The 55,646-nt window shown below is 67.8% G+C and carries 56 protein-coding genes, 1 tRNA gene and 1 riboswitch (2 of these 58 only partly in view); of the genes, 31 read left to right on the top strand and 26 right to left on the bottom strand.

Going from position 1 to position 55,646, the window contains the following annotated elements:
- From AMYAL_RS0112095 to AMYAL_RS0112075, 5 genes are all read right to left on the bottom strand, one after another.
- Positions 1-924: the 5' portion of an aminodeoxychorismate synthase component I gene (locus AMYAL_RS0112095; RefSeq protein WP_020631566.1), read on the bottom strand. Its footprint begins 354 nt before the window's first position; the window shows 924 of its 1,278 coding nt (coding positions 1-924); the start codon lies at positions 922-924; its stop codon lies beyond the left edge, outside the window.
- Positions 925-1,032: 108 nt separating this feature from the next.
- Positions 1,033-1,647: a glycoside hydrolase family 25 protein gene (locus tag AMYAL_RS0112090; RefSeq protein ID WP_026466995.1), complete on the bottom strand. Its 615-nt coding sequence runs from the start codon at positions 1,645-1,647 to the stop codon at positions 1,033-1,035.
- A gap of 92 nt (positions 1,648-1,739) precedes the next feature.
- Positions 1,740-2,504 carry an ABC transporter permease gene (locus AMYAL_RS0112085; RefSeq protein ID WP_026466994.1) on the bottom strand — a complete coding sequence of 255 codons (765 nt, stop codon included), beginning with the start codon at positions 2,502-2,504 and terminating at the stop codon, positions 1,740-1,742.
- Positions 2,494-3,504, bottom strand: coding sequence for an ATP-binding cassette domain-containing protein (locus AMYAL_RS0112080; RefSeq protein ID WP_020631563.1), 1,011 nt, complete (start codon positions 3,502-3,504; stop codon positions 2,494-2,496). Before AMYAL_RS0112080 ends, AMYAL_RS0112085 begins: the two co-directional genes overlap by 11 nt.
- 88 nt (positions 3,505-3,592) lie before the next feature.
- Positions 3,593-4,186, bottom strand: a complete 594-nt coding sequence (locus tag AMYAL_RS0112075) for a PadR family transcriptional regulator (protein ID WP_020631562.1) — start codon at positions 4,184-4,186, stop codon at positions 3,593-3,595.
- 62 nt (positions 4,187-4,248) lie between these two features.
- Between AMYAL_RS0112075 and metG the strand changes: the two genes are divergently transcribed.
- The 3 genes from metG (at position 4,249) to AMYAL_RS0112060 (ending at position 8,679) form a co-directional block, all read left to right on the top strand.
- Complete coding sequence (metG, locus tag AMYAL_RS0112070; RefSeq protein ID WP_084702111.1) at positions 4,249-6,042, top strand: methionine--tRNA ligase; 1,794 nt, start codon at positions 4,249-4,251, stop codon at positions 6,040-6,042.
- Between the two features lie 7 nt (positions 6,043-6,049).
- On the top strand, positions 6,050-6,886 hold the full coding sequence (locus AMYAL_RS0112065; protein WP_020631560.1) for a TatD family hydrolase: 837 nt from the start codon (positions 6,050-6,052) through the stop codon (positions 6,884-6,886).
- Positions 6,887-7,299: 413 nt separating this feature from the next.
- A complete protein-coding gene (locus tag AMYAL_RS0112060) occupies positions 7,300-8,679 on the top strand; it encodes a resuscitation-promoting factor (RefSeq protein WP_020631559.1) in 1,380 nt (459 codons plus the stop codon).
- 60 nt (positions 8,680-8,739) lie between these two features.
- Here AMYAL_RS0112060 and AMYAL_RS45845 read toward each other — a convergent pair whose 3' ends face one another.
- The gene (locus AMYAL_RS45845) at positions 8,740-9,762 is read right to left on the bottom strand and encodes a DUF222 domain-containing protein (protein ID WP_051137522.1); all 1,023 of its coding nucleotides are present in this window, start codon (positions 9,760-9,762) and stop codon (positions 8,740-8,742) included.
- Positions 9,763-9,953: 191 nt separating this feature from the next.
- On the opposite strand from AMYAL_RS45845, the gene rsmA reads away from it, so the two are divergent.
- From rsmA to AMYAL_RS0112030, 5 genes are all read left to right on the top strand, one after another.
- Positions 9,954-10,790 (top strand): 16S rRNA (adenine(1518)-N(6)/adenine(1519)-N(6))-dimethyltransferase RsmA, encoded by an 837-nt coding sequence (rsmA, locus tag AMYAL_RS0112050; protein ID WP_020631558.1) that lies wholly within the window; start codon positions 9,954-9,956, stop codon positions 10,788-10,790.
- Positions 10,791-11,037: 247 nt separating this feature from the next.
- Positions 11,038-11,128, top strand: a riboswitch (SAM riboswitch).
- A 210-nt stretch (positions 11,129-11,338) separates the two neighbouring features.
- Positions 11,339-12,349: a methionine ABC transporter ATP-binding protein gene (locus AMYAL_RS0112045; RefSeq protein ID WP_026466992.1), complete on the top strand. Its 1,011-nt coding sequence runs from the start codon at positions 11,339-11,341 to the stop codon at positions 12,347-12,349.
- Between the two features lie 121 nt (positions 12,350-12,470).
- Positions 12,471-13,436, top strand: coding sequence for a 4-(cytidine 5'-diphospho)-2-C-methyl-D-erythritol kinase (locus tag AMYAL_RS0112040; protein ID WP_020631556.1), 966 nt, complete (start codon positions 12,471-12,473; stop codon positions 13,434-13,436).
- A gap of 67 nt (positions 13,437-13,503) precedes the next feature.
- A complete protein-coding gene (locus AMYAL_RS0112035) occupies positions 13,504-15,276 on the top strand; it encodes an ABC-F family ATP-binding cassette domain-containing protein (RefSeq protein WP_020631555.1) in 1,773 nt (590 codons plus the stop codon).
- Between the two features lie 51 nt (positions 15,277-15,327).
- Positions 15,328-17,019, top strand: a complete 1,692-nt coding sequence (locus AMYAL_RS0112030; RefSeq protein ID WP_026466991.1) for a fatty acyl-AMP ligase — start codon at positions 15,328-15,330, stop codon at positions 17,017-17,019.
- Positions 17,020-17,080: 61 nt separating this feature from the next.
- Here AMYAL_RS0112030 and AMYAL_RS0112025 read toward each other — a convergent pair whose 3' ends face one another.
- From AMYAL_RS0112025 to AMYAL_RS0112010, 4 genes are all read right to left on the bottom strand, one after another.
- Positions 17,081-17,410, bottom strand: a complete 330-nt coding sequence (locus AMYAL_RS0112025) for a DivIVA domain-containing protein (RefSeq protein ID WP_020631553.1) — start codon at positions 17,408-17,410, stop codon at positions 17,081-17,083.
- A complete protein-coding gene (locus AMYAL_RS0112020; protein WP_020631552.1) occupies positions 17,410-17,769 on the bottom strand; it encodes a DivIVA domain-containing protein in 360 nt (119 codons plus the stop codon). Before AMYAL_RS0112020 ends, AMYAL_RS0112025 begins: the two co-directional genes overlap by 1 nt.
- A 158-nt stretch (positions 17,770-17,927) precedes the next feature.
- On the bottom strand, positions 17,928-18,524 hold the full coding sequence (gene pth / locus AMYAL_RS0112015) for an aminoacyl-tRNA hydrolase (protein ID WP_020631551.1): 597 nt from the start codon (positions 18,522-18,524) through the stop codon (positions 17,928-17,930).
- 10 nt (positions 18,525-18,534) lie between these two features.
- Positions 18,535-19,146, bottom strand: coding sequence for a 50S ribosomal protein L25/general stress protein Ctc (locus AMYAL_RS0112010; RefSeq protein WP_026466990.1), 612 nt, complete (start codon positions 19,144-19,146; stop codon positions 18,535-18,537).
- A 340-nt stretch (positions 19,147-19,486) separates the two neighbouring features.
- On the opposite strand from AMYAL_RS0112010, the gene AMYAL_RS0112005 reads away from it, so the two are divergent.
- Positions 19,487-20,608: a hypothetical protein gene (locus AMYAL_RS0112005; protein WP_020631549.1), complete on the top strand. Its 1,122-nt coding sequence runs from the start codon at positions 19,487-19,489 to the stop codon at positions 20,606-20,608.
- 95 nt (positions 20,609-20,703) lie between these two features.
- Complete coding sequence (locus AMYAL_RS0112000; protein ID WP_020631548.1) at positions 20,704-21,321, top strand: NAD(P)-dependent oxidoreductase; 618 nt, start codon at positions 20,704-20,706, stop codon at positions 21,319-21,321.
- On the opposite strand, the gene AMYAL_RS0111995 is transcribed toward AMYAL_RS0112000, so the two are convergent.
- From AMYAL_RS0111995 to AMYAL_RS0111975, 5 genes are all read right to left on the bottom strand, one after another.
- Positions 21,315-22,184: a TIGR03621 family F420-dependent LLM class oxidoreductase gene (locus AMYAL_RS0111995; protein ID WP_020631547.1), complete on the bottom strand. Its 870-nt coding sequence runs from the start codon at positions 22,182-22,184 to the stop codon at positions 21,315-21,317. The two genes, AMYAL_RS0112000 and AMYAL_RS0111995, sit on opposite strands and share 7 nt — an antisense overlap.
- 127 nt (positions 22,185-22,311) lie before the next feature.
- Complete coding sequence (locus AMYAL_RS0111990; RefSeq protein ID WP_020631546.1) at positions 22,312-23,292, bottom strand: ribose-phosphate diphosphokinase; 981 nt, start codon at positions 23,290-23,292, stop codon at positions 22,312-22,314.
- Positions 23,289-24,776, bottom strand: coding sequence for a bifunctional UDP-N-acetylglucosamine diphosphorylase/glucosamine-1-phosphate N-acetyltransferase GlmU (gene glmU, locus AMYAL_RS0111985; protein WP_020631545.1), 1,488 nt, complete (start codon positions 24,774-24,776; stop codon positions 23,289-23,291). Before glmU ends, AMYAL_RS0111990 begins: the two co-directional genes overlap by 4 nt.
- A 44-nt stretch (positions 24,777-24,820) precedes the next feature.
- Positions 24,821-26,569, bottom strand: a complete 1,749-nt coding sequence (locus tag AMYAL_RS0111980) for a GGDEF domain-containing protein (protein WP_020631544.1) — start codon at positions 26,567-26,569, stop codon at positions 24,821-24,823.
- Between the two features lie 43 nt (positions 26,570-26,612).
- Positions 26,613-26,684: transfer RNA gene (locus tag AMYAL_RS0111975), tRNA-Gln, on the bottom strand.
- Between the two features lie 174 nt (positions 26,685-26,858).
- Here AMYAL_RS0111975 and AMYAL_RS0111970 point away from each other — a divergent pair.
- The 3 genes from AMYAL_RS0111970 to AMYAL_RS0111960 all read left to right on the top strand — a co-directional run bounded on the left by AMYAL_RS0111970 (position 26,859) and on the right by AMYAL_RS0111960 (position 29,222).
- On the top strand, positions 26,859-27,809 hold the full coding sequence (locus AMYAL_RS0111970) for an acyl-CoA desaturase (RefSeq protein WP_020631543.1): 951 nt from the start codon (positions 26,859-26,861) through the stop codon (positions 27,807-27,809).
- A gap of 98 nt (positions 27,810-27,907) precedes the next feature.
- A complete protein-coding gene (locus AMYAL_RS0111965; RefSeq protein WP_026466989.1) occupies positions 27,908-28,501 on the top strand; it encodes a TetR/AcrR family transcriptional regulator in 594 nt (197 codons plus the stop codon).
- Between the two features lie 82 nt (positions 28,502-28,583).
- Positions 28,584-29,222, top strand: coding sequence for an LppU/SCO3897 family protein (locus tag AMYAL_RS0111960; RefSeq protein ID WP_020631541.1), 639 nt, complete (start codon positions 28,584-28,586; stop codon positions 29,220-29,222).
- Positions 29,223-29,225: 3 nt separating this feature from the next.
- Here AMYAL_RS0111960 and AMYAL_RS0111955 read toward each other — a convergent pair whose 3' ends face one another.
- Together AMYAL_RS0111955 and AMYAL_RS0111950 are read right to left on the bottom strand one after the other, a co-directional pair.
- Positions 29,226-29,618, bottom strand: a complete 393-nt coding sequence (locus tag AMYAL_RS0111955) for an NUDIX hydrolase (protein ID WP_020631540.1) — start codon at positions 29,616-29,618, stop codon at positions 29,226-29,228.
- A 3-nt stretch (positions 29,619-29,621) separates the two neighbouring features.
- Positions 29,622-30,143 (bottom strand): isochorismatase family protein, encoded by a 522-nt coding sequence (locus tag AMYAL_RS0111950; protein WP_020631539.1) that lies wholly within the window; start codon positions 30,141-30,143, stop codon positions 29,622-29,624.
- A 32-nt stretch (positions 30,144-30,175) separates the two neighbouring features.
- Here AMYAL_RS0111950 and AMYAL_RS0111945 point away from each other — a divergent pair, with 32 nt between their 5' ends.
- On the top strand, positions 30,176-30,901 hold the full coding sequence (locus tag AMYAL_RS0111945) for an SDR family NAD(P)-dependent oxidoreductase (RefSeq protein ID WP_026466988.1): 726 nt from the start codon (positions 30,176-30,178) through the stop codon (positions 30,899-30,901).
- Here the strand turns inward: AMYAL_RS0111945 and AMYAL_RS0111940 are convergent.
- A complete protein-coding gene (locus AMYAL_RS0111940; protein ID WP_020631537.1) occupies positions 30,898-32,082 on the bottom strand; it encodes a PQQ-dependent sugar dehydrogenase in 1,185 nt (394 codons plus the stop codon). The genes AMYAL_RS0111945 and AMYAL_RS0111940 overlap by 4 nt on opposite strands.
- Before the next feature lie 47 nt (positions 32,083-32,129).
- The gene (locus AMYAL_RS0111935; protein ID WP_026466987.1) at positions 32,130-32,894 is read right to left on the bottom strand and encodes a helix-turn-helix transcriptional regulator; all 765 of its coding nucleotides are present in this window, start codon (positions 32,892-32,894) and stop codon (positions 32,130-32,132) included.
- An 86-nt stretch (positions 32,895-32,980) separates the two neighbouring features.
- Here AMYAL_RS0111935 and AMYAL_RS0111930 point away from each other — a divergent pair, with 86 nt between their 5' ends.
- From AMYAL_RS0111930 to AMYAL_RS0111915, 4 genes are all read left to right on the top strand, one after another.
- Complete coding sequence (locus tag AMYAL_RS0111930) at positions 32,981-33,895, top strand: LLM class flavin-dependent oxidoreductase (protein WP_020631535.1); 915 nt, start codon at positions 32,981-32,983, stop codon at positions 33,893-33,895.
- Positions 33,896-33,951: 56 nt separating this feature from the next.
- Entirely contained in the window at positions 33,952-37,506 is a 3,555-nt protein-coding gene (mfd, locus tag AMYAL_RS0111925; protein WP_020631534.1) for a transcription-repair coupling factor, read from the top strand.
- Between the two features lie 68 nt (positions 37,507-37,574).
- Entirely contained in the window at positions 37,575-38,579 is a 1,005-nt protein-coding gene (locus AMYAL_RS0111920) for a SurA N-terminal domain-containing protein (protein ID WP_020631533.1), read from the top strand.
- On the top strand, positions 38,576-39,496 hold the full coding sequence (locus AMYAL_RS0111915) for a nucleoside triphosphate pyrophosphohydrolase (RefSeq protein WP_020631532.1): 921 nt from the start codon (positions 38,576-38,578) through the stop codon (positions 39,494-39,496). The genes AMYAL_RS0111920 and AMYAL_RS0111915 overlap by 4 nt, the downstream gene beginning before the upstream one ends.
- Here the strand turns inward: AMYAL_RS0111915 and AMYAL_RS0111910 are convergent.
- On the bottom strand, positions 39,493-40,407 hold the full coding sequence (locus AMYAL_RS0111910) for an NADP-dependent oxidoreductase (RefSeq protein ID WP_245192891.1): 915 nt from the start codon (positions 40,405-40,407) through the stop codon (positions 39,493-39,495). The genes AMYAL_RS0111915 and AMYAL_RS0111910 overlap by 4 nt on opposite strands.
- A gap of 67 nt (positions 40,408-40,474) precedes the next feature.
- On the opposite strand from AMYAL_RS0111910, the gene AMYAL_RS0111905 reads away from it, so the two are divergent.
- The 6 genes from AMYAL_RS0111905 to AMYAL_RS0111880 are packed head-to-tail and all read left to right on the top strand — an operon-like array spanning position 40,475 to position 45,061.
- Positions 40,475-40,891, top strand: a complete 417-nt coding sequence (locus AMYAL_RS0111905) for a winged helix-turn-helix transcriptional regulator (protein WP_020631530.1) — start codon at positions 40,475-40,477, stop codon at positions 40,889-40,891.
- 54 nt (positions 40,892-40,945) lie between these two features.
- The gene (locus AMYAL_RS0111900) at positions 40,946-41,488 is read left to right on the top strand and encodes an RNA polymerase sigma factor (protein WP_020631529.1); all 543 of its coding nucleotides are present in this window, start codon (positions 40,946-40,948) and stop codon (positions 41,486-41,488) included.
- Complete coding sequence (locus AMYAL_RS0111895) at positions 41,485-42,300, top strand: zf-HC2 domain-containing protein (RefSeq protein ID WP_020631528.1); 816 nt, start codon at positions 41,485-41,487, stop codon at positions 42,298-42,300. Before AMYAL_RS0111900 ends, AMYAL_RS0111895 begins: the two co-directional genes overlap by 4 nt.
- 18 nt (positions 42,301-42,318) lie before the next feature.
- Positions 42,319-43,122 carry an ABC transporter ATP-binding protein gene (locus tag AMYAL_RS0111890; protein ID WP_020631527.1) on the top strand — a complete coding sequence of 268 codons (804 nt, stop codon included), beginning with the start codon at positions 42,319-42,321 and terminating at the stop codon, positions 43,120-43,122.
- The gene (locus AMYAL_RS0111885; protein ID WP_020631526.1) at positions 43,119-44,492 is read left to right on the top strand and encodes a hypothetical protein; all 1,374 of its coding nucleotides are present in this window, start codon (positions 43,119-43,121) and stop codon (positions 44,490-44,492) included. The genes AMYAL_RS0111890 and AMYAL_RS0111885 overlap by 4 nt, the downstream gene beginning before the upstream one ends.
- Positions 44,493-44,500: 8 nt before the next feature.
- The gene (locus AMYAL_RS0111880; RefSeq protein ID WP_020631525.1) at positions 44,501-45,061 is read left to right on the top strand and encodes a hypothetical protein; all 561 of its coding nucleotides are present in this window, start codon (positions 44,501-44,503) and stop codon (positions 45,059-45,061) included.
- A 55-nt stretch (positions 45,062-45,116) separates the two neighbouring features.
- On the opposite strand, the gene AMYAL_RS0111875 is transcribed toward AMYAL_RS0111880, so the two are convergent.
- From AMYAL_RS0111875 to efeU, 4 genes are read right to left on the bottom strand one after another with little or no spacing between them, the layout of a single operon-like run.
- On the bottom strand, positions 45,117-45,527 hold the full coding sequence (locus AMYAL_RS0111875; protein WP_020631524.1) for a PPOX class F420-dependent oxidoreductase: 411 nt from the start codon (positions 45,525-45,527) through the stop codon (positions 45,117-45,119).
- Positions 45,528-45,561: 34 nt separating this feature from the next.
- Entirely contained in the window at positions 45,562-46,827 is a 1,266-nt protein-coding gene (gene efeB / locus AMYAL_RS0111870; protein WP_020631523.1) for an iron uptake transporter deferrochelatase/peroxidase subunit, read from the bottom strand.
- On the bottom strand, positions 46,824-47,954 hold the full coding sequence (gene efeO / locus AMYAL_RS0111865) for an iron uptake system protein EfeO (RefSeq protein ID WP_026466984.1): 1,131 nt from the start codon (positions 47,952-47,954) through the stop codon (positions 46,824-46,826). Before efeO ends, efeB begins: the two co-directional genes overlap by 4 nt.
- Before the next feature lie 5 nt (positions 47,955-47,959).
- A complete protein-coding gene (gene efeU / locus AMYAL_RS0111860) occupies positions 47,960-48,799 on the bottom strand; it encodes an iron uptake transporter permease EfeU (protein ID WP_020631521.1) in 840 nt (279 codons plus the stop codon).
- A gap of 274 nt (positions 48,800-49,073) precedes the next feature.
- On the opposite strand from efeU, the gene AMYAL_RS0111855 reads away from it, so the two are divergent.
- Positions 49,074-49,781, top strand: coding sequence for a lysozyme family protein (locus tag AMYAL_RS0111855; RefSeq protein ID WP_020631520.1), 708 nt, complete (start codon positions 49,074-49,076; stop codon positions 49,779-49,781).
- On the opposite strand, the gene AMYAL_RS0111850 is transcribed toward AMYAL_RS0111855, so the two are convergent.
- Positions 49,754-50,674 (bottom strand): NAD(P)/FAD-dependent oxidoreductase, encoded by a 921-nt coding sequence (locus tag AMYAL_RS0111850; RefSeq protein WP_020631519.1) that lies wholly within the window; start codon positions 50,672-50,674, stop codon positions 49,754-49,756. The genes AMYAL_RS0111855 and AMYAL_RS0111850 overlap by 28 nt on opposite strands.
- 54 nt (positions 50,675-50,728) lie before the next feature.
- Here AMYAL_RS0111850 and AMYAL_RS0111845 point away from each other — a divergent pair, with 54 nt between their 5' ends.
- On the top strand, positions 50,729-51,298 hold the full coding sequence (locus AMYAL_RS0111845) for a helix-turn-helix domain-containing protein (protein WP_020631518.1): 570 nt from the start codon (positions 50,729-50,731) through the stop codon (positions 51,296-51,298).
- A gap of 39 nt (positions 51,299-51,337) precedes the next feature.
- Here the strand turns inward: AMYAL_RS0111845 and AMYAL_RS0111840 are convergent, their stop codons facing one another.
- The gene (locus tag AMYAL_RS0111840; protein WP_026466983.1) at positions 51,338-51,751 is read right to left on the bottom strand and encodes a tetratricopeptide repeat protein; all 414 of its coding nucleotides are present in this window, start codon (positions 51,749-51,751) and stop codon (positions 51,338-51,340) included.
- A 71-nt stretch (positions 51,752-51,822) separates the two neighbouring features.
- Between AMYAL_RS0111840 and AMYAL_RS0111835 the strand changes: the two genes are divergently transcribed.
- The 5 genes from AMYAL_RS0111835 to AMYAL_RS0111815 form a co-directional block, all read left to right on the top strand.
- Positions 51,823-52,311, top strand: coding sequence for a VOC family protein (locus tag AMYAL_RS0111835; RefSeq protein ID WP_020631516.1), 489 nt, complete (start codon positions 51,823-51,825; stop codon positions 52,309-52,311).
- Positions 52,312-52,416: 105 nt separating this feature from the next.
- Positions 52,417-53,703: a phosphopyruvate hydratase gene (gene eno / locus AMYAL_RS0111830; RefSeq protein ID WP_020631515.1), complete on the top strand. Its 1,287-nt coding sequence runs from the start codon at positions 52,417-52,419 to the stop codon at positions 53,701-53,703.
- 186 nt (positions 53,704-53,889) lie between these two features.
- Positions 53,890-54,252, top strand: a complete 363-nt coding sequence (locus AMYAL_RS0111825) for an FtsB family cell division protein (RefSeq protein WP_093976464.1) — start codon at positions 53,890-53,892, stop codon at positions 54,250-54,252.
- Between the two features lie 18 nt (positions 54,253-54,270).
- Complete coding sequence (locus tag AMYAL_RS0111820) at positions 54,271-54,786, top strand: DUF501 domain-containing protein (protein WP_400838478.1); 516 nt, start codon at positions 54,271-54,273, stop codon at positions 54,784-54,786.
- A 183-nt stretch (positions 54,787-54,969) separates the two neighbouring features.
- Positions 54,970-55,646: the 5' portion of a lytic transglycosylase domain-containing protein gene (locus AMYAL_RS0111815; RefSeq protein ID WP_020631513.1), read on the top strand. 478 nt of this gene lie beyond the right edge of the window; only the first 677 of its 1,155 coding nucleotides appear in the window; its start codon is at positions 54,970-54,972; the stop codon falls past the right edge of the window.

The following is a 55,646-nucleotide window of genomic DNA, read 5'->3' as shown; positions in this document are numbered from 1 at the left end:
TGGCGCGGGCCGGACCTCGAGAAGTTCGGGGACGCGCACACTGCCGGTCGCGCACACCCGGCCGAGGTCATTGCGGACGAGGTCGGTGATCATCACGTTCTCGGCGACGTCCTTGCTGGATTCCCGCAGCCGTTGCGCGAGATGGTCGTCGGCCGCGTCCCGCCGCGGCAAGGTGCCCTTGATCGGTGTCGACCGGACCTGGCGCCCATGCCGGGCCAGGAAAAGTTCGGGGGAGAACGACACGACCGAGCCCCAGTCGCCGGCGAGGAACGCAGCTCGGCGGGCCCGCAGCCGACGCGTGCCTTCGGCGAACAACGCGATCGGATCGCCTTCGAATTCTCCGTTGAAGCGAGCGCAGATGTTCGCCTGGAACAGCTCACCGGCCTCGATCGCGTGCACACACGCCTTGACCGCGTCATAGTGCTCCGACGGAAGCGGCCGCGACAGCGGGCCGGAACTCCAAGTCGTCGCCTCGGGAAGCTCGGCGAGCGCGGATTCCACCGCGGACACTTCGGCGACCGGATCCGGATCTTCGTCGGGGATCAGGGCTTCGAACCACCACGAACCGTTCGCGTCCAGCCGCAGCACCCGGTCGACCCAGCCCCAGACGGCCGGAGGTAGAGCGCCGGAACGGCCCGAGGGATCGGTCAGGTCGTAACTCAGGTACCCGAACCAGCCGCCCCCGATGGCGCCGGGAACGGCGTCACGAACGACAGGCATCCGGGTGGGAATCGCGAACGCCTCGGAGACGTCCCGGACAGGAGTCAGGGAAGCACTCAGCGCGATGACCGCGCGCGAAGAAAACCAGTCTCCGCAAAGCGCTGCCGGTGGTGCCAGCCCGAGCGACTCGGCGCGTACCCCAAGAGCCGCCAGCGCCCGTTCGGGCCCGACGTCCGTCCGCAGCCTCCGGCACATCAACCGCACGCGACATTGTCTCCGTCAGGGTGGGCGGAAACGCAACCTTGCCCGGCGGAAAGTGAGATCCGCGACCACACGGTGACATCGTGCACACTCGTCGTCACGGAACGAGTACTACAGAAGCACGTCTGAGAGCTTGAAGGGATAGACCACGGCGTCTTGGGCGATCGGACCGTCCACACCAGGCAGTCCGGTACCGAAACCGTGCTGGTGCAAGCCCAGTCGCGAGTGGAACCATCCCGGCCTTCCGGGGATTTCGTTGTGCCGGACCAGCCAGAGCACCACTTCACTGTCCGCCCACTTGTCCGGGTGCAGGCGATCCGTCCAGCAGCCGAGGCCCGCGTAGATCAGGACGCGTTCGACGCGCGCCGCGTTCCGGACGTGTTTGATCCACGCCTTGATGAACCGGTCGTCGACACTGGGCGCCTCCACTTCGAGCGCCGGTGCGAGCGAACCGGGTGCGAACGCGCCGAGCGCGCTCGCCGTCCGCACGAAATGGTCGGCCTGGTCGTGAACCGCGCCAGGACGTGCGTAATGCCGAGCGCCGGTATGGATTCCGACGTGCTGCGCACCGGCCAGATTGCGTTCCGCCGCGGCGTCCCGCCAGTTGGTGTTCTCGCTGACCGTGACCGAGGCGAACCGGATGTCGGCGCCACGCACCGCCGCCCAGTCCGTCACCGTCTCACGGTGGGACAGGGTGACTCCGTGCTCACCTTCCGGATCGATCAAAGCCACCTGTCCTCGAATTCGCCCCAGTACGCCCGAAAGGTCACCTTACGTCCGCGGAGCGGCCGCAAGGTGACCTTTCGGTTCAGCGTGTCTCAGGCGTTTTCGCGCTGGAAGGTCCGGGAGCCCCACCAGATGGCCAGAACCGCCATGACCAGCACCACGACGCTCCCGGTGAACAGTGCGTCCATCGAGTAGTCACCGTTGAAAGTGTTCCGCTCGACATCCACGGCGTGCCGGAACGGATTGATCCGGGAAATCGTGTACAGCCAATCCGGCGCCGAGTGCGCGGTGATCGGGATCAGGATTCCGGACAGCAGCAGCAACGGCATGAGAACCGCGTTGAGCAAAGCCGGGAAGGCGTCTTCGCTCTTGAGTGCCAGCGCCAGCGCGTACGAGCACGACGCCAGCGTGATCGACAGAAGGAAGACGATCACCAAGCTGAGCACGACGCCGCCGAACGGCGCGTTCAGGTCGAACACCAGGTACGCCAGGGCGATGATGATCAACGCCTGGACGATGGTCTGCAACCCGTTGGCGAGCACTTTGCCCAGCAACAGCGCCACCCGGCTCACCGGTGTGACCCGCATCCGCTCGACCACGCCCGAGCGGTATTCCGCCAGGAGGCCGAAACCGACGAAGGAGCTGCCGAACAGCGCGAGCTGCGCGATGATCGCCGGGGTGAAGATCATCCAGCCGTCCACATCGGACAGGCCCTGATTGTTGAGCGACTTCACCAGAAGCGGCCCGAAGAAGAACAAGTACAGCAACGGTTGCATGATGCCGATCGCAAGCCAGGTCGGATTGCGCAACGCCGCGAGCATGTCCCGGCGGAAGATCAACCAAGTGTCATGCAACATGCGTTGCCTCCTTCTCCGGAGCGTCGTCGACCGGCGTGCCCACTTCGGCATCGCGCAGGCTTCGGCCCGTCAGGGTCAGGAAGACGTCGTCGAGCGTCGGCCGGTGCACCTGCATTGACGCCATCGCGATGCCACGCGCGTCCAGCGCCCGCAGCAGTTCGGGCATCGCGGTGTCCCCGCGCGGCACGCGGAAACGCACTGTTCCGTCGGCGACAGTCATTTCGTGCGCCCCTTCGAGGCGTCCCGCGACCTCCGCGGTCTCCGCCGCCGATTCCGGTGAGACCCCGATGACGACACTGTCGCCGGAAACTCTCGCCTTCAGTGAGTCCGGGGTGCCTTCGGCGACGATCTTCCCGTCGTCGATGACGATCAGCCGGTCGGAGAGCGCGTCGGCTTCGTCGAGGTAGTGCGTGGTCAAGAAGACCGTGACTCCCTGCTCGTCGCGCAGCCTGCGGATGTGGTCCCACAGGTTCGCCCGGCTCTGCGGGTCGAGCCCCGTCGACGGTTCGTCCAGGAAGACGAGCCCTGGCGAGTGGATCAGCCCGAGCGCGATGTCGAGCCGTCGGCGCTGCCCGCCCGACAGGGTTGCGGTCGTCCGTTGGTCGAGTCCGGCCAGATCCAGCTGTTCGGCGAGGGCGGCCCCGCGCGCGAGCGCGTCCGCCTTGCTCATCCGGTACAGCCGCCCCTGGAACTCGATCTCCTCGACGACCTTGCTCGCCGGTGCGGTGCCGCCGCCCTGGGCGACGTACCCGATTCGCCGGCGCACCCCCAGTGGGTCGGCGAGCAGGTCGCAGCCGCCTACCGTCGCTTCGCCGGCGGTGGGCTTGAGAAGTGTCGTCAGCATGCGCAGGGTCGTGGTCTTCCCCGCGCCGTTGGGTCCCAGGAAGCCGACCAGCTCCCCGGCCGACACATCGAGGTCGACGCCCTTGACCGCGTGGACCTCGCCCCCATTGCGGCCCTTGCGGCGGAAACGCCGCTCAAGGCCGCGCGCCTTGATCATGTCTACTCCCTTCCGATGCTCAGCTAGTCAAACTTGACTAGCTGACGGACGCACTGTGCCCTAGGAGTCGTTCCGTAGTCAAATTTGATTACTTGGGTGGCGTGCCGAACACGGCCTCGTCGTCGCCTTCGCCGGCCATCACGTAGTCGCCGGCTTCCAGACGGCCGATCAGATCCCTCATCCAGGACACGTTCGCCTCCGCGTGCGCGCTCCACAGGCGGTACAGCTCGCTCACGTGCGGAGGCTTCCCCAGATCGACGGCGTGCTCTCGGGCGTAGTGGGTCGATTGGGCATGCGCTTCCATATTCGCCAGCTGCTGTTTCAACAGGGCCAGCACCTGCGGTCGAGGAAGAGTCGGCATGAAGGTGATCGCCGCCGACAGCGAGTACCCGGTCGCGTCGTCGCTCGACAACGCCCTGCCGAGCTGCACGACGAATTCGGTTTCACCGTCTTCGGTCAGCCTGTACGCGACCCTGTCGGGTCCACTGCCCGCTTCGGCGTCCTCTACCTGCTCCAGGAGGCCGTCGGCCGTCATCTTCTTCAGCGCGTGATAGATCGAACCCGGCTGGACATTGCCCCACTTGTCGGCCGCCCACGAAAGAAGCTCGCGCCGGACCTGGTAGCCGTGTGCCTTCCCGTACATGCGCACGACACCCAGCACCAGCAGACGCGTGGCGGACACCGAGGCCTCCGATCCTCTCCCGGACAACAATGCCTTAGACGACGTCCGTAGGCTAAACAAGCATGAGCACCCCAGTGTTGACTGCGGTGGCCTGGCCCTACGCCAACGGCCCCCGCCACATCGGCCACGTGTCCGGATTCGGCGTCCCGTCCGACGTCTTCTCCCGCTACCAGCGAATGGCCGGCAACCGGGTGCTCATGGTGTCCGGTACCGACGAACACGGCACCCCGATCACCGTCCAGGCCGACAACGAAGGCCTCACCTCCCAGCAGACCGCCGACAAGTACACCCGCCAGATCGGCCAGGACCTGCAGGGACTCGGCCTCACCTACGACCTGTTCACCCGTACCACCACGGGTAACCACGCCGACGTCACGCAGCAGATCTTTCTCGCGCTGCACCGCAACGGCTACGTCGTTCCCAAGACCACGCGTGGCGCGATCAGCCCTTCGACCGGCCGCACCCTGCCCGACCGCTACATCGAGGGCACCTGCCCGATCTGTGGCTACGACGGTGCGCGCGGTGACCAGTGCGACAACTGCGGCAATCAGCTCGACGCCGCGGAGCTGATCAACCCGAAGTCCCGGATCAACGGTGAAACGCCGAAGTTCGTCGAGACCGAGCACTACTTCCTCGACCTGTCCGCGTTCGTCGAGACCTTGGGCAAGTGGCTGTCCAGCAAGACCGACTGGCGCCCGAACGTCCTCAACTTCACCAAGAACCTCATCGACGACATGCGTCCGCGGCCGATCACCCGCGACCTCGACTGGGGCGTGAAGATCCCACTCGACGGCTGGCGCGATCAGCCGATGAAGCGCTTCTACGTCTGGTTCGACGCGGTCATCGGCTACTTCTCGGCGAGCGTCGAATGGGCGCGCCGATCCGGAAACCCGGACGCCTGGCAGGAGTGGTGGAGCAACCCGGACGCCCGCTCCTACTACTTCATGGGCAAGGACAACATCACCTTCCATGCCCAGATCTGGCCTGCCCTGCTGTTCGGGCACAACGGCGAAGGCGACCGGGGCGGCGTGCCCGGCAAGTACGGCAAGCTGCACCTGCCCGACGAGATCGTTTCCAGTGAGTTCCTCACGATGAGCGGCTCGAAGTTCTCGACCTCGCGCGGAACGGTCATCTACGTCCACGACTTCCTTCGCGAGTTCGGGCCGGACACCCTGCGGTACTTCATCTCGGTCGCGGGTCCCGAGACCCAGGACACCGACTTCACCTGGGACGAGTTCGTCCGGCGGACCAACTTCGAGCTGGCCAACGAGTGGGGCAACCTCGTCAACCGGTCCATCTCCATGGCCCACAAGAACGTCGGCGCCATTCCGCGTCCCGACGCCCCCGCGGCCGCCGACGAGGAGCTCAAGGAGCTTTCCCGCAAGGCGTTCGACACCGCCGGCGCCCACCTCCAGCGGTCCCGGTTCAAGGCCGCGGCGAGCGAGGCCATGCGCGTCGTCACCGCCGCGAACCGATACCTCTCCGACCAGGAGCCCTGGAAACTCAAGGACGACCCGGCTCGCCGCGACAGCGTCCTGCACACCGCGCTGCAGGTCGTGTCGGACGCCAACACGCTGCTGACCCCCTTCCTGCCCCACTCGGCACAGAAGGTGCACGAAGCGCTCGGCGGCACCGGTGTCTGGGCGGCTCAGCCCGAGCTTCAGGAAGTCGAGGACCTCGACATCCCCGGCCGGATCAACCCCATCATCACCGGGGACTACAAGACCGAGCAGGCGCGCTGGAAGTCCGTGCCGATCGAGGTCGGCAAGCCGCTGGAGAAGCCGACCCCGCTGTTCGCCAAGCTCGACCCGGAACTAGGCGAGACCGGTCCGGAGTGGGCGCCGATCTCGAAATGATCATCTGATGGGTGCAGAGAAGAAGGAACTGCCGCCGATCCCGGACAGGCTGCCGGTTTCGGTGGTGGACGCGCACACCCACCTCGACGCGTGCGGCGCGGTCACCGCGGCTGATGTGACAGCCATGGTCGATCGCGCCGAACGCGCCGGTGTTTCGCGGGTGATCACCGTCGCGGACGATCTCGCTGCTGCTCGCTGGGCCGCGCAAGCGTCCACTTGGGACCGTCGGGTCTGGGCAGCCGTCGCGATTCATCCCACGCGCACCAAGGATTTCGGCGAATCCGAGAAATCCGAAGTGGAGAGTCTCGCGAAAGAGTCCAGAGTGGTCGCCGTCGGCGAGACCGGCCTCGACTATTACTGGGACTACTCGCCCCACGATGCCCAGCAGGACGCCTTCCGGTGGCACATCGATCTCGCCAAGCGGATCGGGAAGCCCCTGATGATCCACGATCGAGACGCTCACGACGACGTCCTGCGGATCCTCGAGGAGGAAGGCGCGCCCGAACAGGTCGTCTTCCATTGCTTCTCGGGGGACGAGCACATCGCGCGAAGGTGCATCGACGCGGGTTACGTCCTGTCTTTCGCGGGAACGGTCAGCTTCCGCAACGCGCGTGGGCTGCATGAGGCGGCACGCATCGTTCCGGCCGGCCAGTACCTCGTTGAAACGGACGCGCCGTTTCTGACCCCCCATCCGTTCCGTGGGCGGCCGAACGAGCCCTACTGCGCCGCCTACACCGTTCGTCACCTCGCCTCGTTCAGGGGTGAGGCGGTGCACGAGGTGGCCGAATCGGTGCGAGTGACCGCTGAGCGGGTCTTCCGTTTGCCGACAGTCACCGCCAGTTGAACGGATTGCGACATTAGTGATCAGCAGTGGTCCACTCTGATGAGTGACCAACGTCACGACACTCCGGGGGGTGTTTGCGCAACCCGCCGAGGTTCGTTACTGTCCCGTGATCGTGCCGGTCGGTACCCGCTCATGCGGTTTCCGGCTGTTACGCCCACAGTCACGTCAGTGCACGTCGGGGAAGCGGAACCAGGAGCGGTACGGCCTGGAACCGTGACGATGGCGCTGACTGCGGGTGTCGGACTTCTAGAGGTGTGCCGAAGTGCGCATCGAGACGAAGGACGTAGTGGAGCGGTTGTCGAGCTCCTCGACGTCTTGGGAAAGGGAACGACCCAGTGACTGGTAGCAGTAGGCAGGATGGCTCGCGCCTCGGCGCAGAGACGAACACCTTCGCTTCCGCCGGTTCGGTTGCCGTGCTCGACCGCGACACTCAGTACGGCGAGCTGGACTACTCCGACGACCCGCGCATCACGCATCAGGACGTCCTCGCCGCGCTCGGCCCCGACGCCGACGCCTTGATGGCCGAGATCGACGTCGATGTCGACGAGCTGATCCGCCTCATCAGCGCCGAGACCACCATGCTCCCGCCGATCGTCATTCCGGACGAGGTGGCCGAGGACCGCACCGCGGGCGCGCCGATGAAGGTCGCGACCAAGGACGAGGTCATCTCGAGCGCGACCCGCGTCTGGAAGAAGCGTTTCCTCAAGGGAACCGTCATGGCGGTGCTGCTCACCCTCGGTGGTGGCGGCGCGGCCGCGATGGCGATGAACAAGAGCGTCACACTCGACATCGACGGCAAGCAGCAGACCGTCCACAGCTTCGGCGACACGGTCGGCGAGGTCCTCGAGGACGCCGGTCTTTCGGTCGGCGCGCACGACTCGCTCTCGCCCTCGCCGCAGGCCGAGGTGGGCGACGGCGGCGTCATCAAGCTGGAGCGCGGCCGCAAGCTGAACCTGATCGTCGACGGCGCACCGCAGCAGGAGTCCTGGGTCCGCGCGACCAACCTCAGCGAGGCCCTGAACCAGCTCGGCCGTTCCGATCTTGCGAAGTCCGGCACCTGGACCTCGATGCCGCAGAACGGCGAGCTCCCGCTCGAAGGCACCACCGTCGAGGTCAAGACCCTCAAGAACATCACCGTCTTCGACGGCGCGAACGAACCGCACAAGGTTCAGACCAACTCGGTCACCACCAAGGAATTCCTCGGTGAGGTCCGGATGACTCTCGGCCCGGACGATGAGGCCGTGGGCGGCCTCGACGTCAAGCTGGTCGATGGTGCCGAGGTCCACATCAGCCGGACCGGCGTCACCATGGTCAAGCAGAACGAGGACATCGCGCCGCCCGAGCAGAAGGTCGACGACCCGGAGCTCGAAAAGGGCAAGACCAAGGTCGAGGACCCAGGCACCCCTGGCCAGAAGACCGTGACCTACAAGGTCACCAAGCGCAACGGCAAAGAGGTCGGCCGCGAGAAAGTCTCGGAAGAGGTCATCACCGAGGCCAAGCCCAAGATCATTAAGGTCGGTACGAAGAAGCCCGCCGATCCGGTCATCGGTGACGCCGGTGCCTGGGACCGCATCGCGCAGTGCGAGTCCACCGGCAACTGGGCCGCCAACACCGGCAACGGCTACTACGGTGGCCTGCAGTTCAACAAGAGCACCTGGGATGCCTACGGTGGCTCGCAGTACGCCGCTTACCCGCACCAGGCCAGCAAGGCCCAGCAGATCGCTGTCGCTGAGAAGGTCCGTGACAGCCGCGGTGGCTACGGCGCTTGGCCGCACTGTGGCAAGAAGGCCTGACGCCAGATAAGTCTCCTTTCCTGAAGGTCATCATGTGGGTTTCCGCCCGCAAGGTGGCCTTCAGGCCGTTAAGGGCTTCTGTGGTTGCGTAGCGTTCTCGGATCTCTGCCTCGACAGCCGTGCCCACCAACGCGTAGGGCGCCTCTGGGCCACATTCTGGGATCGTTCGGGCGCGCTGCCGTCTCGAACCCCGCCGTCGCTGCGGTGTGGGCTTGGGTAGCCCTGTGACCGTGCCTGGGTGGCCTTGGGTCGGGGTGCGGGTTTCTTGGCCGGGTCTGTGGCCCGAGGCTCCTCGGTGGCCTGTTGCGGGGCCTGCCGAGGCAACGGGATATCCGGTCCGCTTTCCGCAAGCTCGACGATCTCTGTGAAAGCGTCACCGCGTCTCTCCGCCGGTGTGCGACTGTCGGCTTCCACGCCTGAGGCCGGGTACGCCCGTGGCACCAGAAGCGCGGTCAGGCGGGCGCCTGTCTCCGGGTCGAGGTTCCCGCGCATGTCCCAGCGGCCGGTTCGTTTCTGGCGCAACCAGAATTCACTCCGCTCGCGTTTCGGCGTGGGGTCCTCGGTGGAGCTCCCATCCGGGTCCAGCCGTGCAAGCAGGTCTGTCCCGGCCATCGTGACATCGCGTGGTCTTGCGACGCTGGCGAGATCGACCAGGTTCTTCTCCTCGTCAAGCCGCACGTTTGCGGCGACGTGTTCGGGCAGCTTCCGCATGACGGTGACGATCCGGTCGATGCCGGCCTCGGCCAGCGCGCCGGTCGCGGCCGCGACTCCGGTCAAGGGCGCGACGGGTTGAGTCGATGTCCCGTCGCGCGCACGTCTCGAGTTGAGCGCCAGCGCCCGACGAGTCACCTTCTGTGCCTCCGCTCGGGGGACACGGGCAACATGCTCGTAGAAGACGGCGATCGAGTTGTGCCCGAATAGGCCTCGGACACCACGTGACTCGATCTCGGCCAGGATCTGGCCGACTTCGGCGGCTAGACGCCGCCCTTCGCGTAGCCGTGTCTGCAACTCGTCGAGGAGCAGATCGGCGTCACCTTCCGGCAGGTTCAGCGGGAAGGTCTTGGGAGTGTTTGTGCTGGTCATCCCTCGATTGTCGGGCCAGATTCGAACGAGTGCACGGTATCGATCGGGTGAATGATCATTACGCTCCGGCAGTGCGAATTTGTGCCCATCACCCTGAAGTGGAACGCGTGCAGATGGGAACCGTCGGAAGGGTGATGGGGGCGAGTCGCGGCCGCCAGCCGAGGCTCAGGGGGGCTGGCTACGATCGTCAAGTGACTGAACTGCTCGGGCCTGCGGAGATCAGGGCGTTGGCGGCCGAGCTGGACGTACGTCCGACCAAGAAGCTCGGCCAGAATTTCGTGCACGACCCCAACACGGTGCGCCGCATCGTCGACCTTTCGGGGATCGGCGAAGGCGACGTCGTACTGGAAGTCGGGCCGGGCCTCGGCTCGCTGACGCTTGGCCTGCTCGCGACCGGTGCCGAAGTCGTCGCGGTCGAAATCGACCCTGTACTGGCGGGGCGGTTGCCGAACACCGTGGCCGAGCGAGGCGGGGCCGAGCGGCTGAAGGTCGTCGGGGCGGACGCACTGCGGATCACGGCGGACGACCTGCCTGCGCGACCGACGGCGCTCGTCGCGAATCTGCCGTACAACGTCGCCGTTCCCGTCGTGCTCCACCTGCTCGCCGAGCTGCCGTCGCTGACCAGTGGTCTCGTGATGGTCCAGACCGAGGTCGCGGACCGAATGGCGGCAGGCCCTGGAAGCCGGACTTATGGCGTGCCCAGCGTCAAGCTCGCGTGGTACGGCAAGGCGCGCAAGGTCGCCGCAGTGCCCCGTGCGGTCTTCTGGCCTGTTCCGAACGTGGACTCCGCGCTGGTCGCTTTCGAGCGAGGTGACTTGGTGTGGTCTGTGGCCAGGGAGCGGCTGTTCGCGGTGGTCGACGCCGCCTTCTCGCAGCGGCGGAAGACCTTGCGCGCGGCATTGGCGTCATGGGCGGGTTCCGCCGATCGCGCGGGCGAGTTGCTCGAGAAGGCGGGTATCGACCCCAAGACCCGCGGCGAGCAGTTGGATGTTCATCAGTTCGTCCGGATCGCCGCTGCAGCAGGCTGACCACCTGTGGCAGATGTGACCGGTACCTCGAGAACGCGTGCCGGTCGATGTCAGCACGAAAGCGTAAGTCCTCTCCTCGATCTGCATGATCCAGACCTGTCTTAGCAGGCAGGGGCCCCGCCATAACACAGGGACGGCTAGTGTCGTTCCATAATGTGGACAGCAGATCCTGTATCATGGACGCGACCAGACGTGTGATCTGCGCCTACGCGCTTGCTTTCATCCAGTGGGATCGGTTTTACTCAGTGAGCCATCCCGAGCGACTGAGAGACCTGGCTCGCCGAAGTCGCAGCAACCACCCTCCACAGGGCAGGTGCTACCGCCAGGACCGATGGAGGCTGTGCCTAATGAACAGGGTCACCCACCCGCTCCTGCTGACCAGGCGACGTGTCGTCGATGAAGGTCGCCGCACGGTAAGTGCGTGTCGACGCTCCACCGTTACTGCCTGAGTCTCTTCCCTTACCTCTGAAATCCGTCCGTTCGGACGGCTACTCGGTGACGGTTGGCGCGCTCGAAAGAAGCAGCGCCCCATTTGCATGGAGCCCTTCGTGATCACTGTCGAAAACCTGTCCAAGTCCTTTCCCCTCAACGGAAATCCCGTCGTCGCCCTGCGCGATGTGAGCGTGGACATCCAAGCGGGCTCGCTGTTCGGAGTCGTCGGTCCGGCAGGCTCCGGCAAGTCGACCCTCGCTCGTTGCATCGGGCTTCAGGAGCGTCCCGACCGGGGCGTCGTTCGCCTCGACGGGCTCAACACCGGGACCCTTGACGGCCGCCGTCTGCGCGAAATCCGCCGTCAGGTCGGTGTCGTGAGCACCAAACCGGAGCTGCTCGCCGAGCGCACCATCGCCGGCAACATCGCGTCGCCGCTCGAACAGCTCGGTCTCGACGGGCCGCAGCGCCGCAACCGCGTCGGTAACCTGCTCGACCTGGTCGGGCTCACCCCGCGAGCGGGGCAGCGGCCGGGCGACCTGTCCGAGGGGCAGCTGCGCCGGGTGGCCATCGCCAAGGCCCTGGCCGCCGGGCCGTCCGTGCTCTTGGCCGACGACCCGACCGCGGGTGTGCAGCCCGAGGAGTCCGGCGCGGTCCTGACCGTGCTCGACCGGGCGCGTGCCGAGCTCGGAGTCACCGTCCTGCTCACCACTCCCGACGCCGGCGTGGTTCGCCGTGTCTGCGACGACGTCGCGGTTCTGGAGGCCGGGGCGATCATCGAACGCGGAACGGTGCTCGACTTGGTCTCCGACCCGAACAGCCGGACCGCGCAGGCGCTCCTGCCCTCGATCGAGACCGGCCGGGCGCAGGCTTCGAAGTACGACCGCGCGGTGGATGTCGTGCTTGTCGGCTTCGCATCGGTCGGCGCGCTGCTGCCGGAGGCGGCAGGTCGCTTCGACGTCGAGCTCGCCACCATCGGAGGCGGCCTGACCCGGATCGGCGACACGCCGGTCGGCCGGTTCCGTCTCGGTGTGCGCGGTGAGCGTGCGGACGCCGCGCTCGCCTGGATCGCCGAACGCGGTGGACACGTGACCCACCCGGTCCGCGGCCCGCAGGGCGTCGCTGCCTGATTCTTGACGAATGGGCCGCCCCGGACGGAATCCGTCCGGGGCGGCCCATTCGTGTCCGACTCGTCCTGTTCTCTTTTCTCCTGGTGGCGGCACAAGTGGAGCGGCCACGTAGGCTTGACTCGTGCTCGCCGTCGTACCGCCCCCAGTAACCGTCAGGGTTCCCGCCAAGGTCAACCTGCACCTGTCGGTCGGTGACGTACGCCCGGACGGCTACCACGAGCTGGTGACCGTGTTCCAGGCGCTTTCCCTGACCGACGAGGTGACCGTCGCGGTCACTGAGGACCCCGGCGTCGAGGTCTATGGCGAAGGTGAAGGTTCCGTACCGACAGGGGCCAACAATCTCGCTTGGAAGGCGGCGCAGGCGCTGGCGGCCCACGTCGGCAAGGCGGACGGTGAGTCCAAGGTCCGGGTGGTGCTTCGCAAAGGCATCCCGGTAGCGGGCGGAATGGCCGGTGGCAGCGCTGACGCGGCCGCGACCCTGGTGGGGCTCGCGTCACTGTGGAAGCTGGAGATCTCCCGTGACGAACTGGCGGGTATCGCCGCGAAGCTCGGCAGTGATGTTCCGTTCGCGCTCTACGGCGGGACAGCGTTGGGTACCGGCCGGGGCGAGCAGCTGGTGCCGGTCCTGTCCAGGCATACGTTCCATTGGGTTCTGGCCTTCGACCAGCGCGGTCTTTCGACCCCGCGAGTGTTCGGCGAACTGGACAGGTTGCGTGAAGAGGGCAACCCGCCGCGGATCGGTTCGCATACTCCGGTGGTCGAGGCGCTGGCGTCCGGTGACCCACGGCAGCTGGCGCTGCTTCTCGGCAATGACCTCCAGGCGGCCGCTGTTTCGTTGCGTCCGGGACTGCGCCGGACGTTGCGGGCAGGAGTCAACGCAGGGGCGCTCGCCGGTACCGTGTCCGGGTCCGGGCCGACCTGCGCTTTCCTGTGCGCGGATGCCCAGTCGGCCGTCGAGGTCGCCGCGGAGTTGTCCGGCGCGGGGGTCTGTCGCACGGTGCGCGTCGCGCACGGGCCGGTTCCAGGAGCTCGCCTGGTGGGCGGGGACGACGCGCCGCGGCCGACGCCGCCTCGGGTGCACGCGTGAGGGTGTCCGAAATGGACATCGACTAATTCGTTGTGGTGCAAGCTTTTTGGAAAGGATCGGCTGAGGCATGGCCAACTTGGTCAACCTGGAGTCGGTGAGCAAGTCCTTCGGGGTGCGCCCGCTGCTCGACGGTGTTTCGCTCGGTGTGGCGGAGGGGCAGCGCATCGGCGTCGTCGGTCTCAACGGGGGCGGGAAGACGACACTGCTGGAAGTCCTCGCGGGGATCAGCGAGCCGGATACGGGACGCGTGAGCCAAGTCCGCGGCCTACGGATGGCCGTGGTCACTCAGCGAACCGAACTCCCCGTCGGCAGCACGATCGGCGACGTCGTGCTGGAGCGCTACGGCGCGGAGCACGAGTGGGCCGCTGACGCGCGTGTCAGGTCCATTATGGACGGTCTGGGGATCACTGCTCTCGGCCTCGAAAAGGCGACGGCGAACTTGTCCGGTGGCGAACGTCGCCGGGTGGCCCTGGCGGCCGCTCTCACCGGTGAGCTGGATCTCGTGGTCCTCGACGAGCCGACCAACCACCTCGACGTCGAAGGTGTGCGCTGGCTCGCGGATCATCTGCTCAACCGCAGGATCGCGGTCGTGGTCGTCACCCACGACCGGTGGTTCCTCGACACGGTCGCGAGTGTGACCTGGGAAGTCACCAACGGTCGGGTCGAGCAGTACGAAGGTGGCTACGCGGACTGGATCTTCGCACGGGCCGAACGGGCGAGGCTGGCAGCGACGGCCGAAGAGAAGCGACAGAACCTGGCGCGTAAAGAGCTCGCGTGGCTGCGTCGCGGTCCGCAGGCTAGGACCTCGAAGCCGCGCTACCGCGTCGAGGCGGCGGAGGCCTTGATCTCCGACGTGCCGGAGCCACGTGATTCGGTCGAACTGCAGGCGTTCGCCCGCCGGCGCCTGGGGAAGACCGTGCTCGAGGTCGAGGACGCCACTTTGACGGTCGGCGACCGTACCCTGCTCGATCACGTCACGTGGCGCATCGGGCCCGGCGATCGGATCGGCCTGGTCGGCGTCAACGGATCGGGCAAGACGACTCTGCTCAAGTTGCTCGGCGGTGACAAGGAGCCCGAGACGGGGCGGCGCATCCAGGGCAAGACGGTCAGCCTCGCGCACCTGCGGCAGGAGCTCGATGACCTGCCGGGTGACCTGCGCGTGCTGCAGGCGATCGAAGAGATCTCAGGCCGGGTCGTTTTCGGCAAGCAGGAGCTTTCCGCCTCGCAGCTGGCCGAGAAGCTGGGTTTCCCCGCGTCGAGGCAGTGGACGCCGGTCGAAGACCTTTCCGGTGGCGAACGGCGTCGCCTGCAGCTGTGCCGGCTCCTGATGGCCGAGCCCAACGTGCTGCTGCTCGACGAGCCTACGAACGATCTCGATATCGACACTTTGCAACAGCTGGAAGATCTGCTCGATTCGTGGCCGGGCAGCCTCGTCGTCGTTTCGCACGACCGGTACCTGGTGGAACGCGTCTGCGACACGATCGTCGCGCTCTTCGGGGACGGGCAGGTGACCCACCTGCCGGGTGGCATCGAGGAGTACCTGGATCGGCGCGCCAAGAGCCTCGAGAAGGCCGGAGGCGACCGGAAGTCGGGCAACGGGCAGGTCTCCGCGCCCAAGAAGAGCGCCGCGGAACAGCGGGCGGCGCAGAAGGAACTGTCCCGCCTCGAGCGCAAGCTCGACCAGCTGCACGCGAAAGAAGAGAAGCTGCACGCGGCGCTCCTCGCCGCGGCGACCGATCCGACGAAGCTCATCGAGCTCAACACCGAACTGAAGGCCGTCGAAACGGAGAAAGAGGAGGTCGAGGCCCAGTGGCTCGAGACTTCCGAAGCCGTCGAATAAGTTCACTCGACGTCGAGCGGGTCTTTCAGCGCGGACAGTAGTGTGACGCGCATGAGTCGGTTCGTGGACACGCTCGTCGCCACTGCGGCGGGGCGAGGTCAGCAGCGGGGAATGGTCACCGGGGAGCCCAAGGAGCCGGTTCGGCGTACCTGGGCCGAGATTCACGAGCAGGCCAAGCGGGTCGCCGGAGGTCTGGTGACGGCTGGGCTCGAGCCTGGCAAGGCGGTGGCCGTCCTGGCGGCGGCGCCGTCGCTGATCGCGCCGACGGTGCAGGCGGTGTGGCTCGCCGGTGGCAGCGTGACGATGCTGCACCAGCCCACTCAGCGCACCGACCTCGCCGAATGGGCCGAGGACACCGTTCGCGTGCTGCGGATGATCGGGTCCGGTCTGGTTCTGCTCGGTGACCCGTTCGATCAACTCGGACCGGTGCTCACCGAGCACGGCATCGCTTTCCAGGTGATCACCGAGCTGCTCGAGGCCGAACCGCTGGCGGAGCCCGTGCCGACCGCCGAAGGCGACACCGCGCTCCTGCAGCTGACCAGTGGATCGACGGCCGATCCGAAGGCCGTGCGGATCACTTACGGAAACCTGTATTCGAACGTCAAGGCGATGGTCGATCGTGCCGAGTTCGATTTCGACGTCGACGTGATGGTTTCGTGGCTGCCCACGTTCCACGACATGGGGATGGTCGGCTTCCTGACCGTCCCGATGACGTTCGGCGTCGAACTCGTCAAGATCACGCCGCTCGAGTTCCTGTCGGGACCGTTGATCTGGCCGCAGCTGATCAGCAAGTACAACGGCACGACCACGGCCGCGCCGAACTTCGCCTACGCGATCGTGGGCAGGCGGATGGCTCGTGTCGATGACGACGACGCGTACGACCTCTCGAAGCTTCGGATCGCGCTGAACGGTGCCGAGCCGATCGACGAAACGGCCGTGCAGACGTTCGTCGAAGCCGGGGAGCGGTTCAAGATGCCCGCCGAATGCGTTTTCCCGGCCTACGGCATGGCGGAAGCGACTCTCGCGGTTTCGTTCGCGCCGTTGTTCACCGGACTGACGCTGGATATCGTCGAAGCCGACGCACTCGAGGCGGACAACCGCGCGGTGCCGGTCCCCGAAGACGACCCGCGGCGCGGAACCGACGAAGTCCGTTCCTTCGCGGTGCTCGGTCCGCCTCTCGACGGGCTCGAGGCCGAGATCGTCGATGACAAGGGCACCGTGCTCGGAGAGCGCCAGGTCGGGGAGATCCGCCTGCGCGGCGAGGCCGTGACGCCGGGGTACCTGACCATGGAGGGTCCGCTCGCGACACAGGACGAGGACGGCTGGTTGCTCACCGGCGACCTCGGCTACCTGGTCGACGGCATGATCGTGATCTGCGGCCGTCGCAAGGACGTCATCATCATGGGCGGCCGGAACCTGTACCCGACCGATATCGAACGGGCGGCGACGTCGGTCGAAGGGGTCCGGGCGGGGAACGCCGTGGCTGTGCGGATCGACGCCGGCAGCCGCCGGGAGCGGTTCGCCGTCGTCGTCGAATCGAAACTTGCCGGTGACCCGGAAACGGAGAAGGCGCTGGCGAAGGAGATCGCGGCCAAGGTGCGTGGCGCGGTCGACATGCGGCCCTTCGCGGTGGTGGTGCTCCCGGCGGGAAGCCTGCCCAAGACACCCTCCGGCAAGGTGAAGCGGGCGGCGACCGCCACCCAGTTCGCGGACAAGATCGCCAAGAACGCGACGACCAGCTGACACGAAAGGGCCGGGCTCGCTGATATCGCGGGCCCGGCCCTTTCGCGGCACCTCCCGTGGGTCAGCGGCGTCGCCAAGGCGGCTTACGGGTGTGGGTGTGTTCCAGGGCCGGCGCTATGTAGTAGTCGGCGGACCGGGAGAGTCCGGCCAGCGTGCCCTCGACGTCCCGGAGGAACGCGTCGACGGCTGCCGGGTCGTAGCCTCGTTTCGAGAGTGGTGCTTTGGCGAACGCCACGTTGTGGACGTCCGAAACCGACAGGTCGTCGTCGCCGTCGAGTGTCGCCGCGACCCGTTCGAGGAAGGCGTCGACCGCGGGCTCGTGATATCCCCTGGCACCGATCGGCGCCCGGTCGAACTGCCGGGTTCTCGCCTCGAACGCGGTGACGGGCACTAGCGCTCCCGCAGGAACTCGATGGGACCGCGGTCCGGAACGGCGCGTTCGGCGGTCGCCTGGTCCTCTTCACGCGCGCCGGGTACGCCGAGCACTTGCTGGCCGGTCCGGTGGGCGAGTTGCCCTTCGACCTTGTCGAGGAACTCGTCGACTTCGCGTTCGTCGTAGCCACGCTTCCCGATCAACGGACGCGAGAACATGACGTGGTGGACCTCGGCGGCCGTCAGGTCGTCCTGGTCCGAGATCGTGTCCGCGATCCGTTCGAGGAACGCGTCGACCTCGTGCTTGGCGTATCCGCGCCGCCCGATCGGAGCGTTCGGGAAAGTGGCGCCGGTGATGTCTTCGGCCGTAAACGACATGAAACTCTCTCCGGTTTCGGTGGGGAATGCGATCTCCGCATTCCGTCCTAACGGTTTTGAGAGTTCCCCGGAAGAGTTCGCGCTATTCCACGACTCGATCAGGGGCGTGGTGAACGCCTTCGAGTGACGAGGTGTAACGCACCGCCATGTGAGCGGATTCACCCAGCGTGAAAGGTGTTCTGGGCTGCGGCGAGGCCGGTGCTGATAAGCGCTTCAACGGCGTCGGCGCAACGATCGATCTCGAAAGCGAGCTCTTTGCGCTCGACCGTCGAGAAGTCTTTCAGCACGAAATCCGCCGGATCCTGCCGTCCCGGAGGGCGGCCGACGCCGAAACGGACACGGTAGTAGTCCTTCGTGCCCAGGGATTTGGTGATCGAGCGGAGACCGTTGTGGCCGTTGTCGCCGCCACCCAGTTTCATCTTGAGCGCACCGAAGTCGACGTCCAGCTCGTCGTGGACGACCACGACACCGGCCGGGGGGATCTTGTAGAACCGGGCCGCGCCCACGACGGGGCCGCCTGAGAGGTTCATGTACGAGCGCGGCTTGGCCAGGACCACTCGTTGTCCGGAAAGCCGGCCTTCGAGGATTTCGGCGCCGCTCTTGTGGGCTTTGAACTTGCCTCCGACGCGGCCGGCGAGTTCGTCGAGCACCATGAAGCCGACGTTGTGCCTGTTGCCTGCGTATTGGGGGCCGGGATTGCCAAGGCCGGCGAGCAGGATCTGCTCGCCGGCCCCAGGAAGTACAGCTTCGGTCACACGAGTGACTTTATTCGGCGGCCTCGGCGGGAGTCGCCTCCGCCTCGGCAGCGGCCTCTTCGCCCTCGAGCGCGGCCTCGGACGGCGCCTCGTTGACGGCGACGACCAGGGCCTCGGGGTCGGTGACCAGGTTGGCGCCCTGCGGGAGGGTGACCTGCGAAGCAAGGATCTGGGTGCCGGCGGCGACGCCCTCGACCGAGAGCTCGATCTGCTCGGGGATGTGCAGCGCCTCGACCTCGATGGTGAGGGAGTCGAGGTCGGTGGTGACCAGGGTGCCAGGGCCCGCGGTGCCGGTGACGACGACCGGGACGTCGACGGTGACCTTCTCGCCGCGGATGACGACCAGCAGGTCGACGTGCTCGATGTAGTTCTTCAGCGGGTGGACGACGATGGTCTTCGTCAGTGCCAGCTCGCTCTTGCCTTCGAGCTCGAGGGTGATGACGGCGTTGCTGCCGTTCTCACGCACGACGCGGGCGAACTCGAGGGCGGGCAGGGCGTAGTGGCGCGGGTCCGAGCCGTGCCCGTACAGCACCGCGGGGATCTTGCCGGCGCGACGCGTGCGGCGCGCGGCACCCTTGCCGAATTCGGTGCGGGGCTCGACGGACAGGCTTACCTCGGACACGGTGTAGCACTCCTTCAATTCACCAACATGTTCAGCGAAAGCATGCTGAGGTGGGGATGGTTCGGGGCGGTTCTGGTGTTCGGCGGCGAATTCCACAGGCGTGCTCGACCGCGTGTGGCCACTCAAGCCGCCGCGTCGATCACGTCGGGCACCAGGTGCTCACGGAACCCGCCTCGCCGAGACCGGGAAAGTGTAGACCAACCGGTCGTGCACCGGTCCCGCCGGGTGGCTCGTTCAGGTGACAAGTCGGTGACAGCTGCTTCGGGGACCCGCGGATGCGGTGGTGCGTGACCCCTTTTCTAAGGTGTGATCTCCTCGCACGTGAGACGAAGGGGGCGGCATGCCGGCACGACGGTTGAGGATCGGCGCGATCGCCGCCTTGTGCTGCCTCGTGGCCGGTTGCGACGTCGAGATCGACGGGGCGGCGGGGATCTCACCCGCCGAGCAGCAGCGGGTGGATCGGCGCACTGAGCAGCGCGGTGCTGTCGAGAGTGCGCTGAAAGAGCTCGAACAGTCGCCTGCGGTTGTCTACAAGTCGACAATCAAGGATGCCTCGGGCAAACCCGTTGAATTGCAGTTCCGGATCACCCGCAACGGGAGCGCGCACGGCGCGCTGCCGGTCGACGGCCAGACCGTCCAGGTCGTCGCGACAGACAAGCAGCTGTACCTCTCGGCGACGCCCGAGTACTGGAAGGCGCACGGGCTGGGCAACAGCGAGCTGTACGGCACCAATTGGGTCCGCACCGACAGCTCGGACCTGCCGGTGAACGCCGTCGGGGTGCTCAACCCGCGGAAGGCCGCGTCGACACTCCGGACCGCGGTGGCCGCGACGAACCGGCTGACCGATCCGGTCCGGTCGAAGTTGCCCGACGGAACCGAGGTTTACGACGTCGGGAGCGGGCTCGGGACGCTGCGGGTGACCACCGCGGCGCCGCACCGGGTCGTCAGTTTCGCGCCGTCCCTCGTCGATGCGGCGGGCGGCAAGACGCTCGGTGCCGAGATGCGGGTCGAGCCGCTCGCCGGGGACGCGCTCAAGAAGCTCCAGACCGATCTGGACGGCGCGATCGGCGGGATCGGACAGCCGTTCGACGCGCTTGCCCAGGTCAGTGTCAGCGTGGTCGACGACAAGCTGGACTGCACGGACTTCGTCGGGACCTGCCGGGCGACCATCGGCGTGGCCAACACCGTCATCGGCGGCGCGAGCGGGACGCCCGTGCACCTGACGCTGACCGTCGAGTTCTCCGCGCAGTCGCTCGGCGCGCAGACCTGCACGGCGGACGCCAACGCGGCGCCGGACACCACGACGAGCATGTCCTGCGAGGTCAAGTTCAAGCTGCCGAATCGGAACGCCAGCTATCAGGTGCAGGCGAAGCCGGCGGCCCGCGGTGAGGTCCGGGTCCCGGTCGACGTGAACGGCGTCCGCGAAAAGCTCAAGTCCGAGTTCGCCGCGCTGGGCGGCTGACCTGCACACTCACCCTCAGGTGAGTTACATACGTTGAAGTAGTCGATCTCTCGTTCTTAGCATCGGCGTTGTCGCCGATGAAAAGGGAGAACGTGATGGCGAAGTTGGTTGTGTTCGGAGGAACCGGGTACGCGGGCGGGAAGATCGCCGCGGAAGCACGAGGCCGCGGTCACGAGGTCCTGGTTGTGTCGAGGAACGCCGAAGGCGATGGGACCAGGGCAGGGTCGCTCTACGACCAGGCCTTCCTGTCCGAGGTCGCCAAGGGTGCCGATGTCCTGGTCATCGCGGTTCACGGGCAGAGCGGTCTGCTCGACGCGGTGCCCTCGATCGCTCAGGTCGCGAAGGACAACGGCGCGCGGATCGGCGTGGTCGGCGGGGCGGGCAGCCTGCACGTGGCCGAGGGCGGGCCGCGGCTGATCGACACCCCCGAGTTCCCGGACGAGTACAAGGGCGAAGCGGGAGCACACGCAGAGGTACTGGAAGCGTTCCGGAAGCTTCCCGAGGACATCGACTGGTTCTACCTCAGCCCGGCCGCCGAGTTCGGCGCGTGGGCCGAGGGCGAGCGGACCGGTGACTTCCGGCTCGGCGGCGACGTGCTCCTGACCGACGAGAACGGCGGGTCGAAGATCAGCGGCGCCGACTACGCGATCGCGTTCGTCGACGAGATCGACAAGCCGGAGCGCCGCCGTCAGCGTTTCTGCGTCGCTTACTGACCGGACAGTTCCTTCACGACCTGCGCGAACGTTTCCAGCATCGGCTGGAACACCGTGATGTAGGAGAAGCCGTACCGTTCGCGACGCTCCTGGAGTTGCCGGACGATCTCGTCGACGGTTCCGAAAAGCAACTGTGGCGTTTCGAGCAGCTTGTCCACGTCGAAGCTGTCCGGGTCTTCTGCACGCCAGGACTCGGCGGCCGCGCGCCGGTCGTCCGTGACGACGACCCGCTGGACGAGCAGGTTCGATTCGGGGTCGCGGCCGTTCGCTTGTGAACGGAAGAAGGCGACGCGCTCGTCCATGCGCTCGGCGTCGTCGAGCTGGAAGGTGCCCGGCGGTTTTCCCGGTGCTTGGCGAAGACCCGAGAAGCCGGCGATGTCGGCTTCTCGGGCGGCGAGGGAGAGCACGCCGTCGCTGTTGCCCGCGAGGAGCAGCGGCGGGGGTGTGATCCCTTCGCTCGCGAAGTGTTCGCGCAGGTGGTCGAGGCTCTTGGTGAGGAACTCGATGCGTTCCTTGGCCGGGATCCACGGCAGGCCGGCGTCGTCGAATTCCGACTTCATGTGGCCGGAGCCGAGGCCGAGGTCCAGCCGGTCGCCGGTCATCTTCACCGTCGTGGCGACTTCGCGTGCGAGGAGAGCGAAGTTGTAGAAGGGCACGTTGGAGACGAGAGTGCCGACGCGCGGACGCCGGGTCACCGCGGCCGCCATGGTCAGGGCCGGAAAGGGCGCGTTCCGTCCTGGGCCCAGATGATCGGGCACGGAGATGACGTCGTATCCGAGGGCCTCGGCGCGGAGGCACTTCGCGACCCAGTCTTCGCGGTTCTCGGCGCCCCACAGGTTCACGCCGAACTTGAATTTCCCCATGAACGGAACCTAGCCACGCCGGGGCGTCCGGCGCGCGCTGTTTCGCGGGGAGCCGAAAACGGAGCAAGGGACCTTTGCTCTCACTCTCTTTCGGAGAGTGAGAGCAAAGGTCCCTTGCTCCGTTGGGTCAGGCGTTGCCGTCGAAGAGGGACGTGACCGACCCGTCCTCGAAGACCTGCTGAATGGCCTGCGCCAGCAGCGGCGCGATGGACAGCACGGTCAGGCCGGGGAACCGCTTCTCCGCAGGGATCGGCAGCGTGTTGGTGACGATCACCTCGCGCGCCTTGCAGTTCGACAGCCGCTCGGTGGCGGGGTCGGACAGGATGCCGTGGGTCGAGGCGATGACGACGTCGGACGCGCCTTCGTCGAGCAGGGCCTCGGTGGCCTTCACGATCGTGCCGCCGGTGTCGATCATGTCGTCGATCAGCACGCACAGCTGACCGCGGACCTTGCCGACGACGCGGTTGGCGACAGCCTGGTTCGGCTTGTCCGGGTCGCGGGTCTTGTGGATGAAGGCGATCGGCCGGTCACCCAGCTGAGCCGCCCACTTCTCGGCCAGCCGCACGCGGCCCGAGTCCGGCGAGACGACGGTGATGTTCTCGTCCTGGTAGGTCTTGTTGATGTGCGCGGCCAGCACGTTCTGCGCGAGCAGGTGGTCGACGGGGCCGTCGAAGAAGCCCTGGATCTGGGCGGTGTGCAGGTCGACCGTCATGATCCGGTCGGCGCCCGCGGTCTTGAACAGGTCCGCGATCAGGCGCGCGGAGATCGGCTCGCGGCCCTTGTGCTTCTTGTCCTGCCGCGCGTACGGGTAGAACGGCATGATCACGGTGATCCGCTTGGCGCTCGCGCGCTTGAGCGCGTCCACCATGATCAGCTGCTCCATCACCCACTCGTTGATGGGCGCCGGGTGGCTCTGGATCACGAACGCGTCGGTCCCGCGCACCGATTCGTTGAACCGGACGAAGATCTCCCCGTTGGCGAAGTTGTGCGCGGTCTGCGGGACGACCGACACGTTGAGGTGCTTGGCCACCTCTTCCGCTAGTTCCGGGTGTGCGCGCCCGGAGAAGAGCATCAGGTTCTTCTTCGGTGTACCGGACTTCGAGCTCATGCTGGCGACTCCCCGTCGTTTCCCTTTGCTGAATCGGACACGGCGGTGGTGTCCTGCTTCGCGGCGGAAGCTGCTTCCGCCGCGGGTGTGCCCGGCCTGCGCCGGGTCACCCAGTCTTCGATGTTGCGCTGCGGCCCGGTGGACACGGCGAGCGCGCCAGGGGGCACGTCTTGCCTGATCACGGTGCCTGCCCCACTGTAGGCGCCGTCGCCGATGGTCACCGGGGCGACGAACGTGTTGTCCGCGCCGAGCCGCACATGGGAGCCGATCCTGGTGTGGTGCTTGTTCACGCCGTCGTAGTTGACGAAGACGCTGGAGCAGCCGATGTTGCTGTTCTCGCCGATGGTCGCGTCGCCGACGTAGGTCAGGTGAGGAACCTTCGTCCCGGCGCCGATGTCCGCGTTCTTCGTCTCGACGAACGCGCCGAGCTTGCCCTTGGTCCCCAGCTTGGTGCCGGGCCGCAGGTAGGTGAACGGGCCGACCTTCACGCCGTCGCCCAGTTCCGAATCCGAACCGTGCGTCCGCACCACCGACGCGCCCGCACCGACGGAGACGTTCTCCAGGGTGCTGTCCGGGCCGATCTGCGCGCCCTCGCCGACCGAGGTCGAACCCTTCAGCTGCACACCGGGCTCGATGACGACGTCGCGCGACAAGGTCACGCCCGCGTCGATCCAGGTGCTCGCCGGGTCGACGACGGTGACGCCCGCCCGCTGCCAGCCGCGGACGATCCGGCGGTTCAGTTCGGCGCCGAGGACGGAGAGCTGGACGCGGTCGTTGACGCCTTCGGTCACCCACGGGTCGTCGATGACCAGCGCGCCGACGCCCTTGCCGTCGCCGCGGGCGATGCCGAGGACGTCGGTGAGGTACAGCTCGCCTTGCGCGTTGTCGGTCGACAGCTTCGAAAGCCCGTCGACCAGGACTGAAGCGTCGAAGGCGTAGACGCCGGAATTGATTTCGGCGATTTCGTGCTGCGCGGGGGTGGCGTCTTTCTGCTCGACGATCGAGGTGACGACGCCGTTTTCGTCGCGGATGATCCGTCCGTAGCCGGTCGGGTTCTCGACGACCGCGGTCAGCACGGTGACCGCGTTTCCGGTGGAGGTGTGCTCGGCGACCAGGGAAGCGAGCGTTTCGGTGTCGAGCAGCGGGACGTCGCCGTAGCTGACGACGACGGTGCCGGTCAGTCCGCCGGGCAGCGCCGAGAGCGCGCACGAGACCGCGTGCCCAGTGCCCTTCTGCTCTTCCTGGACGGCCGTGACGACCTCGCGGCCGAGTGCCTCGCCGACCTTCGCCAGCTGAGCGCCGACCGAGTCGCGACCGTGGCCGATGACCACGACCAGGTGTTCGGGGCTCAGTCCCGCGGCCGCCCGAACCGCGTGCTCGACCAGCGGGCGGCCGGCGATCGGGTGCAGCACCTTCGGGGTGGACGAGCGCATACGGGTGCCCTCACCCGCGGCGAGGATCAACGTGCTCAGCGGGCCGGTCACGGCACTCCCAACATTTCACCAACGGTGGTTGTCGGGCATTGATCCTACGTGGGCTGCTCGGCGTCCCACGCGGGGTCGGTCGGAGCATCCTCACCGGGCCATCCGGTCACCGGATCGATGGCCATCGAGTTCACCGACGAAACCTGGTTCCCGCCGCCACGTTTCGCCTGGTACATGGCCGCGTCGGCGCGTGCGAGGACCTGTTCGGCGCGCTCTTGCGGGCGGAGCGAGACGAGGCCGACGGAGAGGGTGACACCGTGCGAAAGGTGGTGCGGCAGAGATGCGACGGCATTCACAGAACGACCCAGCGCCTGCTTCGCCGCCGAGGCCGGAGCCCCAGGTAGAAGCACGATGAACTCGTCTCCGCCGTACCGGGCGACGACGTCGTCGCCGCGCAGGGCGTCGCGCAGCGTGCTCGCGATGACACGGAGCACGTTGTCACCCTCGGCGTGCGACTGCTTGTCGTTGACGTCCTTGAAACCGTCGAGGTCGACCAGCGCGACCGCGAGCGGCTGGGCGTCCGCGGACGAGGCCAGCGAACGGAGCTTTTCGTCGAGCGCGCGCCGGTTCGGCAGACCGGTGAGCGGGTCCTGCAAGGCCTGCTGGGTGATCGCGCCGTGTTCGGCGGACAGGCGTTCGTGCTCCCGGCGCGCGTTGAGCGTGGCGATCTGCGATTCCCGCAGCGACCACATCTCCGTTTCCAGGATGGTCGCGTAGTCGATCAGCGATTGGCTCGCGCCCGACGCGTAGTCCGGGGTGGTGTCGAGCCTGGCCAGCTCACGGGCGAGGTTCAGCCGCATCGACGGCAGTGAACCTTCCTCGTTGTCCTCGCGAACTTCCTTGAGCACCTGCAGCGCGTCCTCGCGGCGGCCTTCGTTGTCCAGGCAGCGGGCCAGCGCGATGGCGATGATCTCGCGTTCGTGCGGGAACACCAGTTCCGGATGCAGCAGCGAGTTCAGCCGCTCGATATGCGACGAATCGGGCGACGCCAGCGCGGCCGCCGCGGCGAGGACGCCGACCTGGTCGATCGCGGGCAGTCCGGCCTTGCGTGGGAACAGCGACTCGGTGAACGGGCCCTCGGCCGCCTGCGCCATCGACGCCGCGGTGCGGAACTTGTCCGCTCCCTCGTCGTACCGCTCGATCCGTTCGAGCCGCAGGCCCCAGCCCAGCAGCATCTTGACCCGGTTGATCAGCTGGAGCGCGATCTCGTGCGGGCTCGCGCTGTCACGGATCGCCTGCGCGGCGCGGGCGATGGCCTCCTCGGCCGCCTCGTAGACGCCCAGCTGATTCAGCACCAGCCAGCAGTCGACCAGGGTCGTGGACAGCATCCGGTCCCAGTTGCGCCTGCCGACCTGGCGGTCCGGGACCGCGGAGTCGTCGAGGATGGCCAGCGCCCTGGCGATCTCGGTGAGGGCGGCGTCCTCCTGTTTGGCGATCACCAGGCGACGGCCGCGCATGGCGTGCGCGTCGGCCCGCATCAGCGCGAGACCGTGCCGCCTGGTGTGCGCGAGCATCTCGTCGAGCCTGGGTTCGGCTTCGGCGGCGAGACCGCGGGTGACCAGCCTTGCCATCGCCGAGTACCGCAGCAACTGGGCGACCAGCAGGGGTTCGCCGCGGCGCTGCGTCTCGTCGAGGAGTTCGTCGAGACTGGTGACGATGTCCAACTGCTCGGCGTAGCTGACGCGCTGTATCGCCGCCCCGAGTTCGCGCGCGCGACCGTAGAGCCAGGCGTCGGACATCTCCGCAAGCGCCGGCCGCCTGCCACTGGTCGTCGCGTCCTCGGTCAGCCGCACACACCCCCACCGTTGAAAACGCCGCTGGTCATCTGTTCGTCTGCTCCGCCGCCAGGATTCGAACCTGAACTGTCAGAACCAAAATCTGAAGTGCTGCCGATTACACTACGGCGGATCGATCCTGGTCAGGATAGCCATGCCGGAGACCTTCGCGTGCGCCAGGGGGTTGCCTCACGGCCGCGGGCACTCCACAGGGGGCGAAACCTCCTGTACCGTAACTTACGGCATCGTAGGTAAGGACACCCTTAGGGAATCCCTCGAGGGTTGCGCGTAGAAAAGAAGTGACTGCATGACGGCTACCCTGGACCAGTCCCAGAAGCCCGCGAAGGGCCCCAAACCGGTCACCGACGGGCAGCGGTCGAGCGCCGTGCAGCTGTCGGTCTACCTCGGGGTCATCTTCCCGCTCGCCGCGTTGCTCGTGGCCGTCCCGTTCGCCTGGGGCTGGGGTCTGACCTGGGTCGACGTCGGGCTCTTCGTGGTCTTCTACGCGATCAGCGGACTCGGGATCACAGTCTCGTACCACCGCTACTTCACGCACGGCTCGTTCAAGGCCAAGCCGTGGCTGCGCGTCGTGATGGCGATCGCCGGCAGCATGGCCGTCCAGGGCCCCGTGATCACCTGGGTCGCCGACCACCGGCGCCACCACGCCTTCTCCGACCGCGACGGCGACCCGCATTCGCCGTGGCTGTTCGGTACCTCGCCGCTGGCCATCGCCAAGGGTTTCTGGCACGCGCACATGGGCTGGCTGTTCGAGCGTGACCAGACCAACGCGGAGCGGTTCGCGCCGGACCTGGTGAAGGACCCGGCCATCAAGAAGGTCGACGACCTGTTCTGGCTGTGGAGCCTGCTCACCCTGGTGCTGCCCGCGATCCTCGGTGGACTGATCACCTGGTCGTTCTGGGGTGCGGTGACCGCGTTCTTCTGGGCCGGTCTGGTGCGTGTCTGCGTGCTGCACCACGTGACCTGGTCGGTCAACTCGGTCTGTCACATGATCGGCGAGCGCCCGTTCGCCGCCCGTGACAAGTCGGCCAACTTCTGGCCGCTGGCGATCTTCTCCTTCGGTGAGTCGTGGCACAACCTGCACCACGCCGACCCGACCTCGGCGCGGCACGGTGTGCAGCGTGGGCAGATCGATCTTTCCGCGCGGCTCATTTGGATCTTCGAGAAGTTCGGCTGGGCCTATGACGTGCGCTGGCCGACCCCGCAGCGCCTCGCGCGCATCGCCACCGAAAGCAAATAACGAGGTCACGTTAGTCTTCTGCAATGGCGGGGAGACGGCGAACCAAACGTGAATCGGTCACCGGGGCGCGTCCGGTCGCTCCGGTGGCCAGGGTGCGGATGACGGGCAGCGAGCGCAGGCAGCAGCTGCTCAACGTCGCCAGAGCCCTGTTCGCGGAGAAGGGTTTCGAGGGCACCTCCATCGAGGAGATCGCGCATCGCGCGAACGTCTCCAAACCGGTGGTGTACGAGCACTTCGGTGGCAAAGAAGGCATCTACGCCGTCGTCGTCGACCGCGAGACCCAGCTCCTGCTCGACAGGATGGTCTCCACCCTCCACGGTGGACATCCGAGGGTGATGCTGGAGCAGGCGGCGATCGCGTTGCTCTCCTACGTCGAGGACTCGCACGACGGATTCCGCATCCTGGTGCGGGATTCGCCGGTCGCGAGTTCGACGGGCACGTTCTCGACGGTGCTGAACGACATCGCCAGCCAGGTCGAGCACATCCTCGCGCAACAGTTCGCCGCGCGGGGCTACGACGAGAAGCTGGCCGCGCTGTACGCGCAGGCGCTCGTCGGGATGGTCGCGTTGACCGGGCAATGGTGGCTCGACGCCCGGAAACCGAAGCGGGACGAGGTCGCGGCGCATCTGGTCAACCTCGCGTGGAACGGTCTGTCCAATTTGGAGCACAAACCCAAGTTGCGGCTGCACTGAGATCTGCGTCGCGTGCCAGTAACGTTTCCCGGCCGGTGAGCGCTGGGTCCCCCGAAGAGATCATCAAGCTGGGGGAACCACCGTGGAGAACTATCCCGCGCCCGCCGTCGAACAGATGGTGCCGCAGAAGAAGAAAACGTGGCTGAAGCCCGTCATCCGCCTGGGCATCTTCGCCGTCATCGCGGTGATCGCGTTCTTCGTCGCGAATCCGTTCACGGCGTCGAGCACCGAGGTCGGCGCCTGTCTCAAAGGCAGCGTCGACAACGCGGACAGTGTCAAGAACACCGAATGCGGAACGCCTGACGCGAACTTCAAGGTCGTCGGAAAACAGGAGAACAAGTCGGAAATCGGACTCAGGCTTTCGGGCGGATCCGAATGCGACGACTATCCGACGACCGACGCGTACTTCTTCCAGGGAAAGAAGGGCGCCAGTGACGGCACCCTGCTCTGCCTGGAGGACCTGAAGAACCCCGGTGAGCGGGCGCCTGCCGTCGGCGATTGCCTCCCCGACGGCGTGGTCGACGCGAAGAAGCTCACGAAGGCGGACTGCGCGACAGCGCGGTACAAGGTCCTCGCCATCGAAAAGAGCGCGACGTTCCTCGTCGACGGCAGCACGGTGTGCACCCAGGTGCCGTCGACCGACGAGAAGATCCAGTGGCAGCGGGCGGGCGGCACCCTCCCGCAGTCGCGGGTGCTGTGCCTGGACGACCTCAAGAAGTAGGCGTCAGCGCAGGAGGCCGGTCTCCCGCAGGTGGTCGAAGATGATCTTGTCCACCGCGGAGACCCGGTCCCTGTCCGCGTAGCCCAGCCACGCGATTTCCTCGATCTCGCTGCTGGCCGCGAGCGTTCCGATGAAGTCGGCGGTGTAGCAGGTCATCCGGACCACGAGCCCCGACGCGTGCCCGTCGGCCTGCGCCTCGAAGACCCCGGCGGGCGCGACGCTCGCCGGGGTGATCTCGACGGTCAGTTCTTCTCGGATCTCCCGGATCAGCGTCTCGGTGTCGCTCTCGCCGGGTTCGCGTTTGCCGCCGGGGAGGTAGAACACCGACTTGCCGCGCGAGCGGGTGCTCAGGATCCGGCCGTCCACCAGGTGGAGCCAAGCGATTTTGTCGATCATGGTTCAGCCCAGTGCCGCGGCGGTTTCGGCGGTCGTGAGCACTTCGCCCAGCCGTGGGAAGACTTTCGTGATCGCCGATTCGTGCGAGATTGCGGCGATGCCGGTCATCGCGTCCGACACGGCGATGGTCTCGTAGGCGTGGTCGATCGCGGCCCGCAGTGTCGATTCGACGCCGTACTCCGTGGCGATCCCGCCGAGTACCAGCGTCTTCACGCCGAGCCCGCGCAGGAGTTCGTCCAGGCCGGTGCCGTAGAACGCGCCGATCGTGTGTTTGGTGATCAGGTGCTCGCCTTCGCGGGGCGTCAGCTCGGCGACCAGTTCACTGCCGGGCGGCTGCTCGTCGACGTCCGGCCGGTGTGCCCGCACGTGGACGATCGGTGAGCCGGCCGCACTGAACGCGTCGCGCAGGAGGACGGCGTTCGCGACGACCTCCGGGCCCTCGATCGGCGTGGTCTCCAGTGCGACGATCCGGGTCTGCAGGTCGATCAGGACGAGTGCCGTCGTCGACGGGTCGATCTTCGTCATGCCGGAAGCCTAGTTGTCCCTATGCTGGACGTATGGGGAAGCACAGGGAAGTAGTGATCACCGGCGGCGGAACCGGAATCGGCTACGCGGTCGCGGCGGCCTTCGCCGCGCAAGGCGAGCGGGTGACGATCACCGGCCGACGCGAACAGGTTCTCACCGAAGCCGCCGCGTTGCTCGGCGCGAACCCGGTCCCGTTCGACGCGGCCGATCCGGACGCGGTGGAGCGGGCGCTGGCCGATCTGCCGGACCGTGTCGACGTCCTGGTCAACAACGCGGGCGGCAACACCGATTTCCGGAACGGACCCGCCGAAGACCTGAAGTCGTTCGCCGAGAGCTGGCAAGCCAATCTGGACGCGAACGTGTTCAGCGCCGTCCTGGTCACCCGTGCGTTGCGGGAAAGGCTCGCCGACGGCGCGCGGATCGTCACCATCGGCTCCATCGCCGCGCACACCGGAGCCGGTTCCTATGGTGCCGCGAAGGCGGCGCTGGAGGCGTGGAACGTCGACGTGGCAAGGGAATTCGGGCCGCGGGGGATCACCGCGAACATCGTCGCGCCCGGACTGGTCGGGGACACCGAGTTCTTCAACGGCAAGCTGTCCGACGAGCGCCGGGCGTGGCTCGTCGGCAACACGCTGACCAAACGCGCAGGCGAGCCCGCGGACGTCGCCGAAGTGGTGGCTTTCCTGGCGAGCCCGGCCGCGCGGCACGTCACCGGCCAGGTCGTCCACGTCAACGGCGGTGCGCACCTCGGCCGCTAGGCGCCAGGGGTGACGCGCAGCAGTTTGTCGTCCTTGCCTTCCGAAGTCGTGATGTAGAGAGCGCCGTCGGGCCCGCTCCGGACGGCGCGCAGCCTGCCGAACTTGTCGTCGAACTCCGGCGGCAGGGTCACCTCGGTGACCTTGCCGGTTTCGTCGAGCCGGAACAGCAGGAGTTTCTGTCCCTTCAAGGCGGTCACGGCAAGCGAGCCTTCGAGCGTGCCCCATTGCGACCCGGTGAGGAATTCCGCGCCGCAGATCGCTTCGGTGATCTCGCCGGTCGTCCACAAAGGACTGACGGCGTCCGGGAACCGCTGCTTGTCGGTCATCGGGACACCTTCGTCGTAACTGGTCTCGGTGCCGCCCTTGGACGGGTCCCAGCCGTAGTTCGCGCCGGCGCGTTCCATGTTGACCTCGTCGTCGATGGTCGGTCCGTGCTCGGCGGTGAACACCTGCCCGGTGCCCGGCCGGACCGTGACGCCCTGGACGTTGCGGTGCCCGTAGGTGAACACGCGCTGTTCGTTCGGGTTCGCCGACGAGATGAACGGGTTGTCCGGCAACGGGTTCCCGGTCTTCGCGTCGACACGCAGCACCTTGCCGCCGAGACTCGTGCGGTCCTGCGGGTGCTGTGGCCGGGCGGTGTCGCCGGTGCCGACGAGCAGCGCGCCGTCCGCGCCGAACGTGGGACGGCAGCCCGAATGCCTGCCGCTGGGGTTCACCGGCAGCCCGGTCAGCAGGTCCTTGACCTTCGTGGCGCTCGCGCCATCGTCGGAAAGCCGCCAGGTGACCAGCCGGATGTCGACGGCGTTGTCGCCTTCCTTGTGGGTCTGGCAGGTGATGAACTCGCGTGACGTCGCGAAGTCCTTGCTGATCACCATCCCCATCAGGCCGCCTTCGCCGCGTACGAGGACGTCGGAGAAATCGGCGGCGACGTCGCGCTTCGTGCCGCCGTCGACCAGCGCCAGCTTCCCAGGGCGCTGGGTGACGAGGATCTTCCCGTCCGGCAGGAATCCGACGTCCCAGCCGTGTTCGAGCCCGGCCGTCACCTGCTCGACCTTCAACGTCGTCACGGCAGGCTTCGAGGTGACCGGCGGCGCGCTCTGCACCGTTTCGCTTGACTCCCCGGAACAGGCTGTGACCAGCAAGAACAGCGAAGCGAACGACGCGGCGGCGGTAGTGCGCATGGCATCAGCATGCCATCGTGCTCAACCGCCCGCGAGGAACGAACCGGTCATCGGGTGAGGATCGCGGCGGTTTCGGCGTCGGCGGGCAGGAATGTCTCCAGTTTCAATTCCGACACCGTGACGTCGGCGGCGGTCGCGAACGTCGTGATGGCCGTGATCAGCCGCAGCTCACCCGCCGAAGTGGACAGGCGCATCGGGACGGCGAACCCGAGATGGTCCGGTCCGGGCGGCCCTGGCTCCGGAACGTAACTTTCGAGTTCGGTCAGCAGCGCGGTCAGCCGCTCGTCGGGGGCATGCGCGATCTCCTGTGTCAGCCGTTCCAGGATGTGCCGTGCCCAGTCCGCGAGGTTCAGCACCCGCGGTGCCATCCCCTTCGGATGCAGGGCGAGCCGCAAGGTGTTGACCGGTTCTTCCAGCAGTTCCGGTGCGACGTCCTCGAAGAGCAGGTCGAGCGCGTCGTTGCGGGCGACGAGCACGCCGTAGCGGTCGACCACGATGGCGGGGTACGGCCGGTGCCCGTCGAGCAGCCGCCGCATGCCGTCGAGGACCGGCCGCAGCCGGGGGTCGTCCAATTCCGTTTCGGGAAAACCAGGCGCGAACCCGGCCGCGAGCAGCAGGCCGTTGCGCTCCCGGAGCGGGAGCTCGAGTGATTCGGCGACGCGCAGCACCAGGCCGCGGCCTGGGATCGACCGGCCGCCTTCCAGGAAGCTCACGTGCCGTTGGGTGGTTCCGGCCCGGAGCGCCAGTTCCAGCTGGGACAGCCGCCGCCGCTCACGCCAGCCCTTCAGCGCGGGGCCGAATCCGGAAACCATGGACGTCATCTTGGCCGAGCCGCGTTCGGTACCGCCATTCCCTCGAAGGAATTGAATCGATTCCCCGGCGCGGAGAAGCTCGTGACATGAAATTCGGTCTGGTCGTTCCCACCTATCGGTCCATCCTCGACGCCGGGCGCACCGCGCCGGAAATGGTCGCCGTCGCGGTCGAAGCCGAACGCCTCGGCCTCGATTCGGTCTGGGTCGGCGACACCCTCGCGAAGGCGCCCATCGATCCGTTGACGCTGCTCGGCGCGTTCGCCGCCAGAACCGAGCGGGTCACCCTCGGCACCGCCGCGCTGCTCCCGGCGTTGCGGGATCCGCTCCTTTCCGCGAACGCGATCCTCTCGCTCGACCTGCTCAGCCAGGGCCGGATCACCCTCGGCGTCGGCGCGGGTTTCGCGGGCCGCAGCGAACCCGAATTCGCTTTCACCCGCGTTCCGTGGGAACGCCGGCGGGCCCGGCTCGACGACATCGTCGCGTTGTGGCGGCACGTCTGGAGCGGGAAGAGCGGTCCGTTCCACGGCGAAGTACTGCACTACGACACCCTCCCGGAGTACCCGGAGCCGCACCGTCCCGGTGGTCCGCCGGTGTGGCTGGCCGCGTTCACGCCCGGAGCGTTGAAGCGAGTGGGACGGTCATACGACGGCTGGCTGCCGTATCCGCCCGACGTCGCGGACTACGCCGACGGCCTCGCGAAGATCCGCGAAGCAGCCGTACGCCCCGTGACACCCGCGTTGTTCGCGACGGTGCTCATCGAGGACGACCCGATCCGGGCTCGTGAGCGGCTGGAGGACTATGCGCAGCGGAATTACGGCGTTCCGCTGGACTTCGTCGAGAAGATCCAAGTTCAGATCGCGGGCAGCCGGGACGAGGTCGCCGAGAGGCTTCGCGAGTACGGGGAAGCGGGCGCCGAACACGTGCTGATCCGCATCGCGACGCAGGAACCGGCCGGGTTCGACGAGCAGCTCCCGAAGGTGGTCGAAGCCCTGCCCAGGTAATCGCGCGGCGGACTGTCGGTGCCCCCACGTAGGCTGGGACGGTGACAAACGCTCCATTGTCCGGACTCCTTCATTCCATCCTTCCCGATCCGGCCCTTCGCGGGGTCGTCGAGCGGGCCGGTGCCCCGGTGCTCGAGCTCCAGGGCGCGATCGCCACCCGCCAGCTGGTCGCGGGCGCCCTCGCCGCGGACGAGGGCGCCGGCCGCCCCGTGCTCGCGGTGACCGCCACCGGCCGCGAGGCCGACGAGCTGACAGCTTCGCTGAAGTCGTTCCTCGGCGAAGGCGCCGTCGTCGACTTCCCGTCCTGGGAGACGCTGCCGCACGAGCGGCTGTCCCCGCGGGCGGACACCGTCGGCAGGCGGCTGGAGGTGCTGCACCGGCTCAAGACCGGCTCGGACGGGCTCCGCGTCGTCGTCGCGACCGTCCGCAGCCTCATCCAGCCGATGGCGCCAGGGCTCGGTTCGCTCGCGCCGATCGACCTGGTCGTCGGCGAGGAGCAGAGTTTCGAAGGGCTGCTGGAGCAGCTGGTCGAGCTCGCCTACACGCGGGTGGACATGGTCGAGAAGCGCGGCGAGTTCGCCGTGCGCGGCGGCATCCTGGACCTGTTCGGGCCGACGGCGCAGCATCCGGTCCGGGTCGAGTTCTGGGGCGACGAGGTCAGTGAGATCCGCGCGTTCGCGGTGTCCGACCAGCGGTCGCTGCCCGGCGAGATCCAGCATGTCAGCGCGCCGCCGTGCCGTGAGCTGCTGCTCTCCGAGCCGGTGCGCGCGAAGGCCGCCGAGCTGGCGACGACGTACGAGGCGGACGCCCAGCTCACCGAGATGCTCACCAAACTGTCCGGCGGGATCCCCGTCGAGGGTATGGAGGCGCTCATCCCCGTGCTGTGCGAGGGCGAGCTGGACCTGCTGACCGACGCGATGCCCCAGGGCACGCACGTGCTGCTGGCCGATCCGGAGAAGATCCGTGCCCGCGCGGCCGACCTGGTCCGCACCGGGCAGGAGTTCCTCGAAGCGTCCTGGACCACGGCCGCCGCGGGCGGGCAGGCGCCGATCGACCTCGGAGCGTCCGCGTACCGGGACCTCGCGGAGATCGCGAAGCACGCTCAGGAGACGAAGCGTCCTTGGTGGAGCCTGACGCAGCTGGCCAGCGACGATCCCGACGTCTACCGCGTCTCGGTCGAGGCCGCGCCGAACTACCGCGGCGAGGTCGAACGCGCGACGACCGACCTGCGCGCGCACACGGCCGCGGGCGGGACGGCCGTACTCGTCGTCGCCGGGCACGGCACCGCGACCCGCGCCGTCGAGCAGCTGTCGGCGGGAGAGGTGCCCGCGTCACTCGCGGAAGGCATCACCGGTCCGCTGACGCCCGGCGTCGTGACGGTGACGTGCGGCGGTCTTTCGGACGGTTTCGTCTCGCCGGAGCGTGCCCTCGTGGTGCTGTCCGAGTCGGACCTGACCGGCAGGGGTGCCGGCGCTGGAACGTCCACAAAGGACTTCAGTACCAAGATGCCGTCGCGGCGCCGCAACGCCGTGGACCCGCTCGCTCTCAAGGCCGGCGACTACGTCGTGCACGACCAGCACGGCATCGGGCGGTTCGTCGAGATGGTGCAGCGGACCGTCGCCGGCGCGACCCGTGAGTACCTGCTGCTGGAGTACGCCTCCTCCAAACGCGGACATCCGGGAGACCGGCTGTTCGTCCCGACCGACCAGCTCGACGAGGTCTCCCGCTACGTCGGCGGCGAGCTGCCGACACTGAACAAACTCGGCGGGTCCGACTGGAAGAACACCAAGGCCAAGGCGAAGAAGGCGGTCAAGGAGATCGCCGCCGAGCTCGTGCAGCTCTACGCCGCGCGCCAGGCCGCGCCAGGGCATCCGTTCGGGCCGGACACCCCGTGGCAGGGTGAACTCGAGGACGCCTTCCCGTTCACCGAGACCAACGACCAGCTCGCCGCGATCGACGAGGTCAAGGCGGATATGGAACGCGGCGTCCCGATGGACCGCGTCATCTGCGGCGACGTCGGCTACGGCAAGACCGAGATCGCGGTGCGCGCGGCGTTCAAGGCGGTGCAGGACGGCAAGCAGGTCGCGGTGCTGGTGCCCACGACGCTGCTCGCGCAGCAGCACCTCAACACCTTCACCGAACGGATGAGTTCGTTCCCGGTGAAGATCAAAGGGCTCTCGCGATTCACGAACAAGACCGAGTCCGACGCGATTCTCGAACAGTTGTCCTCGGGCGACGTCGACATCGTGATCGGCACGCATCGCCTGCTGCAGACCGGGATCCGGTACAAGGATCTCGGCCTGGTGATCGTCGACGAGGAACAGCGGTTCGGCGTCGAGCACAAGGAACACATCAAGGCGCTGCGGACACACGTCGACGTCCTGACGATGTCGGCGACCCCGATCCCGCGGACGCTGGAGATGTCGCTCGCCGGGATCCGCGAGATGTCCACGATCCTGACCCCGCCCGAGGACAGGCACCCGATCCTGACCTATGTCGGCGCGTACGACGACAAGCAGGTCGGTGCCGCGATCCGGCGCGAGCTGCTGCGCGACGGCCAGGTCTTCTACGTGCACAACAGGGTTTCCTCGATCGAGAAGGCCGCGAAGCGTATTCGCGAGCTGGTGCCGGAGGCGCGCGTCGTCACCGCGCACGGCCAGATGAACGAGGAGAAACTCGAAAAGATCATCCAGGGATTCTGGGAGAACGAGTACGACGTGCTCGTCTGCACCACGATCGTCGAGACCGGGCTGGACATCTCGAACGCCAACACCCTGCTGGTGGAACGCGGTGACCTGCTGGGGCTGGCTCAGCTGCACCAGCTGCGCGGCCGGGTCGGGCGCGGACGCGAGCGTGGGTACGCGTACTTCCTGTACCCGCCGGAGGCCCCGCTCACCGAGACGGCGCACGACAGGCTGGCGACGATCGCGCAGAACACCGAACTGGGCGCGGGTATGGCCGTCGCGATGAAGGACCTGGAGATCCGCGGCGCGGGCAACATCCTCGGCGCGGAGCAGTCCGGTCACATCGCGGGCGTCGGTTTCGACCTGTACGTGCGGCTTGTCGGCGAAGCGGTCGACGCGTTCCGGCGGCACGCAGGAGCGGAAACGTCCGAAGAAGAGGAACTCGCCGAGGTCCGGGTGGATCTCCCGGTGGACGCGCACATCCCGCATGACTACGTCCCCGGCGAGCGGCTGCGGCTGGAGGCGTACCGCAAGATCGCCGCCGCGCCCGACCAGGGCGGGCTCGACGCCGTGCGTGAAGAACTGATCGACCGCTACGGCCAGCCGCCCGCCCCGGTCCGGCGGCTGCTCGCCGTCGCCGCGTTCCGGCACACCTGCCGCGCGGCGGGTGTCACCGAGGTCGCCGTCCAAGGCACGTCGATCCGGTTCGCGCCGCTGCCGCTGGCGGATTCACAGCTGGTGCGGCTGAAGCGCTTGTACCCCAAGGCTCTCTACAAGGCGGTGACGAACACGGTTTCCGTGCCGAAGCCGACCGAGGGCCCGGCGGGCGGGCGGATGGGCGCGCCGGTGCTGCGGGACGAGGAACTTCTCGACTGGTGCGCGAAGCTGCTGACGAATCTGATGAAGTCACCGGCGCCTGTCGCGTGAGCGAACCCGAATCGCTACTTATGACGTGGTTCTCTCGCGGGAGCCGGTATGAGAGGGTAGGCGCTGTGATGCGGATCATGGGGCGCCGTCGTGCGCTGGTCGGGGTTCTTGCCGGTTCTCTCCTTCTCGCCGGCTGCAACGCCGGACCAGGGCAGGTCGGTGCGGCGGTGATCGTCGGCGGCAAGACGGTTTCGGTGGATCGCGTGCAGCAGCTGATCGACAAGGCCGTCCGTGAGCACCCGTACGGTCAGCAGCTCGCCAAGGAGCACAAGCTCGATCTCGTCGGCCGCGAGATCGTGCGCCAGGAGGTCCTCCACGACCTCACCGAGCGTGCCGCTCAGCGGGAAGGCGTCCGGGTCGACGAGGCTCTCGTCGTGAACGCGTTGCAGAACGATCCGCTGGCGAAGCCGATGGAGGCCAACCCGCAGAACGACCCCGCGATCAGCGTGCAGCAGCTCGTGGCGCGCGTGCGGGACCACCGCGATTCCCTGGTCGACGCGGCGTTGCAGACCCAGCTCGCGATGAAGTACCTGGACAAGCTCACCGTCACTTTCGATTTCAGCTCGGTCTCCTCGACCGACGCCACCGCCTCCGACGCGGACAAGCTGCGCGAGCAGGCGATCGAAAAGGCTCGGAAGTTCGCCGCGTCGCCGAACGCGGCCGCCGAACTGATCGCGCAGGACCAGCAGACGTCCGACACGCAGGCAGGCACCGGCCAGAAGCTGCCGGCGATGCAGTCGCCCGCGACCGCGGCCACCGTCCTCTTCGGTCTCGAACCCAACACCGTCGCCGCGTTCCAGCCGACACCGCAGCAGCCGTTGTGGGTCGTCGTCGTGGTGCGCGAGCGGGCCGCTGACAAGCCCGTCGCGTCGGATCAGGCCGCGCAGCCCAGCGCCCAGCAGCTGGCCGGAGTCGGTGTCCGGCTCCTCCAGCCCTACCTCGATCAGGTCGACCTCAAGGTCAATCCGCGCTACGGCGTGTGGGATGTTGTGGGCATGGACCTCGCGCCCAACGAAGCTTCGAAGAAGGGCATCGTGCTGCCTGTGCACGGTGCCGCCCCGCGAAACCCGTGACCGCTGCCGTCGTCGTGATCGCCCGCGGGGCGACACTGCCCGCCGAGGCACTCTCGATCTTGCGAAGCGGCCAGGCCGTGTACGCGGCTTCCGATATCGACGCCGACGTTTTCGGGGTTCCCCCGCTCGAAGGCGCACAGGTGCGCGACCTCGTGCTGATCGCCGGTTCGCGAAGGGAACCGAAGGCGGCGGCGCTGATCAGGTCGGGCGCGCGGGTGATCGAGGCGCCGGTTCCGCCGCTGGTCGAGGCCGCCGAGGTGATGGATCGCCTCCGCTCGCCGGGCGGATGCCCGTGGGACGCGATCCAGACGCATGAGTCGCTGCGCCAGTACCTGGTCGAGGAGACCTACGAGCTGCTCGACGCGATCGAGGACGGTGACAGGGCCGCCTTGCGCGAGGAACTCGGCGACGTCCTGCTCCAGGTGCTGTTCCACGCGCGCGTGGCCATCGAGGACGCCGCTGACCCGTTCGGGATCGACGAGGTCGCGTCCGATCTGGTCGCGAAACTCGTCGGGCGCCACCCGCACGTCTTCACCGACGCTCCGCGGGTCGAGACCGTCGGCGACCAGAATCTGAAATGGGAAGAACTGAAACAGGCCGAGAAGAGTCGCCAATCCATTGTGGATGGCGTCGCGCTCGGCCAGCCCGCCGTGGCCCTGGCCGGGAAGCTCGGCCAGCGCAGCGGCCGCGCCGGGATCCCGCTCGATCTGTTCCCGGAAGGCTCCGAAGCGGCCGCCCAGCTGTTCCGGGTGGCCGCGATCGCTCGCCGGGCAGGCATCGATCCCGAAGGCGAGCTTCGCGCCGTGGCGAAGCGGTTCGCGCAGGACATCCGCGACGCCGAACAGGCCGCCCGCGACGCCGGTCTCGAGCCGACGACGCTCGAGGCCGACGGCTGGCGCAAGTTCTGGCCGAGCTAGATCGTCAGCACGAGTTTGCCCTGAACGCGTCCGGACTCGCTCAGTTCGTGTGCCTTCGCCGCCTGTTCGAGCGGGAGGACGTCCGCGATCGAGACCCGCAGTGCGCCGGCTTCGGCCAGGGCGGCGATTTCCGCCAGATCCGTTTCGGACGGGGAGACGTAGAACTCGGCGAAACGGAGACCGAGTTCGTCGGCTTTCCGCCGGACTTCCGTCCGGTCCGGACCGTGCCCGACGATGTCGATCAGCGAACCGCCCGGTTTGAGCGTGTCCAGGGAGCGAGGGCCGTAGTCGCCGGAGATCGGGTCCAGCACCACGTCGATGACCTGCGATTTTGAAAAATCGCTGGTCGTGTAGTCGATGAGTTCGTCCGCGCCGAGATCCCGCAGGAACGCGTGCTTCGCCTTCCGTGCGGTCCCGATGACGTACGCGCCCCTCGCCTTCGCGATCTGGACGGCGAGATGCCCGACCCCGCCCGCCGCGGCGTGGATGAGCACCCGATGCCCCGGCCCGACCGGGAACACCTTGGTGAATGGCTGCCATGCGGTCAACGCCGCGATCGGGAGCGCGGCCGCCTCGACGTGATCCAGACTTTTCGGTTTCAGCGCGAGTGCGTCTTCGCTGACCGCGACGTACTCGGCGTACGAGCCGTTCGGCGGGAACGTGACGCCGTAGACCTCGTCGCCGGGCTGGAACCGCGTCCCGGCGGAGTCGACCACGCCCGAAAAGTCGAGTCCCACGGTCAGCGGCAGGTCGCCGACGACCAGCCCGTTCCGGATCTTCCAATCCGCCGGATTCACCCCGGCGGCGTGGACGCGCACCAGGACTTGGCCTTCGCCCGGAACGGGCTTTTCCGATTCGATGAGCTGAAGAACGTCGGGCCCGCCGAACGAGACTTGCTGGATCTTTCGCATGGAAACGAGCATGTCGGTGCCCGGTACCCGTTGTGAAGTAGGCACTCTCCTGATATCTAGGTACCTCATGGGTACCTTCGACGAGCGGCGGATATTCGAGGAATGGGTGGCCGTGCACGGCCGTGACTGCCCGTCCAGGACGGTCATCGAAGTGCTCGCCAACAAGTGGGCGCTCTACGTCCTCGGCGCGATCCGGCGCTATGAGCGGCCGATGCGGTTCAGTGAACTTCGCCGCCTGCTCGACGGCATCACACAGAAGATGCTGACCCAGACACTCCGGACCCTCGAACGGGACGGGCTGATCCGCCGGGACGTGTATCCCACCGTTCCGCCGCGGGTCGAGTACGGGCTCACCCCGCTCGGTGTCGACGTCGGCAGGCTGACGAACGCCGTCGCCGAATGGGCCGTCGAAAACGTCGACCAGATCTTCGCCGCCCGCTCCGCTTTCGACGAGAAAGCGGCCGCGCCCACGCAGCCGCTGTGATGCGGAACACAATCGAGTGAGAACCGATTCCGCCATCTCGACGTCTTGCCGGGTGTGAAGGGAACGGAACCGGACGAAGAGCAGCTCGTCCGTCGCACGGCCAAAGGTGACCGCGCGGCGTTCGAGGAGCTCTACCGCCGCACGTCGCCGTGGCTGGCCGTACGCCTGCGCCGTCGCTGCGCCGACGAGCAGATCGTCGCCGAGGTGATGCAGGAGACGTACCTCGCGGTGTGGCGCGCGGCGGGCGCGTTCGCGGGTTCGGCCGTCGGCGGGAGCGCCGTCGGCTGGTTGTGGACGATCGCCGCGCGGCGGCTGGTCGACGCTTTCCGTCGCCGGGCCCGGTACGCGCAGCCGATGCCGGTCGCGGAAGCGGTCGTCGCGCCTGCCGCCGAGGACGAGGCGCTGGCCGGGGCGGTCGGCGACCACGTCGGTGACGCGCTGCGCCGTCTCGCTCCCGAACTGCGGCAGGTTTTGCAGGCCATGGTGCTCGACGGGCTGACCGTCCGCGAGACCGCGGTCCTGCTCGGCCTGCCGGAAGGAACCGTCAAAACCCGCGCCAGGCGGGCTCGGATCGCGATGCGGGAGGCGCTGTCGTGAACAAGGAACACGTGTCGGAGCGGCTCCTCGCCGGCTACGTCCGCGGGGACGACGGTTTGACCGGCGACGAGGTCTGGGCGGTCGAAGCCCATCTCGAATCGTGCGCCGATTGCCGGGGGAGGCTGTCCGAGGTCAGCTCGCCGATGGTGTCGGCGCTGGTGGACGACGTCTGGGCGGGGCTGGGGCCGAAACTGGCCGAAACGGGGCCGGGGCGGTCGCGAAGCCGGTGGGCCGGGCGGTTGCACACCTGGGTGACACCGGTGATGCTGCCGTGGCTGGTGATGATCATCCTGATCCCGGCGACGGGATTTCTGCTGGACTGGGCCGGTTTCACCTGGAGCGGGGGCTACTCGTTCGTTCAGCTCTTCTCACCGGTGCTGCCGGTGCTCGGGGTCGCGGTCTCGTGGTCCAAAGGGCTCGACCCCGCTTACGAACTCGTCACTTCCGCGCCGAGAGGCGGGTTCTACCTGGTGCTGCGCCGGACGACGGCGGTCCTCGCCGTCGTCCTGCCGGTACAGGCCCTCGCCGCCTGGGTCGCGGGCGGCGGATTCGGGCTCGGCCTCCTGCCGAGCCTGGCCTTCACCACCGGGACGCTTGCGCTCGGCGGGCTGATCGGCGTGACCCGTGCGGCGTATGTCCTGTCCGGGATCTGGCTGACGGTGGTCCTGGCGCCCGCGGTGGCTTCGCAAGGGCGCGCCACCGCATTCGATCCCCACTTGCTTCCGGTGTGGGGCGTGATCTTCGCGCTGACCGCGGTCGTGGTGGTGCTCCGGCGGAGCTCCTTCGGCCTGCTCAGCGGAACCGAACGATAGAACGAAGGGGAGAACATGATGCGTGCTGTCGGGGCCGCGGAGGTCGCGCCGACGACCTACGCGTGGCAAATCAAAGCGGAGGGACTGAAGGTCCGGGTCGGCAAACGCAAGTTCGCCGTGAACGGGCTCGATCTTGAACTCGGCACGGGGGTGCACGGTCTGCTCGGCCCGAACGGGGCCGGGAAGACCACGCTGATCCGGGCACTGGCGACGGTGCTCCGGCCGGCGGAGGGAGGGCTGGCGCTGCTCGGTGAATCCGTCGGGGGGTTCACCGATCAGCGCCGCCTGCGCCGCCGTATCGGCTATCTGCCACAGAATTTCGGCTACTACAAGCGATTCACCGTCCGCGAGTTCGTCGAGTACATCGCCTGGCTCAAGGAAATGTCCAAAGAGGACATACCGGGGGCGGTGCAGCGTTCGATCGAACGGGTCGGTCTCGCCGACCGCGCCGACGACAAGATGAAGACGCTCTCCGGCGGCATGGTGCGGCGGGTCGGGATCGCGCAGGCGATCGTGAACGATCCGGACGTCCTCCTGCTGGACGAGCCGACCGCCGGGCTCGACCCGGCGCAGCGGGTGCGCTTCCGGGATCTCATGCAGGAGCTGGGACGTGACGCCTGCGTAGTCGTGTCGACGCACCTCGTCGAGGACGTCGCCACAGCGTGTACCGACGTCGTCCTGTTCGAAAACGGGAAGCTCGTCTTCCAGGGGACCCCGGACGAACTGGCCGCGGCCGGGAGCGCGGAGCACGTCGGCGACAGCCCGATCGAGCGCGGGTACTCGGCCCTTCTGGGGCACGAGCCGGGGAAGGGGAACTGGTGAACACGCGGATTCTGCGGATCGAACTCCGCCGCACCATCGCCCCGTGGGCAGCTCTCGCGATCCTGGTCGTCGCGTTCGGCTTCCTGTATTCGTTCAGTGGCCCGTGGACGAGGCTGCCGCTCGCCTGGGACGAGCACTGGGGGCTCGCCGCGCAGTGGAGCCGGTTCCTGCTGGTGTTCCTGTGGCCGATCGCGATCGGAGCCGGCGCCATCCAGGGCATGCGGGACAGCCGATCCGGTACGGCCGAACTCATGACGACGATGCCGCGTCCCGGATGGCACCGGGCCGCGAAGCTCGCCGGTGCGCTGGGCGGCCTGCTGGTGCTGGGCTATCTGCTGGTCTTCGCCGCCGGTGCCGTCCAGACTGTCTTCAACGGCGGGTTCTTCACCTTCGGCTGGCTGCCGATCGTCGTGGTCGGCGTGCTGGCGATGCTCGCGGGCGCCTGGATCGGGCTCGGGATCGGCCGGTTGCTGCCGCATCCGCTGACGGCGCCCGCGGTGGCCGTCGCCGCTCTCGTGACCATGCTCGTGTTCCAGATCGGCGGGTCGGAAGGCAGCGTGATCTTCGGAGCCGTTCCGCTCCGGGTCGCTTTGCTCGCTCCCGCGATGGACGTCGTCAACGATCCGTTCACGACCACCTCGGGCAGGATGGATCTCGGCCAAGGGGTCTGGCTAGCCGGGCTGGCGGCGACAGGATTCCTTCTGCTGGCGGTTCGCTCCACGAGGGCGAAGGCACTCGCCGTCGTTCCCGCGCTGGTGGCGGTCGCGATCGCCTTGCCCGTTCTCCCCAACAGCACGGCCGAAGCCAAGGCCGTCGACCCGCGCGCGACGGCGATGCTCTGTGACGGGCCGGTCTGTGTACCCGGCGCGATGGGGTACGAACTCCCCAGGCTTGCCGGGCCCGGCAAGGAAGCGTTGCGGCTGCTGGGAACGCTGCCGGACGCGCCGGTCAAAGTCGCGGTCCAGGACCGGCGCCTGGACTACGACGAGGTGCCGCCGCGTGCCGCCGACACCGTCTCCGTGGATCTGCTGGATTGGTCCGTCCGTTCGCTCTTGCAACCGGACGACGTGACGTGGGCGCTGGTCGCCGGCGCCGGGACGCCTACCTGTTACACCCTCCGGGGTGTCGACAAGTCCTTTATGGACGAGGTCGCCGCGCGGGCGATCACGTCGAGCTGGTTCCTCGGCGAGTGGAAGTTGTCCGAGCGTTCCTGGCTGAGCGACGCAACGAAGAACGAGGTCGTCCAGAAGCAGGACATCTTCCGTGCCCTTCCGGCCGACGTGCAGCGCGAACGGATCATCGCGGTGCGGCAGGCGGGCCTGACCTGCCAAGGCAACCAGCTCGACATCCTGCTCGGCGGTGCCCGATGAGATGGGCGGTGCTGTACGCCCGCTCGCGTGCCATGCCCACGTCGTTCGCGGCGCTGGCGGTGAGCATGGCGGTGATCTGGTTCCTGGCGCGGGACAATTGGTCGAGGATCCCGGTTTCCCTGGCGCTGCTGGTGGCGATCGCGGTGACCGCCATCGGCCTCAGCGGGCAGGACGCCGACCTGGACAGGACCGCCGCGATCCGCTGGGTGCCCCGTCGGGGCCTGCATCTCCTGCTGATCGGCGGCCTCGCCGTCGGTGCCGTGCTGCTGCCGCGGCTGTGGGAGGCGGATCGGGTCCCGGTGGAGATCATCCTGCGGAACGCGGGCGGGCTGCTCGGTCTCGTCGGGATCGCCGCGGTGCTGTTCGGCGGGGCCTTCGGGTGGACGTTGCCGCTGCTCGTGTTCGTCGTCTCGTTCGTGGTCTGGGCCACCACGTCGGGCACGGACACCACGCACCTGGTGATCACCTGGCTCCTTCAGCCCGCCGACGTGGCCGCGGCCACGTGGACCGCCGTGGTGCTCGCCGTGGCGGGCCTCGGGACCTACATGGTCTTCGGTAACCGCCGCTGACCGTGTCACAGAGGAAAGGGGCGTTCCTGACGAATCAGGGACGCCCCTTTCGCGGTCAGACGTTCCGGTTGTGCGGAACCAGATCGAGCGGGTCGTGGTCCGGGTCGTCGATGCCGAGACTGATGATCCGCGAGGGGTGGATCCGGATCACCGCGCCGTCGAGATGGCCATCGGGCGTGCAGGCGCCGGTCAGCGCTTCGGCCCGGCCCCGGATCTCGAGGCAGCGGATCCTCGGCGGGTCGTACGAGGGCATGTCGTCCACCACGAACGCGGCCTGACCGTTGGCGGCCACGTTCCGGAACTTCTTGCTCTTCGCCAGTTCGTAGCCCCTGATGTCGATCGTCCGGGTCTCGGTGTTGTAGGCGTAGCCGACGGGGCTGACTTGCAGTGTGCCGTCCGGTTGCGCCGTCGCCAGCCGTCCGAGTTCCTGGGTGGCGAGGAAGTCGAGTTCCGCTTCACTGAACATGAAATCCAGTGTGCGACCTCGACTTAACTGGAGGTCAAGCGAACAGGCCCTCGCCCCAGAAACCGCCTTCGCGCACACCCGGCGGCACCGCGAAATGAGCGGATCCGGTGTGCTGCAGATACTCCATCATCGCGTCCTTCGACGACAACGCCTGCTGCATCGGTACGAACTGCTTGCGCGTGTCCCGATTGAAGGCGAGGAAGAACAGTCCCGCTTCGAGATGCCCGACACCGTCGGAACCGTCGACGAAGTTGTAGCCGCGACGCAGGATCCGCGCCCCGTTCAGGTTCTCGTGCGACGCCAGCCGGACGTGCGAGTCTTCCGGGATCAGCTTTTCGCCGCCGGCGCCGCCGACCTGGAAGTCGGGTGCGTCGAACTCGGCGGACTGTCCCAGCGGCGCGCCCGTGCCCTTCGACCGGCCGACGATCCCTTCCTGGCCCTTCAGAGACTCCCGGTCCCAGGTCTCGATGTGCATCCGGATCCGCCTGGCGACCAGGTACGACCCGCCCGCCATCCACGGCTGCCCGTCTTCGGCCGTCGCCCACACCTGGTCGCGCAGGATGTCGGTCTCCTCGGCCTTGACGTTGCGTGTCCCGTCCTTGAACCCGAACAGGTTCCGCGGCGTGGACTGCGCCCGCGACGTCGACGAGCTGCGGCCGAACCCGAGCTGCGACCAGCGCACCGCGGTGACGCCGAAGCCCAGCCGCACGAGGTTCCGGATCGCGTGCACGGCGACCTGGGGGTCGTCCGCGCACGCCTGGATACAGATGTCGCCGCCGCCCCGCGCGGGATCGAGTTTGTCCTGTGGGAACAGGGGGAGATCGATCAGCGCCGCGGGCCGTTTCGAGGCGAGCCCGAACCGGTCGTCGAACAGCGAAGGGCCGAAACCGATGGTCAGGGTCAGCGACGACGCCGCCAGGTCGAGCGCCTCGCCGGTGTCGCTCGGCGGAGCGGCGGGGGCGCCACCGACGGCACCGCCCGTCCCGACCTCCTGGCCCGCGGTCATCCGCCGGGCCGCGTCCGTCCACGTGCGCAGCAGTTTGACCAGCTTTTCACGGTCCTTAGTCGTCACGTCCAGTGCGACGAAATGCAGGTTCTCCTGCACCGGCGTGACGATCCCTGCCTGGTGTTCGCCGTGGAACTCGACGACGCTCTGCGCCGCCTGCGCCGGGCTGTCCCCGCCGAGGAGCCGGTTCGCGCCGAATCCGGCCGCGGCGCCGGTTCCGACGAGGGCGGCACCCGCTCCCGCCATGCCGAACAGCTTCCGGCGGGAGACCGAGGTGTGCTCCGCCCCGGTCATTGCGCCGCGACCTCGGCGACCTTGCTCAAGGGTTCGCTCAGCGCGTCCACCGCCGACGCGAATTCCTTGATCTGGTCCTGGCTCAGCGCGGTGTACGACTTGAAGCCGTCGCCCTCACGCTGCTTGTCCAGCAGCGCCTGCACGTTGCCGAATTCCTTGTCCAAAGTGGACACCAGTGCCACGTCCTTCGTCTGGAGCAGCGGGCGCAGCGAGGCGATCGCGGCCTTCGAACCGTCGAGGTTGCCCTGGAAGTCCGAGAGGTCGGTGTGCGAGAACGCCTCTTCCTCACCGGTGATCTTGCCGGTGGCGATCTCGTCGAGCAGTTCCTTGGCGCCGTTGGCCAGATCGAGCGCGTTCAGCTCGATCGACGCGGACTTCGTGACCAGTTCCTTGACGTCGGCGAGCAGCTGGTCGGCGATCTGACCGGCGTCGGCCTGGAGCCCGGTCACCCACAGGTCCTTCTCCAGCCGGTGGAACCCGGTGAACTTCTGGCCCGGTTCGAGGTCGGCCTCGCGCGCGTCGATCTTCGGGTCGAGGTCGCCGAACTTCTCGGCCACCGGCTCGACACGCTCGAAGTAGACGCGAGTGCGAGCGTACGCGGCCTTCGCCTCGTCGGTCTTGCCCGCCTTCACCAGCGCGACGAACTTGGTGGTCTCCTCGTCGAGCGCCTTGGTGTTGTTGGCGACGTACTCCGCGTAGCTCTTGACCGCCTGCGCCTTCTGCGAGTTCGGGTCGTTCTGCTTGGCGCCGCCACCGGTGACGGTGAAATCGCCCCGGATGCCGGTGCCGGTCATCCCCGGTTTGCAGGCGGTCTGGTACTTGCCCGCCTCGGCGACCTCGACGATCAGCCGCCGGTTCAGCCCCGGCGCGATGTTCTCGACCTCGCCCATGATCCGGTCGCCCTCGGCGTAGAGGTAGAACTCGGTGACCTTGCTGCCCTTGTTGGTGATCTCGAAGGTCACGTTGCCCGCGTTCGCGGTGTTCACCGAGACGGCGCAGGCGCTGTCGGACGCCTCGACCTTGATCGGGCCGCCTGCCGCGGCGGGTGTTTCCTCGCCACCACCGCAGGCGGTGAGCACCAGGGCACCGACGCCGGCGAGCGCGACGAGCGGGAATCGACGAGACACGGAGGTCACTCCTTGATCGCGGCCGCGACCGGAGCCGCGGCCTTCTTCTTGGGCCTGAGGAACAGCGGCAGCACGATCGCCACGTACGCGACCCACGCGACGGCCTGCAGGACCGTCGTCTGCTGCGAATAGTTGAAGATCCCCTTGAGCAGCGCGCCGTACCAGCTGGTCTCCGGCAGGACCGCTGACGCGTCGAACGCGAGCGTGGTCAAACCGGGCAGGAAGGCGGCTTCCTGCAGGTCGTGCAGGCCGTAGCCGAGCACGCCCGCCGCCACGAACACCAGGAGGACACCGGTGATCGTGAAGAACTTGCCGAGGTCGAACCGGACGGCGCCGCGGTAGATCAGGTAGGCCAGCGCGATCGCGACGAGAATGCCCGCGGTGAAGCCGATCAGCGGTTCGGTCGTCCCGCCCTGCGCGGTCTGCACGGTGGAATAGAAGAACACCGCCGTCTCCAGGCCTTCGCGGCCGACGGCGAAGAACGACAGGACGAGGACCGCGACAGGTCCCACGTCGAGCGCTTCGTCCAGCTTCCCGCGCAGTTCCGCGGCGATCGTCCTGGACGCCTTGCGCATCCAGAAGATCATCGCCGTCACGAAACCGACCGCGACGATCGACAGCCCGCCGCCGAGCAGTTCCTGCTGCTCGAAGGTCAGCTGGGCGGTCGAGTAGGTGAGGATCGCGCCGACCCCGACCGACAGCAGGACTGCGGCGCCGACACCGAGCCACACCCAGCGCAGCGCGTGCCGCCGTTCGGTCTTGACCAGGAACGCGACGAGGATGCTGACGACGAGGGCCGCTTCCAGACCTTCACGCACGCCGATGAGCGCACTCGCGAACCACACGTCGTTCTCCCTGGTCGTCTGACTGAACCTCCTGGTTTTAGGTAAGGCTTCCCTGAAAGTCCAGGGAGAGTGACGCGGTCCGGAAGTGGACGAAACGTTCGAAAGGGTCTTGATCGGACGAGGTGCTCACGAGCATCCCCAGGTCAGCGCGACCTCGGGAGTTCACATAACGAATCGGCCGCCAGGGGACCGGTCACCGATTCGCTTTACCGTCAGTTGGCTTCGTAAGCCGAATGGGTCATCGCCCGGAAGTGTGGCGAAGTAACCTGACCGGGTGGCCGAAACCGCCCAGAGCACCGAAGCCCCGGAGCACCCAGCGCGCCCTCTGCCGCCGTACGTCCCCAAGCTCGCTTTCGCGGGCGGGCTCGTGCTCACGGGGGTGATCTTGATCATGACCGTCGGAGTGAACCGGCCGGAGGGGGAGGAACCGCCCCCGCCGCCGCAACAGCCCCAGGCCGCGCTCGCGGTCCCCGACCAGAAGCCGCAGCCAGGGGTGGCGACGCCGCGGGCCGGGCTCGCCGCGCCGCCCGACCGGCCGACCGTTTCCGACGCGGCGGAATTGGAGACCTGGGCGAACCGGGTGGCCGCCAAGACCAAGCTCTCCGCCACCGATCTGTCCGCTTACGGCCGGGCCGAGATGTGGCTTCGGCGGCAGAAGCCGGGCTGTCACCTCTCGTGGGCGACCCTCGCCGGCATTTCCCATGTCGAAGCGGCGCAGGGCAGGCCCGGTCCGATCACCCTCGAGCCCGCTGTCTGGGCGAAACACGCGGCGAGGGCCAGAAGCGACGGCAAGCAGCCGGATCCGAAGGACCTCGACGACGCCGCCTTCACCACCGCCCGCTACCTGTGCGCCGCGGGTGACGACGTCGCCACCCCGGAAGGCTGGTGGAAGTCGATGCGGACGTTCGAGCAGCCGGTTCCCTACGCCCAGGAAGTCTTCAGCGCGGCCGACGCCTACGCGGACGCCAGCGTCGCGCCCTGATCCTCGAGGACCAGATCGAAATTGAGCGCCGTGGCCATCCGGTAGGCGTCGCCTGCCGCGACGACCAGTTGCGCCATCGGATCGACGACGTTGCCCGCCGCCCAGACGCCGTCGACGCTCGTCCTGCCCTGCGCGTCCACCTCGATCGAACCGGCTTCGGTACGCGCGCAGCCGACCTGGGCCAGCAGCTTGTCGTGCGGGACGAACTTCGGGCCGACGAACACGACATCGCGTTCGACGAGTTCGCCGTCGACCATCCGGACACCGGTCAGCCGGTCGTTTTCGACGGCGAGTTCGGACACCTTCCCGTCGACGATCCGGATGCCCAGCCCCGTCAGCTTCGCCCGGTCCTCGGCCGGGATCTGCTGAGTGTGCGTGAAGAACGTCAGATCCTTGCTCCACTGCCAGACGATCAGCGCCTGGTGGACCGACTTGTCGGAGGTGGCGAGCACGCCGAAACGCTGATCGCGCACTTCCCACCCGTGGCAGTACGGGCAGTGCAGCACGTCGTTGCCGAAGCGCTCCGCGACGCCAGGGACGTCCGGCAGTTCGTCGGCCAGCCCGGTGGTCACGATGATCCGGCGACCGCTGATGACCCGGCCGCTCGCCAGCTCCACCGCCTTGTCGTGCCGCAGCCGGTGCACGACATCGTCGATGATCTCGACGCCGTAGCCGCGGACTTCGTCACGGCCTGTCTCCAGTAATTCTTTGGGTGGAATTCCGTCCCTGGTCAGGAAACCGTGCGCGTGCGCGGCCGGGGCGTTGCGCGGGGTGCCGCCGTCGATCACGACGACCTTGCGCCGCGCCCTGCCCAGTACCAAGGCCGCGCTGAGGCCCGCGGCACCACCGCCGATGATCACCACGTCATATTCGTTGTCCATGCTCCCGAGCATCCGTAATTCTTCGAAATCTGGCAAAGTTCATTGCCGATTTGGCAAACTGGAGGCATGGAGGACATCGAACGACGGCTCGCCGAGGTCGGCCCGAAGCTCAAACTGCTCCGTAAGGAACGCGGCACCACCCTGTCCGCGCTGTCGGAGGCGACGGGGATATCCGCCAGCACGCTCTCGCGGCTCGAATCGGGCACCCGGAAGGCCACCCTGGAACTGCTGCTCACGTTGTCCGCGGCGCATCAGGTCCCGCTCGACGAACTGGTCGGCGAACCCGAGCCGTCCGACCCGCGGGTCCGGATGAAACCGCAGAAGTTCGGCAGGTTCACCGCCTGGTCGCTGACCGCGCAGCCGGGCCAGCCGCAGGCGTTCAAACTGCTGATCCCGGTCGAAGACATCGAACCGGTGCAGCGGACGCACGAGGGCTACGAATGGATGTACGTCCTCAGTGGACGGTTGCGGGCGGTGCTCGGTGACCGCGACTTCACGATGGGGCCCGGCGAGGCCGCGGAATTCGACACGCGCGTGCCGCACTGGTTCGGGAGCGCGGGGCCGGGGCCGGTGGAACTGCTGGTGCTGTTCGGCAAGCAGGGCGAGCGGGCCCACCTGCGGGCCAGGTCCAAATGAGAGCAAAGGTCCCTTGCTCCCGCGGCGACGGCGGGCGGGTCAGTCGCGCAACGCGATCCGCGCGCTGACCTCGCTGATCGCTTCCAGATACTCCGGGATCGGATGCATCGCCGACGCGATCCGCATCTGCGCGAGCGCCTCGGTCAGCCTGCCGAGGCGCTGGAGGGTCCGGCCGAGCACGAACCGCGCGTAATGATCGGTGGGGTCCAGTTCCAGCACACGGGTGAAGGCACGTTCGGCCCGCCGCAACTGTGCGGAGTGGAAATACGCGCGGCCCGCCAGCAACTGAACGCTCGGCTTGTCGGTTTCTTCCTCCAGCAAGGGGCCGAGGGCTTTGAGGGCGTCGAGCGGCCTGCGGCTTTCGACCAGCGCCTCAGCCTGTCGGAAAGCGCGGAACCGAGACTCGCCGGACGAGTCCTGACCGGGTTCTGGGGCGGGTTCGGCATCCATCATGGTCCGCTCCACGATACCCCTGGGCAGGGCCGATCTCGACTGCTGAAACGGTCATGGTGGACTGTCCTGCCATGAGCAGTGCCGAAGCGGATAGGCCCGAGAACGAGCCCGGCTACCTCGGGCTCGCGCCGTACCTCTACTACGCCGACGCGACCGAAGCGGTCGCGTGGCTGGTCAGAGTGTTCGGGTTCACCGAGGAAGTGCGCTTCGCCGACGCCTCCGGAGAGGTGTTCCAGGCCACGCTGTGCGCCGGCCCGGCCAAGATCCAGCTGGCCGGGGTCGGCCCCGAGTACTGGCAGGCCAAGGGTGTCGACGGCCCGGTCGGGCAGCTGAACATCGTCTACGTCCCCGACGCCGACGCGCAGTACGAGCGGGTCCGTGCCGCTCTCGGCGAGGACGTGGACCTCGACGCGCCCCAGGACCAGCCCTACGGCGCGCGCGTGTTCACCGTCTCCGACATCGGCGGCAACAGCTGGACTTTCTGGCAGCAGTTCTCCGACACCGTCGAGCTTCCGTCGGGCTGGCGTGAAGTCCGCGCAGGTGAACCACCCACGGAATAAGTACGGGTCACCGCGCTTTGTGGCGCGTGCCTCCAACGGGTGAACGGCGCCGACGGCTAGGCTGGGCCCCGTCACCGCAGGCACGACCCACATGAGGAGCATGGCGTGGCGCTCATCGAGCAGGTAGGCGCTCGCGAGATTCTGGACTCGCGAGGCAACCCGACGGTCGAAGTGGAGGTGGCTCTCGACGACGGCACGCTGGCGCGGGCCGCGGTCCCCTCGGGTGCGTCCACCGGCGAACACGAAGCCGTCGAGCTGCGTGACGGCGACACCGGCCGGTACAACGGCAAGGGTGTCGAGCGCGCGGTCGCGGCCGTCCTGGACGAGATCGGCCCGGACCTGGTCGGCACCGAAGCCGTCGACCAGCGCATCGTCGACCAGAAGCTGGTCGACCTCGACGGCACCCCGGACAAGGGCCGTCTCGGCGCGAACGCCATTCTCGGCGTCTCGCTCGCCGTCGCGAAGGCCGCCGCCGAGTCGGCCGAGCTGGAGCTGTTCCGCTACCTCGGCGGGCCGAACGCGCACGTGCTGCCGGTGCCGATGCTGAACATCCTCAACGGTGGCGCGCACGCCGACACCGATGTGGACATCCAGGAATTCATGATCGCGCCGATCGGCGCCGAGTCGTTCCGCGAGGCCCTGCGCTGGGGCACCGAGGTCTACCACTCGCTGAAGTCGGTCCTGAAGGGCCGCGGCCTGGCCACCGGCCTCGGCGACGAAGGCGGCTTCGCGCCCAGCCTGAAGAACAACCGCGAAGCGCTCGACCTGATCCTTCAGGCGATCGAGAAGGCCGGGTACGCCCCTGGTCGTGACGTCGCGCTCGCGCTCGACGTCGCCGCGACCGAGTTCTTCTCCGACGGCGCGTACACCTTCGAAGGCGCGAAGAAGAGCGCCGAGCAGATGTCGGCCTACTACGCCGAGCTGCTTCGCGACTACCCGCTCGTGTCCATCGAGGACCCGCTGAGCGAGGACGACTGGGACGGCTGGGTCCAGCTGACCGCCGAGGTCGGCGAGAAGGTCCAGATCGTCGGCGACGACCTGTTCGTCACCAACCCGGACCGCCTCGAAGAGGGCATCACCCGCCGCGCCGCCAACGCGCTGCTGGTGAAGGTCAACCAGATCGGCACGCTGTCGGAGACCCTCGACGCGATCTCGCTGGCCACCTCGTACGGCTACAAGTCGATGATGAGCCACCGGTCCGGCGAGACCGAGGACACCTTCATCGCGGACCTGGCCGTCGCGACCGGCGTCGGCCAGATCAAGACCGGCGCCCCGGCGCGCGGCGAGCGGATCGCCAAGTACAACCAGCTGCTCCGCATCGAGGAGACCCTCGCCGACGCGGCACGCTACGCCGGCGACCTCGCGTTCCCGCGGTTCAGCGCCGAGGGGTAACCAGCCATGGCAGACCGGGGGAGGGCGCGGACCCGTCGTAGCGGGCGTGCGGACGGAGGCGGCTCCAGCAGGGGCCGCCGTCCGGAGAGCGCGCGCCGCACCACGACGACGGAGGTCCGCGCCCGAACCCGGCTGCGCCGCAGCCTGGCGGCGAAGAGGGCATCGGGTGCCGCGAAGGTGCTCGGCATGTCCACCACCCGCCGGGCCGCGGTGGTGGCGATCGTGGTGTGCGCGCTCGCGTTCACCATCGCCGTCCCGCTGCGCACGTACCTCAGCCAGAAGTCCGAGGTGAACGAGCAGCAGCAGTTGCAGTCCGAACTGCAGCGGAGCGTCGCCCAGCTGGAGGGCCGCAAGGCCGAGCTGAGCGACCCCGCCCAGATCGAGGCGGAGGCGCGTAAGCGCTTCGGTTTCGTGAAGCCCGGCGAGACGCCGTACATCGTGCAGCTGCCCGAGGACAAGGCACCCGAGCAGGGAGAGCCGCAAGGCCAGCAGCCGGTGCCCGCCGGCTCCTGGTACGAGAAGCTGTGGGATCAGGTCGCGGGCGGCTGAAGCTCTCCCTTTAGCCTTATGGGCGTGAACAGCACGGAAAAGTCTTCATACGAGCCTGTGACCGACGCCGACCGCGAGATCATCGCGGAACAGCTCGGCCGGGCACCCCGTGCGCTGCGCGCCGTCGCCGCGCGCTGCCCGAGCGGCCACCCGTCGGTCGTGCAGACCAGCCCCCGCCTCGACGACGGCACCCCGTTCCCCACGCTCTACTACTTGACCTGCCCGAAGCTGACTTCGATGGTCGGCACGCTCGAGGCGTCCGGGCTGATGAAGGAGATGACCGACCGGCTCGCGGAGGACCCCGAGCTGGCGGCCGCCTACCAGAAGACCCACGAGAGCTACCTCGCCGAACGCGACGCCATCGATTCGCTCGGCCACGAGGTCAGCGCGGGCGGGATGCCCGGCCGCGTCAAATGCCTGCACGTCCACCTGGCGCACACGCTCGCCGTCGGCCCCGGCGTGAACCCGTTCGGCGACGAGACCCTCGCCCTGCTCAAGGCCAACGGCTGGCCGTCGGGCGACTGCCAGGGGTAACACCGACACCCGGTGCACAGATAGTTCCTCCAGGTGGGTTAATTCATCCTTTGTCGGCAAACTGGTCCTCCCCTATGGGGTGAAACCGGTCACCGTATGCGGCAGGCTGGGCACGGTCGAGCGTTGTCGGGGTGGGGAAGTACCGGATCGTCGAGTCGCGATCCGCCGGGAGGGTTCTGAGGTATGCGCGTGAGGCACGTGCCAGGCGCGGTGACCGGTCATGTCCGGAGACTCTGTCTCCGGCACCGCACGATCGCCGCGGTGACCGGAGGTGTCCTCGCCATCGTCCCGGCCGGTGCCGCGGTCGTCGGTGCCGGCAGCTGGGCCGCGACGGCGAGCACGGTCCATACCGACAACGTCGCCCTCGTCGGCGGCTATGACCCGAAGAACCCGCTCGTCCAGCAGATCGGTGTCGACGGCAGCCTGCCGAACGCGCCGACCCCGCTCCCGCTTCCCGCGGACGAACTCCCCAACGGTCCGCTCGGCATCCCGGTCACCGCGCTCGCCGCGTACCGCAAAGCCGCCGACATCCTCATCGCCGAACAGCCCGGCTGTCACATCGACTGGGCGCTGATCGCGAGTATCGGCCGGATCGAGTCCAATCACGCGCGCGGCGGTTACGTCGACGCGAAGGGCAACACCCTCGAACCGATCCTCGGCCCGCAGCTCAACGGGGCCGGACCGTTCGCGGCCATCCCCGACACCGACGGCGGCAAATACGACGGCGACACGGTCTGGGACCGCGCCGTCGGCCCGACGCAGTTCATTCCGTCGACCTGGGCCCGCTACGCCTCCGACGGCAACGGCGACGGCGAGTCCAATCCGAACAACATCTTCGACGCGGCGCTGGGCACCGGCCG

This window comes from Amycolatopsis alba DSM 44262, from assembly GCF_000384215.1.
GTDB lineage: Bacteria > Actinomycetota > Actinomycetes > Mycobacteriales > Pseudonocardiaceae > Amycolatopsis > Amycolatopsis alba.
The sequence above is the reverse complement of the archived record's forward strand: the minus strand, read 5'-3'. Positions and strand labels throughout refer to the sequence as shown.

Excerpts from the sequence above, each read along its gene's own strand:
- AMYAL_RS0111850 (WP_020631519.1), bottom strand. The coding sequence starts at position 50,674 with ATGCTCGGGAGCATGGACAACGAATATGACGTGGTGATCATCGGCGGT.
- AMYAL_RS0111820 (WP_400838478.1), top strand. The coding sequence starts at position 54,271 with ATGGGCGTGAACAGCACGGAAAAGTCTTCATACGAGCCTGTGACCGAC.
- AMYAL_RS0111935 (WP_026466987.1), bottom strand. The coding sequence starts at position 32,894 with ATGGTTTCCGGATTCGGCCCCGCGCTGAAGGGCTGGCGTGAGCGGCGG.
- AMYAL_RS0112030 (WP_026466991.1), top strand. The coding sequence starts at position 15,328 with ATGAGTCGGTTCGTGGACACGCTCGTCGCCACTGCGGCGGGGCGAGGT.
- AMYAL_RS0111835 (WP_020631516.1), top strand. The coding sequence starts at position 51,823 with ATGAGCAGTGCCGAAGCGGATAGGCCCGAGAACGAGCCCGGCTACCTC.
- AMYAL_RS0111845 (WP_020631518.1), top strand. The coding sequence starts at position 50,729 with ATGGAGGACATCGAACGACGGCTCGCCGAGGTCGGCCCGAAGCTCAAA.
- AMYAL_RS0111955 (WP_020631540.1), bottom strand. The coding sequence starts at position 29,618 with ATGATCGACAAAATCGCTTGGCTCCACCTGGTGGACGGCCGGATCCTG.
- AMYAL_RS0111920 (WP_020631533.1), top strand. The coding sequence starts at position 37,575 with ATGCGGATCATGGGGCGCCGTCGTGCGCTGGTCGGGGTTCTTGCCGGT.
- AMYAL_RS0111945 (WP_026466988.1), top strand. The coding sequence starts at position 30,176 with ATGGGGAAGCACAGGGAAGTAGTGATCACCGGCGGCGGAACCGGAATC.
- AMYAL_RS0111930 (WP_020631535.1), top strand. The coding sequence starts at position 32,981 with ATGAAATTCGGTCTGGTCGTTCCCACCTATCGGTCCATCCTCGACGCC.
- AMYAL_RS0111910 (WP_245192891.1), bottom strand. The coding sequence starts at position 40,407 with ATGCGAAAGATCCAGCAAGTCTCGTTCGGCGGGCCCGACGTTCTTCAG.
- AMYAL_RS0111970 (WP_020631543.1), top strand. The coding sequence starts at position 26,859 with ATGACGGCTACCCTGGACCAGTCCCAGAAGCCCGCGAAGGGCCCCAAA.
- metG (WP_084702111.1), top strand. The coding sequence starts at position 4,249 with ATGAGCACCCCAGTGTTGACTGCGGTGGCCTGGCCCTACGCCAACGGC.
- AMYAL_RS0112035 (WP_020631555.1), top strand. The coding sequence starts at position 13,504 with ATGGCCAACTTGGTCAACCTGGAGTCGGTGAGCAAGTCCTTCGGGGTG.
- AMYAL_RS0112085 (WP_026466994.1), bottom strand. The coding sequence starts at position 2,504 with ATGTTGCATGACACTTGGTTGATCTTCCGCCGGGACATGCTCGCGGCG.
- AMYAL_RS0111990 (WP_020631546.1), bottom strand. The coding sequence starts at position 23,292 with ATGAGCTCGAAGTCCGGTACACCGAAGAAGAACCTGATGCTCTTCTCC.
- AMYAL_RS0111825 (WP_093976464.1), top strand. The coding sequence starts at position 53,890 with ATGTCCACCACCCGCCGGGCCGCGGTGGTGGCGATCGTGGTGTGCGCG.
- AMYAL_RS0111940 (WP_020631537.1), bottom strand. The coding sequence starts at position 32,082 with ATGCGCACTACCGCCGCCGCGTCGTTCGCTTCGCTGTTCTTGCTGGTC.
- AMYAL_RS0111995 (WP_020631547.1), bottom strand. The coding sequence starts at position 22,184 with ATGGGGAAATTCAAGTTCGGCGTGAACCTGTGGGGCGCCGAGAACCGC.
- AMYAL_RS0111965 (WP_026466989.1), top strand. The coding sequence starts at position 27,908 with ATGACGGGCAGCGAGCGCAGGCAGCAGCTGCTCAACGTCGCCAGAGCC.
- AMYAL_RS0111840 (WP_026466983.1), bottom strand. The coding sequence starts at position 51,751 with ATGATGGATGCCGAACCCGCCCCAGAACCCGGTCAGGACTCGTCCGGC.
- efeB (WP_020631523.1), bottom strand. The coding sequence starts at position 46,827 with ATGACCGGGGCGGAGCACACCTCGGTCTCCCGCCGGAAGCTGTTCGGC.
- AMYAL_RS0111875 (WP_020631524.1), bottom strand. The coding sequence starts at position 45,527 with ATGTTCAGTGAAGCGGAACTCGACTTCCTCGCCACCCAGGAACTCGGA.
- AMYAL_RS0112080 (WP_020631563.1), bottom strand. The coding sequence starts at position 3,504 with ATGATCAAGGCGCGCGGCCTTGAGCGGCGTTTCCGCCGCAAGGGCCGC.
- AMYAL_RS0112020 (WP_020631552.1), bottom strand. The coding sequence starts at position 17,769 with ATGTCGTTTACGGCCGAAGACATCACCGGCGCCACTTTCCCGAACGCT.
- AMYAL_RS0111905 (WP_020631530.1), top strand. The coding sequence starts at position 40,475 with ATGGGTACCTTCGACGAGCGGCGGATATTCGAGGAATGGGTGGCCGTG.
- AMYAL_RS0112000 (WP_020631548.1), top strand. The coding sequence starts at position 20,704 with ATGGCGAAGTTGGTTGTGTTCGGAGGAACCGGGTACGCGGGCGGGAAG.
- AMYAL_RS45845 (WP_051137522.1), bottom strand. The coding sequence starts at position 9,762 with ATGACCAGCACAAACACTCCCAAGACCTTCCCGCTGAACCTGCCGGAA.
- AMYAL_RS0111890 (WP_020631527.1), top strand. The coding sequence starts at position 42,319 with ATGCGTGCTGTCGGGGCCGCGGAGGTCGCGCCGACGACCTACGCGTGG.
- AMYAL_RS0112005 (WP_020631549.1), top strand. The coding sequence starts at position 19,487 with ATGCCGGCACGACGGTTGAGGATCGGCGCGATCGCCGCCTTGTGCTGC.
- AMYAL_RS0111950 (WP_020631539.1), bottom strand. The coding sequence starts at position 30,143 with ATGACGAAGATCGACCCGTCGACGACGGCACTCGTCCTGATCGACCTG.
- AMYAL_RS0112065 (WP_020631560.1), top strand. The coding sequence starts at position 6,050 with ATGGGTGCAGAGAAGAAGGAACTGCCGCCGATCCCGGACAGGCTGCCG.